Origin of the sequence: Luteimonas padinae (assembly GCF_014652935.1) — a bacterium.
Classification (GTDB): domain Bacteria; phylum Pseudomonadota; class Gammaproteobacteria; order Xanthomonadales; family Xanthomonadaceae; genus Luteimonas; species Luteimonas padinae.
Genome location: NZ_BMZT01000010.1, coordinates 57,672 through 113,297, shown reverse-complemented (window position 1 = coordinate 113,297; position 55,626 = coordinate 57,672). Strand labels below are relative to the sequence as shown.

At 72.4% G+C, this 55,626-nt stretch carries 52 protein-coding genes, 1 other RNA gene and 1 pseudogene (2 of these 54 running past the window's edge); 8 read left to right on the top strand and 46 right to left on the bottom strand.

The genetic code is table 11. From position 1 onward, the window contains the following. Window positions 1-904: the 5' portion of a M23 family metallopeptidase gene (locus IE168_RS12335; RefSeq protein ID WP_189498668.1), read on the bottom strand. It extends 8 nt beyond the left edge of the window; 904 of the gene's 912 nt are visible here — the first part of the coding sequence; the start codon lies at window positions 902-904; the stop codon falls past the left edge of the window. 26 nt (window positions 905-930) lie between these two features. On the opposite strand from IE168_RS12335, the gene IE168_RS12330 reads away from it, so the two are divergent. Next, window positions 931-1,356, top strand: coding sequence for a DciA family protein (locus IE168_RS12330; RefSeq protein ID WP_229823497.1), 426 nt, complete (start codon window positions 931-933; stop codon window positions 1,354-1,356). 191 nt (window positions 1,357-1,547) lie between these two features. Here the strand turns inward: IE168_RS12330 and lpxC are convergent, their stop codons facing one another. The 16 genes from lpxC to rsmI form a co-directional block, all read right to left on the bottom strand. Then, window positions 1,548-2,459: a UDP-3-O-acyl-N-acetylglucosamine deacetylase gene (lpxC, locus tag IE168_RS12325; RefSeq protein WP_189498663.1), complete on the bottom strand. Its 912-nt coding sequence runs from the start codon at window positions 2,457-2,459 to the stop codon at window positions 1,548-1,550. Between the two features lie 340 nt (window positions 2,460-2,799). Further along, window positions 2,800-4,053: a cell division protein FtsZ gene (gene ftsZ, locus IE168_RS12320; protein ID WP_189498661.1), complete on the bottom strand. Its 1,254-nt coding sequence runs from the start codon at window positions 4,051-4,053 to the stop codon at window positions 2,800-2,802. A gap of 161 nt (window positions 4,054-4,214) precedes the next feature. Beyond that, complete coding sequence (gene ftsA, locus IE168_RS12315; RefSeq protein WP_189498659.1) at window positions 4,215-5,450, bottom strand: cell division protein FtsA; 1,236 nt, start codon at window positions 5,448-5,450, stop codon at window positions 4,215-4,217. Then, window positions 5,447-6,154 carry a cell division protein FtsQ/DivIB gene (locus tag IE168_RS12310; protein WP_189498657.1) on the bottom strand — a complete coding sequence of 236 codons (708 nt, stop codon included), beginning with the start codon at window positions 6,152-6,154 and terminating at the stop codon, window positions 5,447-5,449. Before IE168_RS12310 ends, ftsA begins: the two co-directional genes overlap by 4 nt. After that, on the bottom strand, window positions 6,151-7,089 hold the full coding sequence (locus IE168_RS12305; protein ID WP_189498655.1) for a D-alanine--D-alanine ligase: 939 nt from the start codon (window positions 7,087-7,089) through the stop codon (window positions 6,151-6,153). Before IE168_RS12305 ends, IE168_RS12310 begins: the two co-directional genes overlap by 4 nt. After that, a complete protein-coding gene (gene murC / locus IE168_RS12300) occupies window positions 7,086-8,540 on the bottom strand; it encodes a UDP-N-acetylmuramate--L-alanine ligase (protein WP_189498654.1) in 1,455 nt (484 codons plus the stop codon). The genes IE168_RS12305 and murC overlap by 4 nt, the downstream gene beginning before the upstream one ends. Then, window positions 8,537-9,847 carry a putative lipid II flippase FtsW gene (gene ftsW, locus IE168_RS12295; RefSeq protein ID WP_189498651.1) on the bottom strand — a complete coding sequence of 437 codons (1,311 nt, stop codon included), beginning with the start codon at window positions 9,845-9,847 and terminating at the stop codon, window positions 8,537-8,539. Before ftsW ends, murC begins: the two co-directional genes overlap by 4 nt. Beyond that, complete coding sequence (gene mraY / locus IE168_RS12290) at window positions 9,847-10,932, bottom strand: phospho-N-acetylmuramoyl-pentapeptide-transferase (RefSeq protein ID WP_189498649.1); 1,086 nt, start codon at window positions 10,930-10,932, stop codon at window positions 9,847-9,849. Before mraY ends, ftsW begins: the two co-directional genes overlap by 1 nt. After that, entirely contained in the window at window positions 10,922-12,451 is a 1,530-nt protein-coding gene (locus IE168_RS12285) for a UDP-N-acetylmuramoyl-tripeptide--D-alanyl-D-alanine ligase (protein WP_189498647.1), read from the bottom strand. Before IE168_RS12285 ends, mraY begins: the two co-directional genes overlap by 11 nt. Further along, entirely contained in the window at window positions 12,448-13,923 is a 1,476-nt protein-coding gene (locus IE168_RS12280; RefSeq protein WP_189498645.1) for a UDP-N-acetylmuramoyl-L-alanyl-D-glutamate--2,6-diaminopimelate ligase, read from the bottom strand. Before IE168_RS12280 ends, IE168_RS12285 begins: the two co-directional genes overlap by 4 nt. After that, window positions 13,920-15,734: a peptidoglycan D,D-transpeptidase FtsI family protein gene (locus tag IE168_RS12275; protein WP_189498643.1), complete on the bottom strand. Its 1,815-nt coding sequence runs from the start codon at window positions 15,732-15,734 to the stop codon at window positions 13,920-13,922. Before IE168_RS12275 ends, IE168_RS12280 begins: the two co-directional genes overlap by 4 nt. After that, window positions 15,731-15,994, bottom strand: a complete 264-nt coding sequence (ftsL, locus tag IE168_RS12270) for a cell division protein FtsL (protein ID WP_189498641.1) — start codon at window positions 15,992-15,994, stop codon at window positions 15,731-15,733. Before ftsL ends, IE168_RS12275 begins: the two co-directional genes overlap by 4 nt. Then, window positions 15,991-16,887, bottom strand: a complete 897-nt coding sequence (gene rsmH, locus IE168_RS12265; RefSeq protein WP_189498720.1) for a 16S rRNA (cytosine(1402)-N(4))-methyltransferase RsmH — start codon at window positions 16,885-16,887, stop codon at window positions 15,991-15,993. Before rsmH ends, ftsL begins: the two co-directional genes overlap by 4 nt. A 56-nt stretch (window positions 16,888-16,943) precedes the next feature. Then, window positions 16,944-17,390: a division/cell wall cluster transcriptional repressor MraZ gene (locus tag IE168_RS12260; RefSeq protein WP_189498639.1), complete on the bottom strand. Its 447-nt coding sequence runs from the start codon at window positions 17,388-17,390 to the stop codon at window positions 16,944-16,946. A 619-nt stretch (window positions 17,391-18,009) separates the two neighbouring features. Then, an RNA gene (gene rnpB, locus IE168_RS12255) (RNase P RNA component class A) lies at window positions 18,010-18,363 on the bottom strand. An 89-nt stretch (window positions 18,364-18,452) separates the two neighbouring features. Next, a complete protein-coding gene (gene rsmI, locus IE168_RS12250; protein WP_189498637.1) occupies window positions 18,453-19,277 on the bottom strand; it encodes a 16S rRNA (cytidine(1402)-2'-O)-methyltransferase in 825 nt (274 codons plus the stop codon). 59 nt (window positions 19,278-19,336) lie between these two features. Between rsmI and IE168_RS12245 the strand changes: the two genes are divergently transcribed. Together IE168_RS12245 and IE168_RS12240 are read left to right on the top strand one after the other, a co-directional pair. Further along, a complete protein-coding gene (locus tag IE168_RS12245) occupies window positions 19,337-20,518 on the top strand; it encodes a penicillin-binding protein activator (RefSeq protein WP_189498635.1) in 1,182 nt (393 codons plus the stop codon). Further along, window positions 20,515-20,886 (top strand): YraN family protein, encoded by a 372-nt coding sequence (locus IE168_RS12240; RefSeq protein ID WP_189498632.1) that lies wholly within the window; start codon window positions 20,515-20,517, stop codon window positions 20,884-20,886. Before IE168_RS12245 ends, IE168_RS12240 begins: the two co-directional genes overlap by 4 nt. 11 nt (window positions 20,887-20,897) lie before the next feature. Here IE168_RS12240 and thiL read toward each other — a convergent pair whose 3' ends face one another. The 10 genes from thiL to IE168_RS12190 form a co-directional block, all read right to left on the bottom strand. Beyond that, window positions 20,898-21,854: a thiamine-phosphate kinase gene (thiL, locus tag IE168_RS12235; protein WP_189498630.1), complete on the bottom strand. Its 957-nt coding sequence runs from the start codon at window positions 21,852-21,854 to the stop codon at window positions 20,898-20,900. A gap of 16 nt (window positions 21,855-21,870) precedes the next feature. Beyond that, a complete protein-coding gene (gene nusB / locus IE168_RS12230) occupies window positions 21,871-22,341 on the bottom strand; it encodes a transcription antitermination factor NusB (protein WP_189498628.1) in 471 nt (156 codons plus the stop codon). After that, a complete protein-coding gene (ribH, locus tag IE168_RS12225; protein WP_189498626.1) occupies window positions 22,338-22,805 on the bottom strand; it encodes a 6,7-dimethyl-8-ribityllumazine synthase in 468 nt (155 codons plus the stop codon). The genes nusB and ribH overlap by 4 nt, the downstream gene beginning before the upstream one ends. Before the next feature lie 79 nt (window positions 22,806-22,884). Beyond that, on the bottom strand, window positions 22,885-24,045 hold the full coding sequence (ribB, locus tag IE168_RS12220) for a 3,4-dihydroxy-2-butanone-4-phosphate synthase (protein WP_189498624.1): 1,161 nt from the start codon (window positions 24,043-24,045) through the stop codon (window positions 22,885-22,887). Window positions 24,046-24,183: 138 nt separating this feature from the next. After that, entirely contained in the window at window positions 24,184-24,777 is a 594-nt protein-coding gene (locus IE168_RS12215) for a riboflavin synthase (protein WP_189498622.1), read from the bottom strand. 7 nt (window positions 24,778-24,784) lie between these two features. Then, entirely contained in the window at window positions 24,785-25,903 is a 1,119-nt protein-coding gene (gene ribD / locus IE168_RS12210; protein WP_189498619.1) for a bifunctional diaminohydroxyphosphoribosylaminopyrimidine deaminase/5-amino-6-(5-phosphoribosylamino)uracil reductase RibD, read from the bottom strand. Then, window positions 25,903-26,622: a DUF4272 domain-containing protein gene (locus IE168_RS12205; RefSeq protein ID WP_189498617.1), complete on the bottom strand. Its 720-nt coding sequence runs from the start codon at window positions 26,620-26,622 to the stop codon at window positions 25,903-25,905. The genes ribD and IE168_RS12205 overlap by 1 nt, the downstream gene beginning before the upstream one ends. Window positions 26,623-26,626: 4 nt before the next feature. Continuing rightward, window positions 26,627-27,160 (bottom strand): transcriptional regulator NrdR, encoded by a 534-nt coding sequence (gene nrdR / locus IE168_RS12200; RefSeq protein ID WP_189498615.1) that lies wholly within the window; start codon window positions 27,158-27,160, stop codon window positions 26,627-26,629. 98 nt (window positions 27,161-27,258) lie between these two features. After that, window positions 27,259-28,527, bottom strand: coding sequence for a serine hydroxymethyltransferase (gene glyA / locus IE168_RS12195; protein ID WP_189498614.1), 1,269 nt, complete (start codon window positions 28,525-28,527; stop codon window positions 27,259-27,261). Window positions 28,528-28,618: 91 nt separating this feature from the next. Then, the gene (locus IE168_RS12190; protein ID WP_189498612.1) at window positions 28,619-29,125 is read right to left on the bottom strand and encodes an RcnB family protein; all 507 of its coding nucleotides are present in this window, start codon (window positions 29,123-29,125) and stop codon (window positions 28,619-28,621) included. A 222-nt stretch (window positions 29,126-29,347) separates the two neighbouring features. On the opposite strand from IE168_RS12190, the gene ettA reads away from it, so the two are divergent. Next, the gene (gene ettA / locus IE168_RS12185; protein WP_189498610.1) at window positions 29,348-31,009 is read left to right on the top strand and encodes an energy-dependent translational throttle protein EttA; all 1,662 of its coding nucleotides are present in this window, start codon (window positions 29,348-29,350) and stop codon (window positions 31,007-31,009) included. Here ettA and IE168_RS12180 read toward each other — a convergent pair. Then, on the bottom strand, window positions 30,993-31,307 hold the full coding sequence (locus tag IE168_RS12180; protein ID WP_189498608.1) for a hypothetical protein: 315 nt from the start codon (window positions 31,305-31,307) through the stop codon (window positions 30,993-30,995). The genes ettA and IE168_RS12180 overlap by 17 nt on opposite strands. Here IE168_RS12180 and pyrF point away from each other — a divergent pair. Continuing rightward, a complete protein-coding gene (gene pyrF / locus IE168_RS12175) occupies window positions 31,297-32,136 on the top strand; it encodes an orotidine-5'-phosphate decarboxylase (protein ID WP_189498606.1) in 840 nt (279 codons plus the stop codon). The genes IE168_RS12180 and pyrF overlap by 11 nt on opposite strands. Before the next feature lie 103 nt (window positions 32,137-32,239). After that, complete coding sequence (locus tag IE168_RS12170; protein ID WP_189498604.1) at window positions 32,240-32,902, top strand: hypothetical protein; 663 nt, start codon at window positions 32,240-32,242, stop codon at window positions 32,900-32,902. Between the two features lie 112 nt (window positions 32,903-33,014). Here IE168_RS12170 and pncB read toward each other — a convergent pair whose 3' ends face one another. From pncB to xerD, 17 genes and pseudogenes are all read right to left on the bottom strand, one after another. Then, entirely contained in the window at window positions 33,015-34,217 is a 1,203-nt protein-coding gene (gene pncB / locus IE168_RS12165) for a nicotinate phosphoribosyltransferase (protein WP_189498602.1), read from the bottom strand. Beyond that, a complete protein-coding gene (locus tag IE168_RS12160) occupies window positions 34,214-35,083 on the bottom strand; it encodes a glycosyltransferase family 2 protein (protein WP_189498600.1) in 870 nt (289 codons plus the stop codon). The genes pncB and IE168_RS12160 overlap by 4 nt, the downstream gene beginning before the upstream one ends. Beyond that, window positions 35,080-35,943: a glycosyltransferase family 2 protein gene (locus tag IE168_RS12155; protein ID WP_229823491.1), complete on the bottom strand. Its 864-nt coding sequence runs from the start codon at window positions 35,941-35,943 to the stop codon at window positions 35,080-35,082. The genes IE168_RS12160 and IE168_RS12155 overlap by 4 nt, the downstream gene beginning before the upstream one ends. A 2-nt stretch (window positions 35,944-35,945) precedes the next feature. Then, window positions 35,946-38,168: a type II secretion system secretin GspD gene (gene gspD / locus IE168_RS12150; protein WP_189498598.1), complete on the bottom strand. Its 2,223-nt coding sequence runs from the start codon at window positions 38,166-38,168 to the stop codon at window positions 35,946-35,948. Window positions 38,169-38,195: 27 nt separating this feature from the next. Beyond that, window positions 38,196-39,026, bottom strand: coding sequence for a general secretion pathway protein GspN (locus tag IE168_RS12145; RefSeq protein WP_189498595.1), 831 nt, complete (start codon window positions 39,024-39,026; stop codon window positions 38,196-38,198). Continuing rightward, entirely contained in the window at window positions 39,016-39,645 is a 630-nt protein-coding gene (gene gspM / locus IE168_RS12140) for a type II secretion system protein GspM (RefSeq protein WP_189498593.1), read from the bottom strand. The genes IE168_RS12145 and gspM overlap by 11 nt, the downstream gene beginning before the upstream one ends. Next, window positions 39,626-40,807 (bottom strand): PilN domain-containing protein, encoded by a 1,182-nt coding sequence (locus tag IE168_RS12135; RefSeq protein ID WP_189498591.1) that lies wholly within the window; start codon window positions 40,805-40,807, stop codon window positions 39,626-39,628. The genes gspM and IE168_RS12135 overlap by 20 nt, the downstream gene beginning before the upstream one ends. After that, complete coding sequence (locus tag IE168_RS12130) at window positions 40,807-41,655, bottom strand: type II secretion system minor pseudopilin (RefSeq protein ID WP_189498589.1); 849 nt, start codon at window positions 41,653-41,655, stop codon at window positions 40,807-40,809. Before IE168_RS12130 ends, IE168_RS12135 begins: the two co-directional genes overlap by 1 nt. A 131-nt stretch (window positions 41,656-41,786) precedes the next feature. After that, window positions 41,787-42,404, bottom strand: a pseudogene (locus IE168_RS12125) (prepilin-type N-terminal cleavage/methylation domain-containing protein); the annotation flags it as partial. After that, the gene (gene xpsI / locus IE168_RS12120) at window positions 42,401-42,823 is read right to left on the bottom strand and encodes a type II secretion system protein XpsI (protein ID WP_189498587.1); all 423 of its coding nucleotides are present in this window, start codon (window positions 42,821-42,823) and stop codon (window positions 42,401-42,403) included. The pseudogene IE168_RS12125 and the gene xpsI, both read right to left, overlap by 4 nt. Continuing rightward, on the bottom strand, window positions 42,820-43,293 hold the full coding sequence (xpsH, locus tag IE168_RS12115; RefSeq protein ID WP_189498585.1) for a type II secretion system protein XpsH: 474 nt from the start codon (window positions 43,291-43,293) through the stop codon (window positions 42,820-42,822). The genes xpsI and xpsH overlap by 4 nt, the downstream gene beginning before the upstream one ends. 12 nt (window positions 43,294-43,305) lie before the next feature. Continuing rightward, window positions 43,306-43,737: a type II secretion system major pseudopilin GspG gene (gspG, locus tag IE168_RS12110; RefSeq protein WP_189498583.1), complete on the bottom strand. Its 432-nt coding sequence runs from the start codon at window positions 43,735-43,737 to the stop codon at window positions 43,306-43,308. 52 nt (window positions 43,738-43,789) lie between these two features. Next, window positions 43,790-45,007: a type II secretion system protein XpsF gene (xpsF, locus tag IE168_RS12105; protein ID WP_189498581.1), complete on the bottom strand. Its 1,218-nt coding sequence runs from the start codon at window positions 45,005-45,007 to the stop codon at window positions 43,790-43,792. Window positions 45,008-45,009: 2 nt separating this feature from the next. Next, on the bottom strand, window positions 45,010-46,725 hold the full coding sequence (gene gspE / locus IE168_RS12100) for a type II secretion system ATPase GspE (protein WP_189498580.1): 1,716 nt from the start codon (window positions 46,723-46,725) through the stop codon (window positions 45,010-45,012). Between the two features lie 238 nt (window positions 46,726-46,963). Further along, window positions 46,964-50,926 carry a phosphoribosylformylglycinamidine synthase gene (purL, locus tag IE168_RS12095; protein ID WP_189498577.1) on the bottom strand — a complete coding sequence of 1,321 codons (3,963 nt, stop codon included), beginning with the start codon at window positions 50,924-50,926 and terminating at the stop codon, window positions 46,964-46,966. A gap of 76 nt (window positions 50,927-51,002) precedes the next feature. After that, on the bottom strand, window positions 51,003-51,848 hold the full coding sequence (locus IE168_RS12090; protein ID WP_189498575.1) for a DsbC family protein: 846 nt from the start codon (window positions 51,846-51,848) through the stop codon (window positions 51,003-51,005). A gap of 108 nt (window positions 51,849-51,956) precedes the next feature. Beyond that, window positions 51,957-52,925 (bottom strand): site-specific tyrosine recombinase XerD, encoded by a 969-nt coding sequence (gene xerD / locus IE168_RS12085; RefSeq protein WP_189498573.1) that lies wholly within the window; start codon window positions 52,923-52,925, stop codon window positions 51,957-51,959. Window positions 52,926-53,059: 134 nt separating this feature from the next. On the opposite strand from xerD, the gene IE168_RS12080 reads away from it, so the two are divergent. After that, a complete protein-coding gene (locus IE168_RS12080; protein ID WP_229823511.1) occupies window positions 53,060-53,470 on the top strand; it encodes an RDD family protein in 411 nt (136 codons plus the stop codon). 5 nt (window positions 53,471-53,475) lie between these two features. Next, entirely contained in the window at window positions 53,476-54,162 is a 687-nt protein-coding gene (locus IE168_RS12075) for a DsbA family oxidoreductase (protein ID WP_189498569.1), read from the top strand. Between the two features lie 37 nt (window positions 54,163-54,199). Here IE168_RS12075 and IE168_RS12070 read toward each other — a convergent pair whose 3' ends face one another. Then, window positions 54,200-55,626 carry the 3' portion of a DUF2339 domain-containing protein gene (locus IE168_RS12070; RefSeq protein ID WP_425490161.1) on the bottom strand. The gene runs 1,093 nt beyond the window's last position, so 1,427 of the gene's 2,520 nt are visible here — the last part of the coding sequence; its start codon lies off the right edge, out of view; it ends in the stop codon at window positions 54,200-54,202.

The following is a 55,626-nucleotide window of genomic DNA, read 5'->3' as shown; positions in this document are numbered from 1 at the left end:
GCTCGCCGAGGAACTTGCGCGGGTTCATCACCCGCCCGTTCTCCCAGACCTCGAAGTGGACGTGCGCGCCGGTGCTGCGGCCGGTGCTGCCGGCCTTGGCGATCTCGCCGCCCACGCGCACCAGGTCGCCCACCTGCACGGTGTTGCGCGAGTTGTGCGCGTAGCGGGTGACGTAGCCGTTGCCGTGGTCGATCTCGACCACGTTGCCGTAGCCCGAGCGCACGCCGGAAAAGCTGACCACGCCGTCGGCCACCGCCAGCACCGGGTCGCCGGTGCGGGCGTCGAAGTCGATGCCCTTGTGCCAGGCGGCGCCGCCACCGAAGGGATCGGCGCGGCGGCCGAAGCCGGAGGTGACGTAGCTCGACGCCACCGGCGAGCGCGACGGCACCGCGTTGCGATCGAGCTCGCGGTTGAACAGCAGCGCCTCCAGCACCGACAGCTGGCCGCCGGCGGCGGCGAAGTCGGCGTCGATGCCGGTGATGCCCTCGCGCAGCTCGCCGGCGGGCATGTCGCGCACGGGGCCGAGGCCGCCGACGCCGACCGGACGGTTGAAGTCGAACTCGCCGTCGCCGAGCTGGGCCACGCGGGTCAGGCGGTCGCCAAGCGCGTTGAGACGGGTGGCCTCGGCCTGCAGTTCGCCCAGGCGCGCGGCCAGGGCGTTGACCTCGCGCTGGGCGGCGCGGCGGGTGTCCTCGAGCTGGGCCTCCTGGCTGGTCAGCTCCGCGCGCAGCGCGTTGACCTCGCCCGCCTGGATGGCGGCCCCGAGGGCGGCCCCGACGATGAGCGTTGCCGCGACCACTGCCAGCGGCTGCCTGCCGCAGAGCGCGCCGATGCGCCTGCCGCCGCGGCGGACGTAGTGCAGGATCCAGGCCTGCGAATGAAGAAGCGTACGTTGTAAAGTCATATCACCATGTCTGCCGGCAGAGCCTAGTGGCTTCCCCCAAAGGTCCGCGCGTCGCACTCGACGCGCTGGCGGCCGATCCAGCCGGCCACTCCCCGATCAGGCGCGCCATGTGGCTCGACGCGCTCGACCGCGCCCTGCGTCCATCCCTTCCGGTTTCACTTGCCGCGCACGCGCGGCTTGCGAATGTGGATGGCGCGAGGCTGGTGTACCTGGTGGATTCGCCACTGTGGAACGCCAGCCTCAGGCTTGCCGCTCCAGCGCTCCTGGACGCCGCCCGTTCGAAAGGGCTGGATGTCCGGGAGCTCAGGGTCAGGACGACCACCCAGCCGCTGTTCCCGCCTGCGCGGGTCGAAACGGCCATACGTCCGCTGTCGGCGTCCGCACCGGAGGGGCTGCGGGATGCCTTGGCGTCCCTGCGCATCCCGAAGGATGACAGCAGCGACGGGTCCTGAATTCGACGACCCGCCTCCGGGCCGAGGGGGCATCCTAACGGCCATGGCCGCCCGAAACGTTAACCGGGGCGGTCGTTTTTGCGGGTTTTTCGTTAATTTTTCATCAAATCGTGCGCTTCACGGCAAGAACGCGTGAAGGCGGGACAGGCGCTGGACAGGTCCGTGAGGGCGGCGGGCGCCGCCGCCGCGGCTCAGGCGGCGGGCTGGAGGGTGCCGTAGGTGACCGGGCTGGGGACGGCTTCGGGGAAGGTCACCTCTTCCCAGGCGTCCTCTTCGGCCAGCAGCGCGCGCACCAGCTTGTTGTTGAGCGCGTGGCCGGACTTGTAGCCCTCGAAGGCACCGATGATCGGACGGCCGGCGAGGTACAGGTCGCCCACCGCGTCGAGGATCTTGTGGCGGACGAACTCGTCGGCGTAGCGCAGGCCGTCCTCGTTCAGCACCCGGAAGTCGTCGAGCACGATGGCGTTGTCCATCGAGCCGCCGAGGCCGAGGTTGCGGTCGCGCATGTACTCCAGGTCGCGCATGAAGCCGAAGGTGCGGGCGCGGCTGACCTCGCGGATGTAGTTCTCGGTGGAGAACTCGACTTCCGCGCGCGAGCGCGTGGTCGGGATCGCGGGGTGGTTGAAGTCGATGGTGAAACCCAGCCGGAAGCCGTCGAAGGGCTCGAAGCGGGCGATCTTGTCGCCGTCGCGCACCTCGACCGGACGGGTCACGCGGATGAAGCGCTTGGGCGCGTCCTGCTCGACGATGCCGGCCGACTGCAGCAGGAACACGAACGGGCCCGAAGAGCCGTCCATGATCGGCACCTCGGGCGCCGACAGCTCGACCATGATGTTGTCGATGCCCAGGCCGGCCAGCGCCGACATCAGGTGTTCGACGGTCTGCACGTTGGCGCCGTCCGTGGACAGGCCGGTGCAGAGGGTGGTTTCGGTGACCAGGGTGGCCTCGGCCGGGATCTCGACCGGCGGCTCGACGTCGATGCGGCGGAACACGATGCCCGTGTCCGGCGGGGCCGGCCGCAGGGTCATGTAGACCTTTTCGCCGCTGTGCAGCCCCACGCCGGTGGCGCGGGTGACGTTCTTGATGGTGCGCTGCTGGGCCATTCGCGGGGGCTCTGGGGTCCGGTACGGCCGCGCGCGGCGACCGTCAAATGAAAGCGGTTCGCAATTTAGCACGCGGCAGGCTGAACCTGAACGGAGTTGGCGGCGCCTGCGGGAATCGTCCTTCGGACGCAGCGTGCCGCCGGGTCGTCGCGGCTATCGCGGCGATCGGCGCCTCCGATGCTTTCCTGTGTCTCCGATGCCTTCGTCACTGCAGGAGCGGCTACAGCCGCGACCAGTGGTGCGGCCTGATGCTTGGTGCCGGTCGCGGCTATGGCCGCTCCTGCAAAGGCGGTGACCGGTAGGGCTGCGGGACCCCGCGCGTACGCGGGGTCCCTTCGGCTCAGTCGGCCTGGCGGCGCAGGAACGCCGGAATGTCCAGGTAGCCGGAGTCGTTGCCGCCGAAGTCGGCGACGGCGGGGGTGGCGGGGGTGGCGGGGGCTGCAGCCGGCTCGGCGGAGGCGCGGCGCAGGCCGAAGCCGCCGGTCGCGGCCACCGGCTGCACCTCGTCCTCGATCAGCATGCCGGTGGTGCCGTCGCGGCGGCCGCCGGTGTTGATCAGCTGCACGTGCGGGCGGCGCTGCGGCTCCTGGTAGCTGGACTCGCCGCGGCCGTGGCCGGTGCTGCGGCCGCGGTTGGCGTTGAGGCCGGTGGCGACCACGGTCACGCGCACGTCGTCCTGCATGTCCGGGTCGAGCACGGTGCCGATGACGATCGTCGCGTCCTCGCTGGCGAAGTTCTCCACGGTGCGGCCGACCTCGTCGAACTCGCTCATGGTGAAGTCGGGGCCGGCGGTGATGTTGACCAGGATGCCGTTGGCGCCGGCCAGGTTGACGTCGTCGAGCAGCGGGTTCTGGATCGCGGACTCGGCGGCGGCCTGCGCGCGGTCGTCGCCGCGGGCGGTGCCGGTGCCCATCATCGCCAGGCCCATCTCGCCCATCACGGTGCGCACGTCGGCGAAGTCGACGTTGATCAGGCCCGGGCGGACGATCAGGTCGGCGATGCCCTGCACGGCGCCCAGCAGCACGTCGTTGGCGGCACGGAAGGCCTGCACCATGGTGGCGTTGCGGCCAAGCACGGTGATCAGCTTCTCGTTGGGGATGGTGATCAGCGAGTCGCAGCTGGCGGCCAGTTCCTCGATGCCCTTCAGCGCCACCTGCATGCGGCGGCGGCCCTCGAACGGGAACGGCTTGGTGACCACGGCGACGGTCAGGATGCCCATCTCCTTGGCCAGCTGCGCCACCACCGGAGCCGCGCCGGTGCCGGTACCGCCGCCCATGCCGGCGGTGATGAACACCATGTCCGCGCCCTGCAGCGCTTCCATGATCTGGTCGCGGTCCTCGAGCGCGGCCTGGCGGCCCACTTCCGGATTCGCGCCCGCGCCCAGGCCCTTGGTGACGCTGGTGCCGAGCTGCAGCTGCAGCTTGGAGCCGCAGTTCTTGATCGCCTGCGCGTCGGTGTTGGCGGTGATGAATTCCACGCCGTCCACGCTGCTGTTGACCATGTGGTTGACGGCGTTGCCACCGCCGCCACCCACGCCGATGACCTTGATGACGGCGTTGGGGGCCATCTTTTCAACCAGTTCGAAGTGCGCCATGTCCGTAGTCCTCTTGATGTCGTTATGTGTTGCTGGTGTTTTCTTGTTGTTGGGGGTGGAGCGGTGCCGCGATGGATCGTTTTCGTCGTCGCCTGGTGTCGCGGGGCGGTCGCAGCTGTAGCTGCTCCCACAGGGGTGGCTGGAAGCCCGGGGCCTGCATGTCAGAACTCTCCCTGGAACCAGGTCTTGAGCTTCTTGAGCACGCTGCCCGCGCGGCCGGTGGGGAGCACCGGGCGGCGCGGGTGCTCGATCTGGCTGCCCATCAGCAGCAGGCCGACGCCGGTGGCGTGCACCGGGTTGTTGACCACTTCGCCCAGGCCGGTGACGTGCTGCGGGATGCCCACGCGCACCGGCATCTGCAGCATTTCCTCGGCCAGTTCCACCACGCCTTCCATCTTCGCGGCGCCGCCGGTCAGCACCATGCCGGCGCGCACGTGCTGCTCGAAGCCCGAGCGGCGCAGTTCGGCCTGCACCATCTCGAAGATCTCCTCGTAGCGGGCCTGCACGGCCTGCGCCAGCGACTGGCGCGGCAGGCGCCGCGGCGGACGGTCGCCCACCGACGGCACCTGGATCGACTCCTCGCTGGTGGCCAGCTGCGCCAGCGCGCAGGCGTAGCGCACCTTGATCTGCTCGGCTTCCGGCGTGGGCGTGCGCAGCATGTGCGCGATGTCCTCGGTGACCTTGTCGCCGGCGATCGGCAGGCTTGAGGTGTGGCAGATCGCGCCCTGAACGAACACGGCGAGATCGGTCGTGCCGGCGCCGATGTCGACCATCACCACGCCCAGTTCGCGCTCGTCGCTGGTCAGCACCGCGGTGCTGGAGGCCAGCGAGGACAGCACCAGGTCGTCGATCTGCAGGTCGCAGCGCTGCACGCACTTCGAGATGTTGGCCGCGGCCGACTGCGCGCAGACCACCAGGTGCGCGTGCACCTCCAGGCGCACGCCGGTCATGCCGACGGGATTGCGGATGCCTTCCTGCGAGTCGTCGAGCACGTACTCGCGCGGGATCGCATGCAGGATCTTCTGGTCCGCCGGGATGGCGACGGCCTTGGCGGCGTCGAGCACGCGGTCGAGGTCGCTCCAGGTGACCTCGCCGTCGCGGATCGGCACGATGCCGGGCGAGTTCTTGCACTGCACGTGGCTGCCCGAGATCGAGGCGTAGACCGAGCGGATGTCGCAGCCGGCCATCAGCTCCGCCTCCTCGATCGCGCGCTGGATCGACTGCACCGTGGATTCGATGTCCACGACCACGCCGCGCTTGAGCCCGCGCGATTCGTGGCTGCCGATGCCGATCACCTCGATCGGGTTGCCCGGCGAGTACTCGCCCACCAGGGCCACCACCTTGGAGGTGCCGATATCGAGGCCGACGATCAGGGCCTTGTCGCCTTTGCGGTTCATGCAGTGCTTTCCTCGGCCCAGGTCAGGGCGAAGCCATTCGTGTATCGGAGGTCGGCACGCGACAGCGGCAGCTGCTTCTGCTGCAGCAGCTGCGGCAGCAGCCGGGCGAAGCGCGCCATGCGGATGCGGGCCTGGTGGCTGCCGATGACCACCTCGGTGCCGTTGGAGAGGACCATCGCCCAGCTGCCGCGGTTGTCGAGCAGCAGCGCGCGCACGCCGTAGCCGGCCGGGGCGAACAGGCTGCTGGCCTCCTGGTAGAGCTCGACCACGTCCTCGACGCGGCCGTCGGGACCATGCAGCAGCGGCAGCCCCTGGGGCACGTCGACGTCGCCGGCCGGGAACACGCGACCCTGCTGCGACAGCAGGCGCTCGTCGCCCCAGCGCGCATACGGACGGTGCTCGCTGACGCGCACTTCGAGCACGTCCGGCCAGCGCTTGGAGACCTCGGCCTGCTCGACCCAGGGCAGGCGCGCGACGGCCGCGCGGGCCTCGTCCAGGCGCACGGCGAAGAAGCCCTGCCGCGCGTAGGGCAGCACGGCCTCGCGCACCACGTCGGGATCGACCTGCTGCAGGTTGTCGTTGATGCGCAGCGTGCGCAGCGGCCAGCGCTCGGCGCCGATCCAGCCTTGGACCACGGCCACCACCGGCAGCGCCACCAGCGCCACCGCGAGTGCCCAGGCGAGGATGCGGGCCAGCGCGTTCACAGCGTCTGCTCCAGCACGCGCCAGCACAGCCCGGCGTAGTCGCATCCCAGCTGCGCCGCGGCCTTGGGTACCAGCGAGTGGCTGGTCATGCCCGGCGCGGTGTTCACCTCGATCAGCTGCAGGCCGCGCTCGCGGTCGCGCATCACGTCCACCCGGCCCCAGCCGCTGCAGGCGGCGGCGCGGAAGGCGCGCAGGGCCAGGTCGCGGATCGCCGCCTCGTCCTCACCGTCCAGGCCCGGGCACAGGTACTGCGTGTCCTCGGCGACGTACTTGGCGTGGTAGTCGTACCACTCGCCCGCGGGCACGATGCGGATCGACGGCAGCGCGATGTCGCCGAGGATGCCGACGGTCAGTTCGTCGCCGCGCACCATCTGCTCCATGAGCAGCTCGCCGTCGTAGCGCGAGGCGAACTCGATGGCCGGCGCGAGGTCGGCCTCCGACAGCACGCGGAACACGCCGACGCTGGAGCCTTCGGACGACGGCTTCACGAACACCGGGTAGCCCAGGCGCGCGGCCGCGGCACGGAGGTCGGCGCCCTTCGCCAGGCGCTCGTAGCGCGGCGTGGGCAGGCCTTCGGACAGCCACACCTGCTTGGTGCGGATCTTGTCCATGGTCAGCGCGCTGCCGAGCACGCCCGAGCCGGTGTACGGCACGCCCAGCGCGTCGAGCAGGCCCTGCACGGTGCCGTTCTCGCCGGCGCCGCCGTGGAGGATGTTGAAGACGCGGTCGAAGCGCCCGGCCTGCAGCGCGGCCAGCAGCGCCGGCACGCCGTCGACGGGCTGTGCGTCGACGCCGCGCGAGCGCAGCGCCTCGAGCACGCCCGCGCCGGAGTCCAGCGACACCTCGCGCTCGCTGGTGTCGCCGCCCAACAGCACGGCCACGCGGCCGAAGGCGGCGGGGTCGGTCACGCGCGGCGGTGGAAGCGACATGCTCATGCGCCCTCTCCTGCAGCCGGGAAGCCCTCGGTGGCCAGGCTCTGCGAGACGTGGCCGATGTCGCCGGCGCCCATCACCAGCAGCAGGTCGCCGTCCTCGAGGATGTCGGGCAGCAACTCGCGCAGATCGCCGGGGCCGTTCACGACCACGGGGTCGATGCGGCCGCGGGCGCGGATCGCACGCGCCAGCGCGCGCGCATCGGCGTTGGGCAGCGGCTGTTCGCCGGCCGGATAGACCTCGGTCAGCACCAGCGCGTCGACGTCGGACAGCACCCCGGCGAAGTCGTCGAGCAGGTCGCGGGTGCGGCTGTAGCGGTGCGGCTGGAAGGCGACAACCAGACGCCTGTCGGGCCAGCCGCCGCGCGCGGCGGCGAACACCGCGGCCAGTTCGCGCGGATGGTGGCCGTAGTCGTCGACCAGCTGCACGGTGGCGCCGCGCGCGGTGGTGAGCTCGGCGAGGCGGTTGAAGCGGCGCCCGACGCCCTCGAACTTCGCCAGCGCGGCGCGGATGGCGGCGGGCTTGACGCCCAGCTCCCAGGCCACGGCGGCGGCGGCGAGCGCGTTCTGCACGTTGTGGCGGCCCGGCATCGCCAGCTCCATCGGCGTGGCGGAGGCGTCGGGAAGCACGAGGTCGAAGTGCATGGTCGGGCCGTCCTGGCGCACGTTCTCGGCGCGCACGTCGGCGTCGGCATGGAAGCCGTAGGTCATGACATGGCGCGACACCGCACCGGCCAGCGCCGCGACCTCGGGATCGTCGATGCACAGCACCGCCAGGCCGTAGAACGGCAGCCGGTGCAGGAATTCGGAGAAGGCCTGCTGCACGCGCGCGAAGTCGCCGCCGTAGTTCTCCAGGTGGTCGACGTCGATGTTGGTGACGATGGCCACCAGCGGGTTCAGGCGCAGGAAGCTGCCGTCGCTCTCGTCGGCCTCGGCCACCAGCCAGTCGCCGCCGCCCAGGCGCGCGTTGGCGCCGGCGGCCAGCAGCTTGCCGCCGATGACGAAGGTCGGATCGAGGCCGCCCTCGGCCAGCACGCTTGCCAGCAGCGAGGTGGTGGTGGTCTTGCCGTGCGTGCCGGCAACGGCCACGCCGCGGCGGAAGCGCATCAGCTCGGCCAGCATCTCGGCGCGCGGCACCACCGGGATGCGCTGCGCGCGCGCCTCCATCAGCTCGGGGTTGTCGGGCCGGATCGCGCTCGACACCACCACGCAGTCGGTACCCAGCACGTTCGCGGCGGCGTGGCCACGGTGCACGGTGGCGCCGAGGGCGGCAAGTCGGCGCGTGACCGCACTGTCGGCCATGTCCGAGCCCGACACCTGGTAGCCCAGCGTGCACAGCACTTCGGCGATGCCGCTCATGCCGGTGCCGCCGATGCCGATGAAGTGCACGCGCGAGTGCCGCCGCGCGAAGTCGGCCATCGGCACGCCGTGGGTGTCGTGGAGGCGACGGATCATGCCTGTGCTCCGGGGCTGAGCCTGGGTTCGATGCGCTGGCGCAGGCGGCTGGTGCCGCGCGCGGCCAGCGACGGCACGGGCTGGGTGGTGGACGGCATCGGGGCCGGGGTCACGGGGGGCGCGCCGCCCTCGCCGCGCAGGCGCGCGACCTGGCGCTGGGTGCGGTCGAGCTCGTAGGACACGCGCAGCAGCAGGCCGACGGCCGCGCAGGTCATCATCACGCTGGAGCCGCCCGACGACACCAGCGGCAGGGTCAGGCCCTTGGTCGGCAGCACGCCCAGGTTCACGCCGATCGAGACCAGCGCCTGCATGCCCAGCCACAGCCCGATGCCGAAGGCGATGTAGCCGGCGAAGTGGCGGCGCATGTCCACGCAGCGCAGGCCGACCAGGAAGACGCGGCCCACCAGCAGTGCATACAGGCCGATCACCAGGCAGACGCCGACGAAGCCCAGCTCCTCGGCGATCACCGCGAAGATGAAGTCGGTGTGCGCTTCCGGCAGGTAGTTGAGCTTCTGGATCGAGGCGCCCAGGCCCACGCCCCAGAACTCGCCGCGGCCCACCGCCATCAGCGCGTTGGCGAGCTGGTAGCCGCTGTTGAAGGGATCGGCGAAGGGGTCCATGAACGAGGTCAGGCGCCGCATGCGGTAAGGCTCGGCGATGGCGACCACGACCAGCAGCGGCAGCAGCACGAATGCCGGCGCGGCCATGCGCTTGATGTGCCCGCCGCCGAGCAGGAGCATGCCGGCGGTGATCGCCAGCAGCAGCGCCAGCGAGCCGAAGTCCGGCTGGAAAGCCAGCATCGCCATCAGCACCACGGCCACGCCCAAGGGCTTGAGCATTGCCCCCCAGGTGGCGTTGACCTCGTCGCGGAAGCGCACCAGGTAGCTGGCCAGCCAGACGATGTACATCACCTTGACCGCCTCGACCGCCTGGAACTTGGAGACGCCGAGGTTGATCCAGCGCTGTGCGCCGTTGACGCTGCTGCCCAGGCCGGGGATGAACACCGCCAGCAGCGCAAGGAAGCAGCCCAGCAGCAGCAGCCGGTCGTAGCGTTCGACGGTCTTGAGCTCCAGGCGCATGGCCATGAACGCGAGCACGCCACCCAGGCCCATGAACACCACGTGGCGGACCAGGAAATAGTGCTGGCCCACGCCCAGCTCCTCGCCGATGGCGATCGAGCTGGAGCCGACCATGACGATGCCGAGCGCGGCCAGCGCCAGCGCGGCGCCGAGCATCCACGGGTCGTAGTGGCCGCCGATGGACTCGAGGCGGACGGCCTGGCGGCTGCGGTCGTGGGTCCTGTCCATCAGCGCACCTTCAACGTGGCCAGCCCGACCAGCACGAGGATCACGGAGATGATCCAGAAGCGCACGATCACGCGCGGCTCCGGCCAGCCTTTTAGCTCGAAGTGGTGGTGGATGGGCGCCATGCGGAACACGCGCTTGCCGGTGAGCTTGAAGCTGGCCACCTGGATCATCACCGACAGCGTCTCGATGACGAAGATGCCGCCCATCACCACCAGCACGAGTTCCTGGCGCACGATCACGGCGATGGTGCCGAGCACCGCGCCCAGCGCCAGCGCGCCGATGTCGCCCATGAACACCATCGCCGGATAGGTGTTGAACCACAGGAAGCCCAGGCCCGCGCCCGCGATTGCGGCGCAGATGATCACCAGCTCGCCGGCCCCGGGCACGCGCGGGATCTGCAGGTATTCGGCGAACTGCGCGTGGCCCGAGGCATAGGCGAACACGCCCAGCGCGCAGGCCACCAGCACCGTGGGCATGATCGCCAGGCCGTCGAGGCCGTCGGTCAGGTTCACCGCATTGGAGAAGCCGACGATCCAGAAGTAGGCGATCGCCACGAACGAAACGCCCGCCAGCGGCAGCGCCACCGCCTTGAAGAACGGGATGTAGAAGGTGGTCGCCACCGGCGTGTCGGCGCTGAACCACAGGAACAGGCCGACCGCGAGCCCGAACAGCGACTGCAGCGCGTACTTGGTGCGCGAGCGCATGCCGTTGGGGTCGCGCTTGACGATCTTGATCCAGTCGTCCCACCAGCCGATGGCGCCGAAGGCCACCATCACCGCCAGCACCACCCACACATACTTGTTGCGCAGGTCGCCCCACAGCAGCACCGCGGCCAGCACCGTGATCAGGATCAGGCCGCCGCCCATGGTCGGCGTGCCGGCCTTGGAGAAGTGCGTCTGCGGGCCGTCCTGGCGGATCGGCTGGCCGCCCTTGTACTGGGCGAGCTTGCGGATCACCGCCGGGCCCCACCACAGCGACAGCGCCAGCGAGGTCAGGGCCGCGAGGATGCCGCGGAAGGTCAGGTAGCCGAACAGGCCGAACAGGCCTTCGAGCTGCTGCAGCCAGCGGGTGAGTTCAAGCAGCATCGGTGTCGACTCCTTCAAGAAGCGCGCGGACCACGCGATCCATCGCGCTGCCGCGCGAACCCTTCACCAGCACCGTGGGCACCGGCGCGACCGCCTCTGCGCCCGATCGACCTGCCCCTGCGGCCGGACGATCTGCCTCCGTGGCCGGTCCACCTGCCCCTGCGGCCGGACGAACTGCCCCTGTAGGAGCGGCTACAGCCGCGACCGGGGCATCGTCGGCAGCCGGCATCCGCGGCACGGCGATCGCGGCTATAGCCGCTCCCACAGCAGCGGCCAGCGCTTCGTGCGACGCGAACACTTCGCCGCCTTCGCCAAAGGCCTCCGCCGCCTTCGCCGCCAGCGCGCCCAGCGCGAACAGCCGCGCCACGCCAGCCTCGCGCGCGCGGCGGCCGGCGGCCGCGTGCAGCGCTTGTGCTTCGTCGCCCAGCTCGCGCATGTCGCCCAGCACCAGCCAGCCACCGCCGCTGGCCGTGGCCAGGGTGTCGATGGCCGCGGCCAGCGAGCCCGGATTGGCGTTGTAGCTGTCGTCCACCAGCCACGCGCCCGGCAGGCGGTGGCGCACCAGGCGGCCCTGCACCGGCCGCGCCAGAGTGAGCCCCTCGGCGATCGCAGCCAGCGGCGCGTCGCAGGCCAGAGCCAGTGCCGCCGCCGCCATGGCATTGGCGACGTTGTGCCGTCCGGGCAGCGCCAGCGACACGGCGGCCTCGCCTGCCGGCGTCTCCAGCACGAAGTCGCTGCCATCCTCGCGCAGCACGAGGTCGCGCACGCGCACGTCGGCGCGCGGCCCGAAGCCGAAGCGGAGGATCCGGCGGCCGTGCGCGCGCTCGGCGAAGAACGAGGCGAACGCGTCGTCGGCATTGACCACCGCGGTGCCGTCGGCCGGCAGCGCGTCGTAGATCGCGCCCTTGACGCCGGCGACATTGGCGATGGTTCCCATGCGCTCGAGATGCGCCGGCGCGATGTTGTTGACCAGCGCCACGCGCGGCGAGGCGATGCCCGCGAGATAGGCGATGTCGCCCGGCTTGCCGGCGCCCATCTCGTACACCGCGAAGCGCGCCGCGTCGTCGGCATCGATGATCGCCAGAGGCAGGCCGATCTCGTTGTTGCGGTTGCCGGGGCTGGCGACCACGGAGGCGAACCGGCGGAGGATCGAGAGCGTGAGCTCCTTGACGCTGGTCTTGCCGTTGCTGCCGGTGATGGCGACCACCGACTGCGCCACGCGCGCGGCCTGCAGCGTCCGCGCGAGCGAACCCAGCGCTTCGACGGTATCGCCGACCACGACCTGGGGCAGCGGTGCGTCGACCACGCGCGACACCAGCGCCGCCGCTGCGCCACTGGCGGCGGCCGCGGCGACGTGCGCGTGGCCGTCGAAATTCTCGCCGGCGATCGCGACGAACAGCGGCGCGCCCACCGGGGCCAGCGTGCGGCTGTCACTCACGACCGCGTCGACCACGACGTCGTCGCCGTGCAGGCGGCCGTTGCAGGCCTGTGCGATCCGCGAGAGCGCGATCGGCTTCATGCCCGGCCTCCGAGGGCGCGCTGCGCCACGTCGCGGTCGTCGAAGGGATGGCGCACGCCGTCGATCTCCTGGTAGGGCTCGTGGCCCTTGCCGGCGACCAGCACGATGTCGCCGGGGCCGGCGGCGCCAATGGCGCGCGTGATGGCCGCGGCGCGGTCGCGCTCGACCGTGACCCGGGACGCATCGCTGAAGCCCGCCATGATGTCGGCGACGATGGCGTTGCCGTCCTCGGCGCGCGGGTTGTCGTCGGTCACCACCACGGCGTCGGCGCCCTGCTCGGCCGCAGCAGCCATCTCGGGGCGCTTGCCGCGGTCGCGCTCGCCGCCGCAGCCGAACACGCAGGTGATGCGGCCGGCCGCGTGCGCGCGCACGCTCGCCAGCGCCTGCACCAGGGCGTCAGGGGTGTGCGAGTAGTCGACCACCACCAGCGGCAGGCCATCGTGGCCGCCGAGGCGGTTCATGCGGCCGGCGATCGGCTCCAGCCTGGCCAGCGCGCGCGCGATGCCGGCGGCATCGACGCCCTGCGCGTGCAGCACGCCGGCCACCGCCAGCAGGTTCTCGACGTTGAAGCCGCCCAGCAGCGGCGAGCGCACGGGCAGTGTGTCCGCGCCCACGCGCAGGTCGAAGGCGATGCCGGCCGCGTCGAGCATGACGCCGGACGCGGCGACCTCGGCGTCGGCGTCGCCGCGCGCGCTGGTGCCGATGCGGCGCAGCCCGGCCGGCAGGCGCGCGAACAGCGCACGGCCGAAGCCGTCGTCGATGTTGACCACCGCGGCCTCCAGGCCCGGCACCGCGAACAGGCGCTCCTTGGCGGCGCCGTAGGTCGCCATGTCGCCGTGGTAGTCGAGGTGGTCGCGGGTGAGGTTGGTGAACACGCCGACCTGGAAATGCACCGCGTCCACGCGGCCCTGGTCGAGCGCATGCGAACTGGTCTCCATCGCCACCGCCTGCGCGCCGGCGTCGCGCAGCTGCGCGAGCAGCTCATGCACCTGCAGCACCAGCGGCGTGGTGAAGCCGGTCGGGCGCACGTCGCCGTGGAGGCCCGCGCCCAGCGTGCCGATGGTGGCGGCGCGGCGGCCGAGCAGCTCCCAGGCCTGCGCCAGCAGCTGCACGGTGGAGGTCTTGCCGTTGGTGCCGGTCACCGCGACCGTCGCCATCGCGGCCGAGGGCCGGCCGTGGAAGGCGTCGGCCATCGCGCCCATGCGCGCACGCAGCCCGGGCACGGCGATCGCGCCGGCGGGCGGCGCGGGCACGCCTGCCGGCACCGGCGGCTCGTACATCACGGCCGCGGCGCCGTCGGCCAGCGCCTGCGCGGCGAAGTGAAGCCCGTGCGTGCCGAAGCCGCCGATGGCGACAAAACCGTCGCCCGCGCGCACCTGGCGGCTGTCGAGCACCAGGCCCGACACCTCGAGCGCGTCCGGCACGCCGGCCACGTCGGGCAGCAGTTCGCGCAGGCGCATGCGGCGGCTCACGGTCGGCCTCCGGTCGTCGCGGCGGTCGACGCCGTGCTTGCGGCGGCCTGGCGCGGCGCAGTGCGCGCGCGCTCCTTTTCCTGCTGCTTCGCCTGCTCGGCCAGCCAGGTCTCGATGTCGTCCGGCGGCACGTCCATCAGGCGCAGCGCGCCGTCCATGGTCTTCTGGAACACCGGGCCGGCCACGGCGCCGCCGTAGATGCCCTTGGCCGGATCCGGGTCGTCGATCACCACCACCATCGAGAAGCGCGGGTGCTCCACCGGCACCACGCCGGCGAAGAACGAGACGTAGCGGCGCGAGTAGCCACCTCCGGACGCCTTGCGCGCGGTGCCGGTCTTGCCGGCCACGTGGTAGCCCGGGATCGCGGCCTGGATCGCGGTGCCGCCGGGCTCAGTGACCGTCTGCATCATCTTCAGCACGGTGTCGGCCACGCCGGCGTCCATCACCTGCTCGGGCTCCTCGTGCTGGCCCTTGACCAGGGTCGGGCGCACCGCGCGGCCGTGGTTGGCCAGCGTGGCGTAGGCGCGCGCGATCTGCAGCGGCGTGACCGACAGTCCATAGCCATAGCTCATGGTCTGCTTGCTGGTGCCGCTCCAGTTGGCCGCCGGCGGCAGCAGGCCCGAGGCTTCGCCGGGGAAGCCGCTGCCGGTGCTGCGGCCGAAGCCCAGGCTGGCGAGGTAGTCGTGGAAGTAGGCGTTGTCGAGCTTCTCGACGATCCGCGAGGTGCCGATGTTCGAGCTCTTGGTGATCACGCCCGTGGTGTCGAGCACGCCGAGGTTGCGGTGGTCGGTGGTGCGGTAGCGGCCGTTGGGGATCCAGCCCGGGTTGGTGTCGAAGATGGTGTGCGGCGTGATCACGCCCGCCGAAAGGCCCGCGGCCACGGTGATGGGCTTGATCGTCGAGCCCGGCTCGATCAGGTCGGTGACCGAACGGTTGCGGCGCGCATCGCGGTGCTCGCCGGTGACCGCGTTCGGGTTGTAGGTGGGCAGGTTGGCCATGGCGAGGATCTCGCCGGTGGCGATGTCCATCACCACGGCCGAGCCCGCGCTGGCGCCGGTGCGCTCGAGCGTGGCGCGCAGTTCGCGGTGCGCGAGGTACTGCACGCGGCGGTCGATGCTGAGCGTCAGGTCCTTGCCCGGCTGCGCGGCGCGCACCAGGTCGACGTTCTCGACGATGCGGCCGCGGCGGTCGCGGATCACCTTCTGCGCGCCGGGCGTGCCGCGCAGCCATTCGTCGAAGGCGAGCTCCACGCCCTCCTGGCCGGCGTCGTCGATGTTGGTGAAGCCGAGCACGTGCGCCAGTGCCTCGCCCTGCGGATAGAAGCGGCGGAACTCGCGCTGCGAGAACACGCCGGGCACCTTGTGCGCCAGGATCGCCTCGGCCTCGCTGGGATTGATGCGGCGCTTGAGGTAGACGAATTCCTTGTCCGCGCGCTGCGCCAGCCGGCGCTCGAGATGGTCGAGCGGCACGCCCAGGGCTTCGGCCAGCTCCGGCAGACGGTCGGGATGCTTGAGCAGCTCCTGCGGATTGCCCCAGACGCTGTCCACCGGCGACGACACCGCCAGCGGCTCGCCGTTGCGGTCGGTGATCATGCCGCGCGAGGTCGGGATCGGGATCTCGCGCAGGAAGCGCGAATCGGCCTTCTGCTGGTAGTAGGCGTTGTCGACCAGCTGCAGGTCGACCGCGCGCGCCACCAGGATGACGCCGCAGGCGCCGAGCACGCCGACGATCAGCTTCAGCCGCCCGCGCAGGTCGAACTGCGCGCGGCCGCGGGGCCTGACGGTGCCGTTGCGGTCGCGACGGAACTTCATGGCTGCACCACCACGATTTCGCCGGCCTCGGGGAACTTCATGCCCAGGCGCGCGCGCGCGACCTGGTCGACGCGGTGGGCCTCGGCCCAGGTGGCCTGCTCCAGCTGCAGGCGGCCGAAGTCGATGTTGAGCTCGTCGCGCTCGTCCACCAGCCGGGTCAGCTCGACGAACAGCTGGCGGTGCTGGTGGCGCGCCTGCACCACGCCGATGCCGGAAATGACGTTGGCGGCCAGCAGCACGATGACGAGGAAACGGGTCATGCCGCGGCCTCCAGCTTCTCGGCCACGCGCAGCACCGCGCTGCGCGCGCGCGGATTGGCGGCCAGCTCGTCGGCATCGGCACGGACGGCGCCACCGACTTCCCGCAGGCTCGGCACGAAGGGCGCGGCCTCGGGCAGGCGGCGGTTGCCGGCCGGCGGTTTCGCGCGCGCGGCGATGAAGCGCTTGGCGATGCGGTCCTCCAGCGAGTGGAAGCTGATCACCGCCAGCCGGCCGCCCGGGCGCAGCGCATCGTGCGCGGCCGCAAGCCCGGTCTCCAGGTCGGCGAGCTCCTGGTTGACATGGATGCGGATGGCCTGGAACGAGCGGGTGGCCGGATGGATCTCGTGGCGGCCCGCCTTGGGGCGCGGCATCACCGAGGCGATCAGCTCGGCGAGCTGGCCGGTGCGCAGCAGCGGCGTCGCGGCGCGGCGCTCGACGATGGCGCGCGCGATGCGGCGGCTCATGCGCTCCTCGCCGTAGGTCCACAGCACGTCCGCGATCTCGTCGGCGGAGGAGCGCGCCAGCCACTCGGCCGCGCTCTCGCCGGAGTCGGGGTCCATGCGCATGTCCAGCGGGCCGTCCTTGCCGAAGCTGAAGCCGCGCTCTGCGACGTCGAGCTGGGGCGAGGACACGCCGAGGTCGAACAGCACGCCGTCGAGCCCGGACGCGGCGGCGTCCCAACGGCCAAGTGCGGCGAAGCTGCCGCGGAAGATCGAGACGCGCGGGTCCGCGCCGAACTCGCGTTCGGCGACCGCGATGGCGTCGGGATCCTTGTCCATCACCAGCAGCCGGCCTCCACTCCCCAGCGTCTGCAGCACGCCGCGCGCGTGGCCGCCGCGGCCGAAGGTGCCATCCAGGTACGTCCCGTCCTCACGCACGCGCAGCCCTTCCATGACCTGCTTGAACAAGACCGGAAGGTGCGCGGAGCGGGCATCCGCGGCACCCACCGTCACAGCTGCAGCCCGACCAGGTCGTCGCCGAGATCGTCGTCGCCCAGCGGCGTTTCGATCTGCGCGCGATGTGCCTGCTCGCTCCAGAGTTCGAACCTGTCGCCCATGCCCAGCAGCACGGCCTTCTTCTCGATGCCGAGTGCGTTGCGCATGCTGGCCGGGATCGGAATGCGGCCATTGCCGTCGGGCTCGACCACCGATGCCGCGCCCACCAGCTTCAGCTGCATGGCGCGGTTGCTGGCCTTCAGGCGGGACAGCTTGTTGACGCTGTCGCGCACGCCTTCCCAGGTGGCATGCGGATAGATCCAGAGTGCGCCGCGCTCGAACGGGTTGTAGGTGATGACCAGGCGGTTGCCGAAATCGGACGCGACGATGTCCCGGTAGCCGGTCGGAATCGCCAGCCGTCCCTTGTCGTCGATCGTGATGGCGGTCTCGCCCTGCAACACGTTTGCCTGCCCACTCCATGCCCGTCTGCGGCGGGCTTCATGCGCTGGAAAACCACGATATTCCCGGTCTTCCCACACGGCACCACCTTAGGAGTGCCCCTCAGCCTTGTCAACAGGTCCTGTGGGGAATTTTCGCCAGTCCGGTCAATGACTTGCGGCGAACTTGAGAGACTTGTTCAAGCTTTATCCACAAGCTTATGATTCGTCTCAGATTGTGAGAATCGTGACTTTCTTCACATGGTTTTCATGTGGGGGCTCACGGCACGGCGGGGCGTGGTTGCCCTCGGGTGCGAATGTCCCCCGGCGGCCGGTTTCCGCAGCCCTTCCCCACTCCTCGGCCGCCTCCTCCTTGATTTCGCACCCCAGGGCAACCACGCCCCGCCCCAACCGCCGCCGCAGGCTGGAGGGGAACGCAGGGGCCGAGGCGAACCGTTGCTGAGCGGCGGTTGCGGACTGGCCATCAGCGCGCCGGGTTGGGGCACTTGGAATCACGGGAAAGCAGCCCCGGCATGGGCGGTAGGCCCGCCAAGATCGGAATGGCGACGGCACCCGTGCCGCCGGGGGACATTCGCCACAAGGGCCTCCCGCCCACGCCGGGGCGGTCGGAGAAAGAAAGAGGTGGCGGAGCCGGCCGATAAGCCGGGTTCTGTCGTGGACAGTCATTCCTCTAGGCGCATCGTCACCGATACGCTCAAGCAACCTACCCGGACCCGACGCGGGCCGCGTCATGAGGTCCCTATTTGGCCTTGCTCCCGGTGGGGTTTGCCGTGCCGGTCCGTTGCCGGACTCGCGGTGCGCTCTTACCGCACCGTTTCACCCTTGCCACGCGCTCCCGGAGGAGCCGTTCGGCGGTCTGCTCTCTGTTGCACTTTCCGTCGGCTCGCGCCGCCCAGGCGTTACCTGGCACCGTGCCCTGTGGAGCCCGGACTTTCCTCGGCACTCCGAAGAGTGACGCGACTGTCTGGCCGGCTCCGCCGCGCGCATTGTCGCACGCAACGCATCCTTCTCCCGCAACGCCGGCGAAGCCGCCCCGAAACGACTGAACCAGGTGCCGCCCTACGACTAGCCGCCGTACAGCGCCTTGCGCGGCGCCCCGGTGATCTCCGCGGCCAGCTTCGCCGCCAGTGACGGCTTCAACTCGGCGGCCAGCAGCGCGTAGACGCGGCGGCCTTCGGCAATGCGCGCATCGGCATCCTCGCTTGCGCCCTGCACCAGCAGCACGAACTCGCCCTTGCGCTGGTTGGCATCGGCCTCGACCCGCGCCTGCAGCGTCGACAGGTCGCCGTCGAGCACGGTCTCGAACAGCTTGGTCAGCTCGCGCGCCAGCACCGCGGGACGCTCGCCGCCGAAGGCCGCCACGCAGTCGGCCAGGGTGTCGGCGATGCGGTGCGATGACTCGTAGAACACCAGCGTGCGCGGCTCGCCGGCGAGCGCGGCGAGGCGATCGCGGCGCGCGCCGGCCTTCGCCGGCAGGAAGCCCTCGAAGGCGAAGCGGTCGCTGGGCAGGCCGGCCACGCTGAGCGCGGCGATGAGCGCGCTCGGCCCCGGCACCGGGCTCACCCGGATGCCGGCCTCGCGCGCGGCGCGCACCAGGCGGAACCCGGGATCGCTCACCAGCGGCGTGCCGGCGTCGGAGACCAGGGCCAGGGACTCGCCGGCGGCGAGGCGCGCGACCAGCGTCTGCGCAAGCTCGGCCTCGTTGTGTTCGTGCAGCGCCAGCAGCGGCCGCTCGACGCCGAAGTGCGCCAGCAGTTGCCGCGTGTGGCGGGTGTCCTCGGCGCAGACCGCGGCCACGCTGCGCAGCGTCTCCAGCGCCCGCGGCGACAGGTCGGCGAGGTTGCCGATCGGCGTGGCGACGACGTGGAGGGTTCCGGCGGAAGGCTGCATCGTGTCCTTGCGGGGCTGGCGGTAGAATCCGGGGCATTCTCGCAGCCGGAACGCACAGAATGCGCCATCCCTGGAAGCAGGCCTTCGCCGCCACCCTCCTTGCCTTGGCGATTGCCGGGTGCTCGACCGTGCAGGTGACGCGGCCGACGGAGGTGCCCGACAGCGCGCCGGAGCCCGTGGCGACCGGCCACTGGCAGTTCGATGCCGGCGACCGCCCGCCCGCCGAGCGCGACGGCTACCGCCCCCCGCGCAAGCTCGCGGTGCTGCTGCCGCTGACCGGCAGCCTGGCCACGGCCGCCGGCCCGGTTCGCGACGGCCTGCTGGCGGGGTATTACGGCGAGCAGCGCCGCCGCCCCGACCTCGAGTTCTACGACACCCAGGGCACGGGCTACGGCGCCGTGGCCGCCTACCAGCGCGCGGTGGCCGAAGGCGCGGACCAGGTGCTGGGCCCGCTCGGCCGCGACGAGGTCGATGCGGTGTTCCAGCAGGCCACGGTCACGGTGCCGGTGCTGGCGCTCAACCGCGCCGGTGCCCCGCCGGTGAACAGCGCCAGCTATGCGCTGGCACCGGAGGACGAAGGCCGCGCGGCTGCCGACTTCCTGGCGTCGCGCGGCGCGAAGCGGGTGCTGGTGCTGAGTTCGGGCGACGACAACGCGCGCCGCAGCATCGACGCGCTGTCGGCGCGCCTGCAGGAGCTCGGCGGCGGCGTGGCGCAGCTGCTGGCGGTGGTCGGCGACACGCCGCCGGACCTCATCGGTCCGATGCAGGCGGCGGTGCAGGCCGAAGGCGGCGTGGACGCGGTGTTCATCGCGCTGCGCGGGCCGCAGGCGCGGCTGGCCGCGGCGCAGATCTCTGCGGCCGGGCTGGCGGGCCGCCCGCGCGTGGCGACCTCGCAGCTGCTGTCGGGCACCGGCAAGCCGGAGGAGGACGCGGCCCTGGACGGCATCGCCTTCCCTTCCGACGCGTGGACGGTGTCCCGTGTCCCGGGGCTGCCGGCGGCGCGCGGCGTCGCCGATGCGCTGCCCACGGCGCGCGGCCCCGCGGCGCGCCTGTTCGCCTTCGGCTACGACAGCTGGCTGCTGTCGGCCTACCTGGGCCACCTGGCGACCGGCGCCGACGCCTCGGTGTCGAGCGCCAGCGGCGTGCTGCGCATGAGCCCCGACGGCCACGTGCTGCGCACGCCCGCCTGGTCGACCTTCAGCGGCGGCCACGTGGTGCCGCTGGCCGGCGCCGGCCGTTGAACGACGCGCGCCGGCGCGGTGCCGGCGTGGAAGCCGCGGCGCGCACGCACCTGCTGCGCGCGGGGCTGTCCGACGTCGCTGCCAACGCCGGCTACCGGCTGGGCGAACTCGACCTGGTGATGCGCGACGGCGACACCCTGGTGTTCGTCGAGGTGCGCTACCGCGCCAGCGACGGCTACGGCGGCGGCGCGGAATCGGTCGACCGCGGCAAGCGCCGGAAGATCGTGCGCGCGGCGCAGCTGTTCCTGCTGCAGCATCCCGCGCTGGCGGAGGACATCTGCCGCTTCGACGTGGTGGACGCGACCGGTGACCCCGAGGCCCCGGATTTCACCTGGTACCGGGATGCGTTCCGCCTCGACGAGGCCTGAGCCGCGCCGGGTCAGGCGAAGTGGTCGTGCCCCGCGCTGGCCGGTCGCCATGGCCGGCCGTCGCGATCCAGCGCCTGCACGCCCTGCCCCGCGACCACGGTGCCAATGCGCGTGACCTCGATGCCGGTGGCCGCTGCGCCCGCGGCGGCCAGGGCCACCGCGTCGGCGCCCGCCGGCAGCGTGAAGCACAGTTCGTAATCATCGCCGCCGGTGGCCTGCAGCCTGCGCACGGCATCGGCGTCGAAGTGCGCCCGCAGCCGCCCGGCGCCCGGCAGCGCGTCGAGGTCGAGCACGGCGCCGACCCCGCTCGCGGCGCAGACGTGGCCGAGGTCGGCGAGGAGGCCGTCCGAGACGTCGATGCAGGCCGTGGCCACGCCCGCGAGCGCACGCCCCAGGCGCACGCGCGGACATGGCCGGTCGAGGCGTTCGCGCAGGTCCTGATCGACCGCACCGCCCCCGCGCCACTGGGCGAGCGCGGCGGCCGCGGCGCCCAGGCCGCCGCTCACCCACACCGCGTCGCCGACGCGCGCGCCGTCGCGGCGCAGCGCGCGCCCCGGATCGACCAGCCCGTGCACGGCGATGGAAACCGACAGCGGGCCGCGGGTGGTGTCGCCGCCGACGAGCGCGACGCGATGCTCCGCGGCCAGGGCCAGGAAGCCGTCGAGGAAGCCGTCGACCCAGGCCGGGTCGCCGTCGGGCAGCGACAGCGACAGCGTGCACCACGCCGGCTCCGCGCCCATCGCCGCGAGGTCGGACAGGTTCACCGCCAGCGCCTTCCAGCCGACCAGCGCCGCGCCGGTACCGGCCGGGAAGTGCACCCCGTCGTTGAGGGTGTCCATCGACACCACCAGCTGCATGCCCGGAGGCGGCTGCAGCAGGGCGGCATCGTCGCCGATGCCGAGGACGACGTCGTCGCGCACCTGCGCGGCGCGGGCGCGGATGCGATCGATCAGCCCGAACTCGGCCATGCCGGCGGGCGCGGGCTCAGCCGCGCGCGGACTGCACTTCGGCCGCGCGCCACTCGACGGCCGCGTGGTCGAGCACGCCGTTGACGTAGGTGTGGCCGTGCTCGGAGCCGAAGCGCTTGACCGTCTTCAGCGCCTCGTCGATCACCACCCGGTAGGGCACGTCGATGCGGTGGCGCAGCTCGTAGGCGGCGATGCGCAGCATCGCGCGCTCGATCGGGTCGACCTCGGCGATCGGGCGGTCGAGGAACGGCTGCAGGGCGGCGTCGAGGTCGCGGCGGTGGGTCTCCACGCCGCGCACCAGGTCCTCGAAGTACTCGAGGTCGGCGACTTCGTGCGCCTGTTCGTGCGCGAACTGGGCGATCGCGTTGCGCGCATCCACGCCCGAGAGCTGCATCGCATACACCGCCTGCAGCGCGCGCCGCCGCGAGCGCGAGCGCCCGACGGTGTCGATGCCGCCGCTGCGGCCGCCGCCCTTCTGCGGCCTCATGGCAGCTGCGCCAGCAGGTTGGCCATCTCGATCGCGACCAGGGCGCATTCTTCGCCCTTGTTGCCGTGGCTGCCACCGGCGCGGTTCTCGGCGTCGGCCATGTCGTCGACCGCGAGCACGCCGTTGGCCACCGGGATGCCACGCTCGAGCTGGACCCGGGCCAGGCCCTCGGCGCAGCTGTCGGCGACGTGCTCGAAGTGGCGGGTGTCGCCGCGCACCACGCAGCCCAGGGCCACGATCGCGGCATGCGCGCCGCCACCGGCCAGGCGCGCGGCGACCATCGGGATCTCCCAGGCGCCGGGCACGCGGATGACGTCGACGGCGTCGGCGGGAACGCCGTTGCGCTCGAAGGTGGCGCGTGCGGCGGCCACCAGCGCGTCGACGATGCGCGGATTCCAGCGGCTGGCGATGATCGCGAAGCGCGCGCCTCCGGGCGCGTGCAGGTCGCCTTCGTGATGGGTCATGGCGTGTTCCTTGGGGAGGAGCGCATTCTAGCCGGTCAGCCCGCGCGGGTCCCCCGCCGCAGCCAGCGATTCGGCCGGTTCAGGCTGCGCCCGGCTCGAGGTATTCGACGACTTCGAGGCCGAAGCCGGCCAGGCCCACCTGCTTGCGCGCGGTGCCCATCACCCGCAGCTTACCCAGGCCGAGGTCGGCGAGGATCTGGCTGCCGGCGCCGTTGCGCCGCCATTCCGCCAGCGCGCCGTCACGCGCGGGGGCGGACGTTGCGCCGCTTCCGCCGCGGCCGTCCCCGGTGGTCGCGCCAGCTGCGGGCGCTTCGTCCGCGGCGCGCAGGCGCGCCAGCAGCGCGTCGGGCGTCTGCCCGCCGTCGAGCAGCACCAGCGCGCCGCGACCTTCGGCGGCGATCCGCTGCAGCACCTCGCCCACCGCCGGGCCGAAGTCCGGGCGGCACCAGCGCAGCACGTCGGCCAGCGCGTTGCGCACCTGCACGCGCACCAGCGTCGGCGTGTCCGCGTCCGGTTCGCCGCGGACCAGCGCGAAGTGCAGCGCATGGCCAAGACGGTCTTGGTAGGTGTGCAGGCGGAACGGCCCGTGCTCGGTCTCGATGTCGCGGCTGTCCACGCGCTCCACCGTGTGCTCGGTCTCCAGCCGGTGGCGGATCAGGGCCTCGATCGAGCCCATCTTCAGCCCGTGCTCGCGCGCGAACACCTCCAGTTCCGGGCGTCGCGCCATGGTGCCGTCGGGGTTGAGGATCTCGACCAGCACGCCGGCCGGCTCCAGCCCGGCCATCATCGCCAGGTCGGCCGCGGCCTCGGTGTGGCCGGCGCGCGCCAGCACGCCGCCGGGCTGCGCGGTGAGCGGGAAGATGTGGCCCGGCTGCGCGAGGTCGGACGGCACCGCGTTCGGCCGCACCGCGGTGCGGATGGTGTGCGCGCGGTCGTAGGCCGAGATGCCGGTGGTGACGCCCTCGGCGGCCTCGATCGAGACGGTGAAGTTGGTGTGGTGCGAGGACGTGTTCGACTGCACCATCGGCGGCAGCCCGAGCTGCGCGCAGCGCTCGCGCGTCAGCGACAGGCAGACCAGGCCGCGGGCGTGGGTGACCATGAAGTTGATGTCGGCCGGGCGCACGAGCTCGGCGGCCATGATCAGGTCGCCTTCGTTCTCGCGGTCCTCGTCGTCGACGATGACGACCATGCGGCCGGCGCGGAGCTCTTCGAGCAGTTCGGGGATGGGGGCAAAGGGCATGGCGGGCTGCAACCTGTTGAATTCGGGAAAGAACGTGGAGCTTGTTCCGTAGGAGCAGCTACAGCTGCGACCAGCCCTGCCAACAGACCGTCCGCAGCCACAACCGCTCCGCTTGGGAGGCAAAGACGGCGGCGCCCTTCACGATACGCTGCGCAACCGCTCCAGATAGCGCGCAACCAGATCCACCTCGAGGTTCACCGGATCACCCACGCGCGTGGCGGAAAACGCGGTGTGCGCGACCGTGTGCGGCACCAGCGCGACCTCGAAGGCGGCATCGTCCACGGCATTGACGGTGAGGCTGACGCCATCGACGCAGATCGAACCCTTCTGCGCCACGTACTTCGCCAGCGCCGGCGGCATCGCGAAGCGCCAGCGCTGCGCACGCGCGTCCTCGCGCGCCTCGAGCACGCGGCCGACGCCGTCGACGTGGCCGCTGACCAGATGGCCGCCGAGGCGGTCGGTGGGCAGCATCGCGCGCTCGAGGTTGAGCGGCGCGCCCTCGCGCAGGCCGCCCAGCGTGGTCAATGCCAGGGTCTCGTTGGAGGCGTCGGCCTCGAAGTGCTCCGCGTCGAACGCGACCACGGTCAGGCAGACGCCGTTGACCGCGACGCTTTCGCCAAGCTTCGCGTCGGCGAAGGGCAGCGTGCCGACGTGGATGCGCAGGCGCGCGTCGCCGCCGCGGGCTTCAGTGCCGGCCAGGCGGCCGACGGCTTCGATGATTCCGGTGAACATGGCCGTCCTATCCTGCCGCGCCGGCGTCGCCCGACGGCTGCGCGGGCACCAGGCGCAGGCGCAGGTCGTCTCCGACGCTGACGATGTCTTCGATCCGCAGCGCCATCCGCTGCGTCATGTCGTGGATGTCGAGGCCGGCGAACAGCGGACGCGCCTGCGCGCCCAGCAGCACCGGCGCCATGTACAGCAGCACCTCGTCGACCAGCCCGGCGCGCATGAACGCACCGGCGAGCGTGGCGCCGGCCTCGACCTGCACCTCGTTGATGCCGCGCTCGGCCAGCATCCGCAGCACGGCGTGCAGGTCGAGCGCGTTGCCCTGCGCCGGCACCGCGACCCGGTCGCTGCCGAGTTCCCGCGGCGGCTTGGCGTTGGCGGCGTGCACGTACAGCGTGGGCGCATCGCCCTCGCGCACGCGGCCGCGCGCGACCGTGGCCAGGCCGGGATCGAGCACCACGCGCAGCGGCGGCACGAAGTCCGCGTCGTCGTCCAGGCGCACGGTCAGCTGCGGGTCGTCGGCCATCACCGTGCCGGAGCCGGTCAGCAGCGCCCCGGCCCGCGCGCGCCAGCGCATCACGTCGCGGCGCGAGGCCTCGCCGCTGATCCACTTCGACTCGCCGCTGGCCAGCGCGGTATGGCCGTCCAGGCTCATCGCCAGCTTCACCCGCAGCCACGGCCGGCCGCGCACCACGCGCGAGACGTAGCCGCGGTTGAGCGCCTGCGCAGCCGCTTCCATCAGGCCGTGCGAGACCTCGATGCCGGCGGCGCGCAGGCGTTCGAAGCCGCTGCCATCGACCTGCGGGAAGGGATCACGCATGGCCGCGACCACCCGCGACACGCCCGCGGCGACCAGCGCATCGGCGCACGGCCCGGTGCGGCCGGTGTGCGCGCAGGGTTCCAGCGTGACGTAGGCGGTGGCGCCGCGCGCGCGGTCGCCCGCGGCCTCGAGCGCGAACACTTCGGCATGCGGCCCGCCCTGGCGCTGGTGCCAGCCCTCGCCCACCACGTCGCTGCCGTGGGCCAGCACGCAGCCCACCATCGGGTTGGGCTTCGTGGTCCAGGCGCCGCGCTCGGCCAGCCGCAGCGCGCGCGCCATCATCACGTGGTCGGTTTCGGAATGGCCCTGCATCAGGTGATGTTTTCCACTCTGGAGTAGACGGGGTCGGCACCGGCCAGCCAGCTCGCGGCGCGATGGCGCTCGCTGGCGATGCTGGTGCAGCGGGCGATCGCGTCGGGCTCGGCGCAATCGATGGTGTCGCCGTCGATGGCGAGGTCGCCGTCGAGGAGCGCGGCGGCATCGATGTCCAGGCGCGCCCAGCCGCCGCTGGCGACGACCGCGGCGAAGTCCATCGGTCCCGGGCGCAGCGAGTATTCGCGCAGGCGCCAGTGCACGGCCAGCTGGCGCGCCAGGAAGCCGTCGACCTCGTGCTCGGCGCGCAGGCTGGGGGCCTCCTCGCCGTCCAGCGCCGCGTCGTCGAGGAAGCGCAGCGGGCCGGCGAGTTCGTTCGGATCGGCCAGCCGGTCATGCGCCAGCGGCGGATGCGCGCCCAGCGCCCAGGCCAGCACGTACACGCCTTCGGCACGCCAGCTCGCGTCGCGGACGTCGGCGTCGCCCAGGCTGCCGGGGGGCGCCTGCAGCAGGCGGGCCTCGTCCGGCTCCAGCGCCCGGTCCAGCCCGGTGCGCTCCAGCCACGCCAGCATCCGCACCTGCCAGTCCGCGGCATCGCGGCGCGCGGCATCGGCCTCCATCGCGGCGCGCGCGGCCACGCTGAACAGCACCAGGGCGCGGCACAGCACCTCGTGCGCCTGCGGCCTCGAATGACGCCCTGGCTCGCCCGGCCCGCTCATCGCGTCAACGCTTCCGGCCCTTGCCGGGCGGGGTTTCGAAGGCCACGACCTCGCCGCCGAGCAGCGGCAGCTGGCCGTCGCCGGGCAGGTCGCGCTCGAGCCGGTCGAGTTCCTCGCGGAAGTCGGCCACGTCCTGGAACGAGCGGTAGACCGAGGCGAAGCGCACGTAGGCGACATGGTCGAGCTTGCGCAGCTCGGCCATCACGAATTCGCCGACGCGCCGCGAGGCGAGCTCGCGCTCGGTGGTCATGCGCAGCTGGTGGATCACCGCGCGCACCGCGGCCTCCATCTGCTCCTCCGACACCAGGCGCTTGTGCAGCGCGCGCTCGAAGCTCTGGCGCAGCTTGCGGACGTCGAACTGGTCGCGACGCCCGTCGGACTTGATGATCGCCGGAAGCTTCAGCTCGATCGTCTCGAGCGTCGAGAAGCGCTCGCCGCAGGCCTCGCACTCGCGCCGGCGGCGGATCGTCGCGCCATCGTCGCTCACGCGCGAATCGATGACCCGGGTATCCACGTGCTGGCAGAAGGGGCAATGCATCGCTGCGCGGCGTCAGATGGCGTGGGTGAACGGCGGCAGGAAGGCCGTGTGCCGGGGCTCGCCGGCGCAGCGGGCCGGCGCGCTGGCGCGCGCGCGCATCAGCCGTAGACCGGCAGGCGCCGGCACTGGGCCACGACCTTGCCGCGCACCGCCTCGATCACCGCTTCGTCCGCCGGCGCGTCCAGCACGTCGCAGATCCAGCCCGCCAGCTCGATGCAGTCGGCCTCGGTGTAGCCGCGGGTGGTCACCGCCGGCGTGCCCAGGCGCAGGCCCGAGGTCACGAAGGGCTTCTGCGGGTCGTTGGGCACCGCGTTCTTGTTGACGGTGATGTTGGCGCGGCCCAGGGCCTCTTCGGCCGCCTTGCCTGTGACACCCTTGCCGATCATGTCGACCAGCATCAGGTGGTTCTCGGTGCCGCCGGACACGATCCGGTAGCCGCGGTCGATGATCACCTTCGCCATCGCCTGCGCGTTCTTCACCACCTGCCGCTGGTAGTCCGCGAACGCGGGCTCCAGCGCCTCCTTGAAGGCCACGGCCTTGGCCGCGATGACGTGCATCAGCGGGCCGCCCTGGATGCCCGGGAACACGATCGACTGCAGCTTCTTGGTGATGTCGTCGGCGTGCTCGCCCATCGCCGCGCGGCTGCCGACGATGATGCCGCCGCGCGGGCCGCGCAGCGTCTTGTGGGTGGTCGAGGTGACCACGTGCGCGTGCGGCACCGGGTTCGGGTACACGCCCGCGGCCACCAGGCCGGCGACGTGGGCCATGTCGACGAACAGATACGCGCCGATCTTGTCGGCGATGGCGCGGAAGCGCGCCCAGTCGATCTTCTGCGAATACGCGCTGAAGCCGGCCACCACCATCTTCGGCCTGTGTTCCACCGCCAGGCGCTCGACCTCGTCGTAGTCGATCAGGCCTTCATCGTTGACGCCGTACTGCACCGCGTTGAACAGCTTGCCGCTGGCGTTGACCTTGGCGCCGTGGGTGAGGTGGCCACCGTGGGCCAGGCTCATGCCGAGGATGGTGTCGCCGGGCTGGAGCAGCGCGAAGTAGACGGCCTGGTTGGCCTGCGAACCGGAATGCGGCTGGACGTTGGCGTAGTCGGCGCCGAACAGCTGCTTCACCCGGTCGATCGCCAGCTGCTCGGCGACGTCCACGTGCTCGCAGCCGCCGTAATAGCGCTTGCCGGGATACCCCTCGGCGTACTTGTTGGTGAGCTGGCTGCCCTGGGCCTCCATGACCCGCGGGCTGGCGTAGTTCTCGCTCGCGATCAGCTCGACGTGGTCTTCCTGGCGGCGGGTCTCGGCGGCGATCGCCGCGGCCAGCTCGGGGTCGTAGGCTTCGATGCGTGCGTCGCGCGGGAACATGCCGGCTCCTGGCCAAAAGAAAAGGGGACGGGCCATTGTAGCCCGCCCCCCGATCCCGGGACGTCCGCTGGCGGAACTCAGCGCCCCAGGTTCACCGCCCCAGGATCACGTCGGCGATGATGCCGGTGGCGATGGCCACCAGCAGGAAGTCGCCGGCATCGCTGCGGCGCCAGTGGTAGCCGCGCGGCGGGTGGCGCAGGCCGTACGGGCCGTAGTCGTTCACGACGTAGGTCGGGGCGTAGCCCGCGTGGCGGTAGTGGTGGCCACGGGCCCACGGCGGCGGGCCGCGGTGGCGCACCACCACCCGCGGCGGCGGCGCGTACACCACCCGGACATCGCGGCGGTCGTGGCGGCGGTCGTGGCGGCGGTCGTAGCGGTCGTAGCGGTCGCGGCGGTCATGCCGGCGGTGGTCATCGCGTCGCGCCTGGCGATGGTCGCGTCGGTGGTCGCGCCGGTAGTCGCCGCGGCGCCACTCCTGGCTGGAATGGCCGCGGTCATGCCCGCGGCGGTGGTTGTCGCGCGCCTCGGCCGGAGCCGCAAAGGCGACTCCGAGCGCAAGCGCGAGGGCGGCAAGTCCAAGGGTGCGGATCGGGTTCATCACGACTCTCCGGTGGAGGGGCTGTGAAGCGACTATCCCGCGCGCCGGCTGAACCACCGCGTTACCCGTCCGCCTTGGGCGCGCAGCCCCCGGATCCGTTCATTTCACGGCCGGACGAGCGCCTCGGCCCGGCCCTCGAAGCCTTATAATCGGTGCATCCCATCCGCCGTCTTCCGCCCTTGGCCGCCGCCCGGGCGGCGGCCACGCTGCACCGGAGCTCCCATGTCGCAATACATCTACACCATGAACGGCGTGTCCAAGACGGTCCCGCCGAAGCGCCAGATCATCAAGGACATCTCGCTGTCGTTCTTCCCCGGCGCCAAGATCGGCCTGCTGGGCCTGAACGGCGCGGGCAAGTCGACGGTGCTGAAGATCATGGCCGGCGTCGACACCGACTTCAGCGGCGAGGCCCGCCCGCAGCCGGGCATCAAGGTCGGCTACCTGGCGCAGGAGCCGCAGCTGGATCCGGAAAAGACCGTGCGCGAGTCGGTCGAGGAAGGCGTGGGCGAGGTGCTGCAGGCGCAGGCCCGCCTGGACGAGGTCTATGCCGCCTACGCCGAGGAAGGCGCCGACTTCGACGCCCTGGCCAAGGAACAGGAGCGCCTGGAGGCGATCCTCGCCGCCGGCGACGCCCACACCCTGGAAAACCAGCTGGAAGTGGCCGCCGATGCGCTGCGCCTGCCGCCGTGGGACGCGAAGATCGCCAACCTGTCCGGCGGCGAGAAGCGTCGCGTGGCGCTGTGCCGCCTGCTGCTGCAGAAGCCCGACATGCTGCTGCTCGACGAACCCACCAACCACCTCGATGCCGAATCGGTGGAGTGGCTGGAGCAGTTCCTGGCCCGCTACACCGGCACCGTGGTGGCGGTGACCCACGACCGCTACTTCCTCGACAACGCCGCCGAGTGGATCCTCGAACTCGACCGCGGCCGCGGCATTCCGTGGAAGGGCAACTACACCGACTGGCTGGTGCAGAAGGAAGACCGCCTCAAGCGCGAGGAAGCCGGCGAGAAGGCGCGCCAGAAGGCGATCGCCAAGGAGCTGGAGTGGGCGCGCTCGAACGCCAAGGGTGGCCGCTCCAAGGGCAAGGCGCGTCTGGCGCGCATCGAGGAGCTGCAGTCGGTCGACTACCAGAAGCGCCAGGAGACCAACGAGATCTTCATCCCGCCGGGCGAGCGCCTGGGCAGCAAGGTGATCGAGTTCAAGAACGTCTCCAAGAGCTTCGGCGACCGCCTGCTGATCGACAACCTGAGCTTCCTGGTGCCGCCGGGCGCCATCGTCGGCATCATCGGCCCCAACGGCGCCGGCAAGTCGACGCTGTTCAAGATGATCACCGGGCAGGAGACGCCGGACTCGGGTTCGATCGAGATGGGCCCGACGGTCAACATCGCCTACGTCGACCAGAGCCGCGACAAGCTGGAGGGCAACCACAACGTCTTCCAGGAAGTGTCGGGCGGTGCCGACATCCTCAACATCAACGGCATCGAGATCCAGTCGCGCGCCTACATCGGCCGCTTCAACTTCAAGGGCCAGGACCAGCAGAAGATGGTCGGCACGCTGTCGGGCGGCGAGCGCGGCCGCCTGCACCTGGCCAAGACCCTGCTGCAGGGCGGCAACGTGCTGCTGCTCGACGAACCGTCCAACGACCTCGACATCGAGACCCTGCGCGCGCTCGAAGACGCGCTGCTGGAGTTCCCGGGCAACACCTTCGTGATCAGCCACGACCGCTGGTTCCTGGACCGCATCGCGACCCACATCCTGGCGTTCGAGGGCGACAGCCACGTCGAGTTCTTCCAGGGCAACTACCGCGAGTACGAGGAAGACAAGAAGCGCCGCCTGGGCGACGACGCGGGCCCGCACCGCCTGCGGTTCAAGGCGCTGAAGTAAGGAAAAGCAGCAAAAGCTTTGCCACGGATTTACGCGGATCGAGGCGGATTTGCACGGATAGAGCGGGAAAGGAAAAAGCCTGGCCACGGATGACGTGGATTGCACGGATGACACGGATCCGATCGTGGCCAGGACCGACCCCGCGCTCTGAAGCAGTTCTTTCAGTTGTTCCACGCATCAATCCTGCCTCGGCAGGATCCGCGTCATCCGTGGAAAAAAGCGCTTTTCGCCCTATCCGTGCAAATCCGCCTCGATCCGCGTAAATCCGTGGCAAAAAAGGAACTCCCATGACCTTCATGCAGCAACTCCGCCAGCGCTGGGACGCCTCTGGATCGCTGGTGTGCGTGGGGCTGGATCCGGAGCCGGCGAAGTTTCCGCGGCGTTTCGCCGGCGACGCGGACGCGGTGTTCGGGTTCTGCCGCGACATCGTCGATGCGACGGCGGAGTTCGCCTGCGCGTTCAAGCCGCAGATCGCACATTTCGCGGCGCTGGGCGCCGAGGATGCGCTGGAGCGGCTGGTGGCGCACATCCATTCGGTGCATCCCGGCGTGCCGGTGATCCTGGATGCCAAGCGCGGCGACATCGGCTCGACCGCGCAGCGCTATGCGGCCGAGGCCTTCGACCGCTATGCCGCCGACGCGGTGACGGCCAATCCGTATCTCGGCGGTGATTCGCTGCAGCCGTTCCTCGAGCGCGCCGACCGCGGCGTGGTGGTGCTGTGCCGCACCTCGAACCCCGGCGGCGCGGACCTGCAGGACCTTGCCGTGCAGCGTGACGGCGACACGGGCCCGGCGCGGCCGCTCTACCAGCACGTCGCCGAAACCGCGGCGCGCGAGTGGAACGGCCACGGCAACGTGGCGCTCGTTGTCGGGGCGACCTGGCCGGAGCAGCTGCGCGAGGTGCGCGCCATCGTCGGCGACATGCCGCTGCTGGTGCCCGGCGTGGGCGCCCAGGGCGGCGATGCGGAGGCCGTGGTGCGCAACGCGCGCGCCGCCGACGGCACCGGGCTGATGGTCAGCTCGTCGCGGGCGATCCTGTACGCGTCGGCGGGCGACGACTACGCGGAGGCCGCGGCGCGGGCCGCACGCGCGCTGCGCGACACCCTCGACGCCGCGCGCCGCGACTGACGACCGCCCCGCCGCCGCGCGCCGCAGGCCGGCGCGCCCGTTTGCCATGCGCATCACGCCGCGCCGCTATCCTGCCCGCGAATCCCGGACCGGAAGGACGCCGATGACCCGTCTCCCATTGCCCCTCGCCCTCGTCCTTTTCCTTGCCGGCTGTGGGCAGGCCGCAGCACCGGTCGCCGCCGGCAGCGACGCCCCTCTGGCTGCCAGCACCGACGCGCCGACCGCGCCCTCCGCCGCTCCCTCCCCTGCTCCGGACCTCATCCCCGGCACCGGCGACCCCACCGCCGCGGCCGAACCGGCCACCGACGAGATGGCCGCCACGCCCGGCAGCGACGCCGAGGAGACGCAGTACTTCGACTTCAGCGGTGCCGCGCTGGCGCGCGTGCGCCGCGATGCGCGCCCGGCCACGCCCGCGCTGCGCGACGCGGCGCGCCGCCTGGTCGACGAGACCGGCCGCGAGCGCGAATGCGGCACCTACCCCGAGGGCGAGCGCCTGTTCATGCTCGACCTGGACGGCCGGCCCGGGGACGAGGCGCTGCTGCTCTACACCATGGAAGGCTGCGGCGGCGGCGGCAACTACTTCGATCGCAGCGGCTATGTGCTGCGCGAAGTCGACGGCCAATGGACGCCGGTGGCCGATTTCCCGATGGGCACCAAGCTGGTCGGCAATGCCACCATCAGCGCGCTCGAGCCGGGCGTGGTGGTGGTCAGCCCCGAAGGCGACAGCCTGTTCGAACCCCACCGCGCCGAGATCCCGCCGCGCTGAAGCCGCCGACCGCCCGCTCCTGCAGGAGCAGCTATAGCTGCGATAGCCACGGCTGCCGACGTCGGCACCAAACGCGCTCTGATCGGTTCCCGGGTCGCAGCTGTAGCTGCTCCTACAGTGGAGCGTCGCCGCGATCCGCTGCAGGCTGCGCGACCTCGAACACCTGGCGCAGGTAGCGCAGGTAGCCCTCGTCGTCGACCATGGTCTTGCCGGGCGAGTCGCTGAGCTTGGCCACCGGCTGGCCGTTGCAGGCCACCATCTTCAGCACGATCTGCAGCGCCTTCGGGCCGGTGTCGTTGGTGAGGTTGGTGCCGATGCCGAACGAGGTGCGGCAGCGGCCGCGGAAGCGCGCGTACAGGCGCATCACCTGCTCCACGTCCAGGCCATCGCTGAAGACCAGGGTGCGCGTGCGCGGATCGATCCGCATCGCCTCGAGGTGCGCCAGCATGCGCTCGCCCCATTCGAAGGGGTCGCCGGAGTCGTGGCGCATGCCGTCGAACAGCTTGCAGAAGTAGAGGTCGAAGTCGCGCAGGAAGGCCTCCAGCCCGATCACGTCGGTGAGCGCGATGCCGAGGTCGCCGCGGTACTCCTGCGCCCAGGCCTCGAACGCGGCCTTCTGCGAATCGCGCAGGCGCGGACCCAGCGCCTGGTGCGCCTGCAGCCACTCGTGCGCCATCGTGCCCTGCGGCACCAGCCCGTGCCGGCGGGCGATGTCGACGTTGCTGGTGCCGGCGAACTTCGGCCCCAGCAGCTCCGCCAGCCGCGGCACCAGCCGGTCCTGCCAGGCCTGCGAGTAGCGGCGGCGGGTGCCGAAATCGGTGATGCGGCAGTCCTCGTAGCCGACCGCGGCGTCGATGCGGTCGACCTTGGCCTGCAGTCGGCGCAGCCCTTCGGCCTCGTCGGCCGGACCATGCTCACCCACCGACCAGGCCTCGCTGACGATGGCCAGCAGCGGCACCTCGAACAGGATCGTGTGCAGCCACGGCCCTTCCACGACCAACGACAGCCCGCCCTGCTCGTCGTCGCTGCGCTCCAGCCGCACGTGGCGGCGGTCGAGGCGGAACAGGCCGAGGAAGTCGACGAAGTCCGGCTTGATGAAACGCAGGCCGCGCAGCCACTCGAGCTCGTCGGGCGTGAAGCGCAGCGCGCACAGCGCGTCGATCGCGTCCGACACCGTGTCGATGTGCCGCGCCAGGTCGACGCCGGGCGAGCGGCAGCGGAAGCGGTAGCGCACCTGCGCGGCCGGGTAGCGATGCAGCACCGCCTGCATCATCGTGAACTTGTACAGGTCGGTGTCGAGCAGCGAGCGAATCATGGCGTGCCGGTGCGGAAGGCGTCGCCCAGTATCCGCGGCAGCCGTGAAAGCCAGTGTGCCCAGATCGCGAGCCACACGCCGGCGCGCACGGCGGGGCCGCGCGCCGGTGCTTCGAAGCGGCTGAAGTAGCGCCACAGCCCGCGGTGCTTGTGCCATTCCACGAAGAACGGCCGCGAGCGCGAGGACACCCCGCGCAGGTGCAGCACGCGCACGTCGTTGGCGACCGCGACCGTGGCGCCGGCCAGGCGCGCGCGCCGGCACAGGTCAAGGTCTTCGGCGTGCAGGCGATAACCGGCATCGAAGCCACCGATGCGCTCGAACAGCGCGCGCGGCATCAGCATCAGCGCGCCCGACACCGCCTCCACCGGCTGCAGCGCGACGGCTTCTTCCACCGCCACGTCCAGTGGCCGGCCGCGGCCCGCGCGCCAGGGCCCGCGCAGCATCGCGGCGAACTCGGGATCGTTGCGGCGCGCGGCACCGTCGCGCACGCCGGCCTCGTCCACCAGGTCGGCGCCCAGCAGCGCCTCGCCCGCCAGTCGGCGTGCGTGCGCCAGCAGCCGCACGAAGGTGTCCGGCTCGACCATGCAGTCGGGATTGACGAAGGCCAGCCAAGGCGCGTCGCTGTCGGCCGCGCCCTGGTTGCAGGCTGTGGCGAAGCCGGGATTGTCGGGATTGGCGATGAAGCGCAGGCGCGCATCGGCCAGCGCGTGCCGCTGGACCACGGCCAGGGTGTCGTCGCTGGAGGCGTTGTCGACGACGCGGATGGCGCTGACGCCGGCCGCGGCGCGCAGCCTCGACAGGCAGGCGTCGATGCTGGACGCGCTCTCGTGGCTGACCACGATGGCGGCGATGCCGTCGCCGCTCATGGCGCGAACAGCTCGTGCTGCGCGGGCGGGTCGATGCCGTCCAGGCGCTGCGCCAGCGCCGTGCGGCAGTCCGCGAGCGGATCGTGCATCAGGAACCGCGCCAGCCGCGGCGGCCAGGCCGGCCAGCGCGCCGCCAGCGCCTCGAGATCGCCGTCGGCCGGCCCGCCCTCGCCCCTGCGCGCGACGAAGGCGGTCTCGCACAGCGCGTTGCGCCAGCCCAGGCCGGCCATGCGCAGCGAAAGATCGATCAGGGCGGCATACCAGGACGCGTAGCTGGCGGCATCCAGGCCGCCGGCCTTCGCCCGCGCGCGGCCGCGGATGAACACCGCATGGTCGATCGCTGCGGGAAGCTCTGGATGCAGCTGCGGCATGGTCTCCGCGGCCCGCGCCAGGCGTGCGAGTCCAGCGCCGTCGGGCTGCGGCGCCACTTCGCCGCAGGCCGGCCAGGCCGCGGCCTCGCCGGCGTTGCACCAGGGCGTGGCCGTGGCGATGGAGCCGTCGCGCGCGGCGCAGGCGGCGAGCTGCCGGGCCCAGCCCGGACCCGGCACGGCGTCGGGCGCGAGCACGATCACGTCGGCGTCGCCGCAGGCCGCGAGCACCTCGTCGAGATGCGCGACCTCGCCCAGCGGCCGCTGCCTGCGCGTGTATTCCGCGCGCAGCGGCGTGCGCTCGAGCCAGCGTTCGATGATCGCCAGGCCGCGCGGCCCGGCCTGCGCGTCATCGGCCAGCCACACGCGCGTGCCTGCGGGCGTGCCGGCATCGAGTGCCGCCAGGCAGGCATCGAGCGTGCCGTCGTCGACCGCGACCGGCAGCAGCACCACCGGCAGTTCGGGCGTGCCGGCGCGATCCCCGCCGGCCATGCTCAGTCGGCGGCCCGGTTCAGCGGCTCCAGCGCGCGGAAGCGGCGGCCGTATTCGTCGGTGAGGTTGCGCGCGTCCTGCTGGTTGCGGACCAGGGTCGGGGTCAGCAGCACCAGGATCTCGCTGCGCCTGGTTCCGGACACCTGTTGCCCGAACAGTCCCCCGATGACCGGGATGCGGCTCAGACCCGGCAGGCCCTTGGAGCCGCGTTCGGTGGAATCGGTGATCAGGCCGGCGAGAAACACCGTGTCGCCGCTCTGCACCACGGCGTTGGTCTTCAGGCGATTGGTGCTGATGCGGACATTGCCGTTCTGGTCGCGCTCGCCCTGCGGACTGCTGACTTCCTGCACGATGTCGAGGAACACGGTGCCGTCGCTGGTCACGCGCGGGCGCACCTTGAGGATGGTGCCGGTATCCAGGTACTGCACCTGGCTGTACGAGCTGTCGCCTCCGAAACCGGGGTTCACCGTGACCGAAGAGATCGGGATCTTGTCGCCGACGTTGAGCGTGGCCTCGTGGTTGTTGCGCACCAGGATCGACGGGGTCTGCAGCATCTGCACGTCCGACACCTCGTCGAGCGCGCTGATGATCGCCGCGGCATCGTTCCTGACCAGGGACCACACCAGGCCCGCACCGCCATCGCCACCGATGCTGCCGCCGAGGGTGCTCCAGCGGCTGGGGCCACCGCCCGGGCCGCCGGGTGCCGGGAACGGCCCGATGCCGTTCTGGTCCATGCCCTGCTCGAGGAACCAGCTGACGCCGTACTCGAGCTCGCCGCTGAGCGTGACCTGCACCACCTGCGCCTCGATGTGCACCTGCAGCGGCATCACGTCCAGGCGGTCGATGACCTCGCGGATCGAGCGCCAGGCCTGGCCGGTGGAGCGCACCAGCAGGGTGTTGGTCTCGTCGACCGCGGACACGCCCACCTCGGCGCCGTCGACCTCCAGCGTCACCGAGGTGTCGCCGCCCTGGCGCTCGCCCAGCGACAGCGAGCCGCCGCCCAGTCCGCCGCCACTGCCGCTGCTGCGATCACCGATGTCCGCACTGCTCGTTCCATCCATGCCGGCGTCGCCGATCTCGGTGGATTCCAGGCCCGGCATCAGCGAGGCGCCGCCGCGCCGGCCACCGCCGCTGCTGCCACCGCCGCGACGGCTGTAGACCTCGGACAGGCGCTCGGCCAGATCCTTGGCGGTGACGTACTTCAGCTCGTACGAGAACAGCTGCACGCCGCCGCCGGCACCGTCGATGCGCGCGATCCACTGCTCGATCTGGTCGAGGTAGGCCGGCTGCGAGGTGATCACCAGCACCGAGTTGGCGCCGTCCAGCGGCATGAAGCGGAACATGCCAGCCACCGGGGAATTGCTGCCTTCGCCGAACACCTTCTCGAGGTCGGCCACCACCTGCGGCGCGCGGCCGGCCACCAGCGGGAACACGCCCACCGACATGCCGGCCAGCCAGTCGACGTCGAAGATCTCGATCGTGCGCAGGTAGTTCTCGAGCTCCTGGCGGGTGCCGGCGACGGTGATGACGTTGCGCCCGGCATCCACGTTGACGATGGCGTTGGGGCGCGCGTACGGCTGCAGCACCTTCTCCATCTCGACCGCGGAAACGTACTGCAGCGGCACCACGCGGGTCTCGAAGCCGCGCGCGCCGGTGGCGGTGCCGGTGCGCGCGGGCACCGCACCGCTGGCCACGGCGGCGTCCGCGGGCACGATGTTGTAGCGGCCGTCGGCGTAGATCATGCGGGCGTTGTTCCAGCCCAGCACCATCTCCAGCAGGCTCAGCCCCTGGGCCGGGCTCACCGAACTAGGCGTGGCCAGGGTCACCGTACCCTGCACGCCCGGCGCGATCACGTAATTCTGGCCGAGCATGTCGCCCAGGATCACCTTGACGACGGCGTGCAGCGATTCGCCTTCGAAATTGAACCGCGCTTCACCCGATGTGCCGGCGAGATTGGGCGGCGGCGAGGCGGCCAGCGATTCGTTGATCACCCGGCCGTCGCCGCGGTGCTTGATCGCGCGCGGATCGCCCGCCAGAGGCTCCTCGGCGATGCCGTCGGCCGCGGCTGCCGCGGCGGCGTCGCGCGGCACGCCGTCGACCTGGAACACGGGCTGCGGCAGGCGCGCGTCGCGGCGCACGTCGGGCGTCGGCACCGAGGCGCAGGCGGCCAGCAGGGTGGCGAGGAGCGCGGCGAGCGCAGGCTTGAACTGGGATCTCGGCGTCATCGTGGGCATTCCTGGGAGTCCGTCCGGCTACTGGCCCTGCTGGGCCTGTTCGCGCAGGCGGGCGCGACGCGCCTCGATGCGCGCGCGGATCGCCTCCACCTGCTCGTCGGCACTGCGGGCGGTCGGCGTGTCGGGTGTGGGGGCGGGCGAGGCCGGCGCGTCGCCTTCGGTGGGAACCGGCTGGCCGGGCTGGGGCGCGGCCTCCGGCTGGCTGCCGTCGCCCGCGGCGTCGGCCGCGGCCGCGCGCGGCGCCGCCGGCGTCGATGCGGGACGTGGCGGCGACTGGCCCGCGCCCGACCGCCCTGGCGTGGCCTGCCCGGCCGGCGGCGGGCTCGCCATCGCGGTGGGGGCTTCACCGCCGATGCCGTCGAACACGCGCAACTCCAGCGTGCGCTGGCCCTCGGGGCCGTCGAACACGGCGCCGCGCGGCGAGATCGACGACAGCTGCCAGCCCTGCGCACCCGCCGGCGATTCGCCCACCTTCAGGCGCACGGACTCGCCGCCGGCGGCCGGCTGCACGATCGCGACCTGCAGGCCCGGGGTCAGCAGCACGCTGGTCAGCACGTACTCGAACTCGGCCGGCGCGTCCTCGTCCACCGGGTTGATGAAGAACGGCTGCGGGCGGCGGTCGGTGGTGAACAGCGGGCGCTCGCCGAATTCGCCGTACTGGGCCAGCGGCCCCAGGCGGTCCTCGGTCTCGGTCGCGGCGGCCGGCAGGCGCTGCACCAGGCCGGGATCCGGCGGCAGGCGGTCGATCCGCCCGCCGAGGCCGAACAACCCCAGCACCCAGGTCGCCAGCGCCCACAGCGCAAGCGCGCCGAGCAGCCAGGTGCGCGCGCCCGCGGTCTCAGCGCGCATCGCTGGCTCCCGCCGCGGCCGGCTGCGGCTGCAGGTAGCCGTAGAGGTCGAAGGTCACGTCCAGGCCCGCGCCCTGGGTGCCCGCACCGGCGCCGCGGCCGAACGGCTGGCGCGGCGCGAGCACGTTGAGGTTGTCGACGAACAGGCGCGGCGAGCCGTCCTCCAGCGAGTGCAGCACCGCCGCCAGCTCCGGGTTGCCGCAGTGCAGGCGCACCTGCACCAGGGCGCGGCGGAAGCGGTCCTGCTGGCGGGTGTCGGTCATCGGCGAGCGGTTGCGGATCGCGCAGCTGCGGTTGCCGGGGCTGGCCTCGAGCACGGCGGTTTCCAGGCGCGCGCTCAGCGCCGCGGTGGCGAGTTCGGCGCTGCGCTCGTCCATGAAGCCGGGCACGCGCGCGGCGACCGCGCGCACCTCTTCGAGCCGCGTCTGCACCTGCGGCGCCTGCGCCAGCTCCATGCGCACGCGCAGGTCGCGCTCCTGCAGGCTTTCGATGCGCTCGCCGGCCTCGAGCATCGGCGCCGTCCACCACGGGTGCACCAGCACCAGGTAGGCCAGGGCCAGCACGCCGGCGAGGATCGCCAGCGCCAGCCAGCGGTCGCGGTCAGGGATTGCTTCGCGCATTGGCGGCCTCCCTGCCCTGCGCCGCGGCGGTGGCCGCCGGCGCGACCACCAGCTCGGCGGTCAGGGTGAAGCGGTCGCGGCCGCTGCGCGGGTCCGGTTGCAGCGCACCGGCCAGGGCCGGCGAACGCCACAGCGGCGAGCCCTCCAGGCGCTGCACCAGCGCCGGCGCCTCGCTGCTGAGGCCGATCAGCAGGATGCGCGTGTCCTCGATCGACAGCTTTTCGAGGTAGGTGGAATCGGGCAACCGGCGCGCGAGTTCGTCCATGACCTCGACCGTGGTCGGGCGCGCGGCGCGCGTGGACTGCAGGAACGCCATGCCCTCGACCAGGTCGACCAGGGCCTGGCGCTGCGCCGAGGCGCCGCGGGCACGGGTCGCGGCGCTGGCGACTTCGGCCTCGAAGGCGTCGGCGGCGGCGCGGCGGTTGTCGAGGATCTGCCACAGCGCGGCGGCGGTGGCGACCACCGCCACCAGGCCGAGCGCGAGGTTCCAGCCCAGCCACGGATCGGCGCGCCGGTGGCGGCGGGCGCCGGGGAGCAGGTTCACGCCGCGGCCACCGCCTTCGTCGCCCTCGACATCGACGCCGGTCAGCGTGGCCGCCAGCGGACCGAGCGCGGCCAGGCGCGCGTCGAGGGCCTGCCGCGGCACCACCACCAGCTCGGCGTCCACCTGGCCATCGCCGCGGCGGCCCACGAGGCGCGCGTCGTATTCGACTTCCGACGCCGGGAACGGGGTCTGGCGTTCGATCTCGAAGCCGAGCACCTCGCGCAGCCGGTCGGCGGCGGCGGCCGGCAGCGGCAGGCGGCGGCGCAGGGTGGCGCCGGCGGGCAGCAGCAGCCAGCGCGGCAGGCTGGTCACGCGCTGGGCGAGCAGCGGTGCCAGCGGGTCGTCCGCGCTGGAGGACAGCGCCGGCAGCTCGGCGATGCGGCGCACGCCGCCCGGACCCTCGATCGACAGCACCAGGCCATCGCCCGCGGACTGCAGCAGCAGGCGCTCACGGGCGAGGCCGAACAGCTCGCGCAGGCGCTGCGGCAGCCAGGTGGCCAGGGCCTGGGTCCACCAGCGCCAGAAGCCGGCCAGGCGCGGGCGCAGCGCGGCGCCGGGCCCGGCGATGGCGGGGCCCGCGCGACGCGGTGAACCGGCGGTGTCCTCTACGGTGCCCATCAGCGCGGCGTGGCTCCTTCTTCCCATGCCAGCGGAACATATGCCGACCCCGGCAATCCGCCCCCACCCGCGCGTACTACCGCCCGCAACACGGCCTGGCGGCCATCGGCGAGCCGCGCGCGGCTGGCGATACTATACGTGCCGCTGCCGGCGCCCACGAGGTCCGGGGCAAGCCCGTCACCGGCTTCGCGCTGCTGCAGCAACAGCGCCGGATCAGTGCCCAGCGCCTGCAGCACTTCGCCGCTGGCGAAGCGCGCGTCGGGCTGCGGCATGCCGCTGAACACGGTGAGGTGGCGCACCGCCGCCTCGAACAGCGCGCGGTCCATCCCCAGCACCTGCTCGACCTCGGCCACGGTCTCGAACGGCGCGTCCTTGGCGCCGTAGGGCAGGCCTGCCGCCGCGTACTGGGGATCCTCGGCGCCGCCCATCGGCTGGGTGAACTCGTCGCCGTCGCGCCAGTCGACGATCGCCGCCGCCACCGCGTCGGCCCGGCCCTCCTCGGCCCCCAGCACCCGGAACAGCGAACCGAGCAGGCCGGCATCGACGGCGTTGAGGTCGACCTTGCCGGACTCGTCGACGATGCGGACCTCCACCTCCGCCGCGCCGAAGGCCCAGCGGTAGGGGCGGCCGTCGGGCACCCACGCGAACTCCGGCTGGCCGGCCTGCACCCGCACCATCGCGTACTCCAGGCCCGCGCGCGCGGCCGACTCGGTGACGACCGCGCCGTGCAGTCCACGTCCCTGCATGTATTCGATGCGGGCGCTGGCGGCGTACGCGCCGACCAGCGCCGTCAGCAGCGCCACCAGCCACATCACGATCACCAGGGCCGCGCCCCGCTGCGCGGCCATCAGCGGCGGCCCCGCGCGTCGCGCAGCCGGTTGCGCGCGCCGCCATTCGTGCCGGAGCGGCCGCCCGGCGCGATCCCGCGCCCCACGCGGGGGCCCAGCCGGCTGGCGCGCCCGCTGCCGAACTCCGGCGCGCTCGCCGCCTGCGGCAGCGCGACCACCAGGGCCGGCCACGCGCCGCCGTCCTGGCTCTCGATCTCGATCGACACCTGCAGCGGGAGCTGTTCGTAGGACTCCCAGGCATCCAGCCAGTCGGTCAGGCCCTCCTCGTCGAGGCCGCGGTAGCGGATGCGCAGGCCGGTCAGGCCTTCGACCAGCGGCTCGGGCGGCCGCGGCTCGTCCTCCACGATGGTCTCGCCGGCGAGCACCAGCTCGAACGTCACCGCCAGCGCCTCGCCGCCGTCGACGTCGTACACGGCGATGTCGTGCAGGTGCGGGCCGCCGCGGCCGAGGTAGCTGGGCAGGTCGGCGACGAACCGGATGCGGTCGGATTCGCCGACGAAGCGCAGCGCGCCGCCGTTGCTTTCGTCCTGCGCGAAGGCGATGGGCTGCGCGGCGGCGAGGCGGCGGCGCAGGAAGCCTTCGACCGCGCGCATGCGCTCGGTGCGCGCGGCGATGGCCTCGCCGCGGTCGACGGTGGCGGTCGCGGCGCGCAGGGTGCCGAAGCCCAGCGCCAGGCCGGCGGCCAGCAGCACCGTCGCCAGCAGGACCTCGATCAGGGTGAAGCCGGCGGCGGCGCGGGCGCGGTTCATGGCCCGTCGCCCGGTTCGGGCTGCACCAGCCGCAGCGATTCCACCACCAGCCGCTGCGCCGGCCCGCCCTCGCCCCAGGTCAGTTCCAGCTGCAGGTGCAGCAGCTGCGCGGCGAAGGGATCCTGCAGCGGCGCCGCCGGTTGCAGGGGATCGAGCCACGGCGCCACTTCCAGCCGCCAGCGGTAGCGGCCGTCCTCCAGCTCGCCCTCGTCGCGGCCCGGCACCAGCGCCTCGCCCACGCCGATGTCGGCCAGCAGCGACTGCGCGTGAAGCGAGGCGCGCCCGGCGTCGGCCGACCAGCGCACCTGGCGGGTGGACCCGGACAGCGTGCCGAGCAGGAAGGTCAGCGCCAGCGCCAGCACGGTGAACGCGACCAGGACCTCGATCAGGGTGTAGCCGCGCTGGTGGCGGGCGCTCATGGCCGCGCCTCCGCCCGGTGCATCGTCACCTCGCCGGTCAGCCAGGCCACGTCGATGTCGAAGGCCGCGCGGCCGCGGCTGAGCTGCACGCGGCCGCCGGTGGACGCGCCGTCGCCGAAGAACACGATCGCGCCGACGCCGTCGGCCGGCTGCACCTCGCGCGCGCCGGTGAAATGGATGCCCAGCGACTCCGGCACCTCGCCGCTGCGCCCGTCCGCGCCCTGCCAGGCGTGGGCGGCGGGATCGATGGCGAAGGTCTGCGGCGTGCCGGTGGCCAGCGCGCGGGCGCGCGCGTAGCGCAGCTGGGTGACGATGTCGCGGGCGTTGCCGCGCAGCTCCATGCGCGCGAAGCCGCCGCCGAGCACGCCGGCGGCCAGCACGCCGGTCGCGGCGATCAGCACCATCACCAGCAGCAGCTCCAGCAGCGAGAAGCCGCCGGAGCGGCGCCTTCCGCCGCGCCCGGCGTTCATGGCGGCCCGCCCTTATTCGTAGCGGATGTCCGCGTTCACGCTCTCGCCGCCGGGCTTGCGGTCGGCGCCGTAGCTGACGATGTCGTAGGGGCCGGCGTCGCCGGGCACGCGGTATTCGAAGGGCGTGTTCCAGGGGTCGTTGAGGTCGGCTGCCTTGGCGTAGGGGCCGAGCCAGCCGGCCGCGCCCCCCGGGGCGTTCACCAGGTCCGACAGCGCGCCGGGCAGGGTGCCGGTGTCCATCTCGAACTGGCTGACCTTCTCGGCCAGGGTCTGCACCTGCGCGCGCGCAAGGTTGACCTTGGCGCGGTCGCCGCCGCCGAGGATGCGCGAGGCCGCGAAGGCCACGATGCCGCCCATGAGCACCACCACCACGATGATCTCGATGAGGCTGAAGCCGCCCTGCGCGGAGGGACGGGGGGAACGGTTGAGCGGACGCTTGTGCATGGATTCCTGCCTGACTGGAAAGTGTGGGAGGCCGCGCGGGCCGGGCATGCCCCTAGCCTATGACATTGGTGAGGTCGTAGATCGGCACCAGCACCGCCAGGATCACCACCATGACCACCACCGCCAGCAGCAGGGTGATCACCGGGACCAGCGCGGCCAGCATGCGGTCCAGCGCCTGGCCGGTCTCGGCCTCGAAGGTGTCGGCGGTCTTGAGCAGCATCGCGTCGAGCGCGCCGGACTCCTCGCCGACCTGCACCATCTGCAGCGCCAGCCGGGGAAAGCGCTTGTTGCGCGCCAGTGCCGTGGACAGCGCGACGCCGTTCTTGACCTCCTCGCCCGCGGCTTCGACATCGGCGGCGAGCGCGCGGTTCCCGAGCACGTTGCGGCCGATCGCCATGGCGGCGATCAGCGGCACGCCGTTCTTCAGCAGCGTGCCCAGGGTGCGGGCCAGGCGTGCGGTCTCGATGCGCGCGACCAGGCCGCCGGCGAGCTTGCGGCCCAGGATCCATTCGTCGAAGCGGGCGCGGAAGGCGGGATCGCGCAGGCGGCGGTCGAACCACAGCGCCGCCAGCGAGGGCACCGCCAGCAGCACGATCCACCAGTCGCGCACGAATTCGCCCAGGCCGAGCACGATCTTCGTGAAGAACGGCAGCTCCGCGTCCAGGCTCTCGTACATCACGCCGAACTGCGGCACCACGTAGCCGAGCAGGAACAGCAGCGCCAGGCCCACCATCACGATCAGGATGACGGGATAGATCAGCGCGTTCATGACCCGGCCGCGCAGCGCGCGCGAGCGCTCCAGGTAGTCGGCCAGGCGCTGCAGCGTGTCCTGCAGGGTGCCGCCGGCCTCGCCGGCGCGGACCATGTTGATGTACAGGCGCGAGAAAGTGCCGTGCTGGCGCTCCAGCGCGGCCGACAGCGAAGTGCCGCCGCGCACCTGGTCGCGCACGTCGGCGATGGTGCGCCGGGCGGCTTCGTCCTCGGGCAGGTCGAGCAGGATGGTCAGCGCGCGGTCGAGCGGCTGGCCGGCGCCGAGCAGGGTCGCCAGCTGCTGGGTGAACTGCACCAGCCGCTCGCCGGAAAACGCCTTGGGCTTGAACAGCGTCTTCAGGCTGCTTCCGCCGCCGCCTTCGCTGGCCAGCTTCGCCTCCACCGGCAGGTGGCCCTGCTCCTGCAGGCGCAGCACCACCTCGGCGTCGCTGCCCGCCTCCATCTGGCCTTCGAGCGTCTCGCCGCGCGCGTTGAGGGCCTTGTAGCGGTACAGCGGCATGATCAGGCGTCCTCGGTGACGCGCAGGACTTCCTCGATCGTGGTCTGGCCGGCCAGCGCCTTGCGGATGCCGTCCTCGTACATGGTCTGCATGCCGGCCTCGCGCGCGAGCTGTTCGAGTTCACCCATGCCGGCGTGGCGCATCACCGCGCGGCGCAGGGCGTCGTCCATCACCAGGAACTCGACGATGGTGGTGCGGCCCAGGTAGCCGGTGGGCGCGATCGCCGAACCGCGCGGGCGGTACAGGAAGATCTCGCCCTCGGGCTGGAAGCGCCGCAGGTCGAACTTCGCGATCTCTTCCGGCGAGGCCGGGTAGCGCTCGGCGTGCGTGGGCTCGAGCCGGCGCACCAGGCGCTGGGCGAGGATGCCGTTGATGGTCGAGGTCAGCAGATAGTCCTCGACGCCCATGTCGAGCATGCGGGTGATGCCGCCGGCGGCGTTGTTGGTGTGCAGCGTCGACAGCACCAGGTGGCCGGTGAGCGCGGACTGGATCGCGATGCGCGCGGTCTCGAGGTCGCGCATCTCGCCGATCATGATGATGTCCGGGTCCTGGCGCACGATCGAGCGCAGGGCGTTGGCGAAATCGAGCCCGATCTGCGGTTTGGCCTGGATCTGGTTGATGCCCTCGATCTGGTATTCGACCGGGTCCTCGACGGTGATGATCTTCACCGTCGGCTGGTTGAGCTTCGACAGCGCGGTGTACAGCGTGGTGGTCTTGCCCGAGCCGGTGGGGCCGGTGACCAGCAGGATGCCGTGCGGCTGCTTCAGCACCTGCTCGAAGCGCGGCAGGAACTCGTCGGTGAAGCCCAGGCGGTGGAAATCGAACACCACCGTCTCGCGGTCGAGCAGGCGCATCACCACGCTCTCGCCGTGCGCGGTGGGCACGGTGCTGACGCGCAGATCGAGCTCCTTGCCCTGCACGCGCAGCATGATGCGGCCGTCCTGCGGCAGGCGGCGCTCGGCGATGTTGAGCTTGGCCATGATCTTGATGCGGCTGATCACCGCGGCGGTCAGATTGGTGGGCGGGCTCTCGCCCTCCTCCAGCACGCCGTCGACGCGGTAGCGCACCTTCAGGCGGTTCTCGAACGGCTCGACGTGGATGTCGGACGCCCGCAGCTCCACCGCGCGCTGGATCACCAGGTTCACCAGCCGGATCACCGGCGCCTCGCTGGCCAGGTCGCGCAGGTGCTCGACGTCGTCCATGTCCCCGCCCTCACCCTCGGCGGTCTCGACGATCGCACCCATCGCGCTGCGGCCCTGGCCGTGCCAGCGTTCGATCAGGTCGGAGATCTCGGAGCGGATCGCGACGCTCGCGCGCACGTCCTTGCCGGTCGCCAGGCGCACGGCGTCGAGCGCGTACGGGTCCTGCGGATCGGCGGCGAGCACGTCGACGACGCTGTCGCCCTCGGCCACCGGCACGACGTGGAACTGGGTCATGAAGCGCACGCCCAGCGCCACGCCCTCGGGCGGCAGCTCGGGCATGTCCTTGGCGCTGGCCAGCGGCAGGCCGAGCACGGCGGCACAGGTTTCGGCGTGGTCGCGTTCCGACACCAGCCCCAGCCGGCCCAGCAGGGCGAGCAGGCTGCCGCCGGTCTCCTCCTGCAGGCGCCGCGCGCGGCCGAGGTCGGCATCCTTCAGGCGGCCCTTGTCGAGCAGCGCGGCGACGATGCGCTCGTCGGCGCCGGCGGTCCCGGTGGTCTGTTCCGCGGCGGCGTTCATTCGGTGCGACGGCTGTCCGGAAGGGCCCAGCACTGTAGCAAACGCCGGAGCCTCGCCAACCTGGTGCGCTCGCCTTCCGGTGCGCCCGCCTTCCCTGTAGGAGCAGCTACAGCTGCGATCGCTCTGCGACGCTCTCCATGGAAACCGGGCGGGTCGCAGCTGTAGCTGCTCCTACAGGGAGGGGGCGCGGGGCGGGTCGCAGCTGTAGCTGCTCCTACACGGAGACGTTTCGGCGGGTTCAGGCGATGGCGGCGCGGGCGTTCCTGAACATGCGCAGCCAGGGCGAGGCCTGTGGCCAGTCGGCCGGGGCCCAGCTCAGGTTGGCCGTGGCCAGGGTGCGCTCGGGATGCGGCATCAGCAGGGTCACGCGGCCATCGTCGCTGGTGAGCCCGGCCACGGCGTCGTCGGAACCGTTGGGGTTTGCCGGATAGCCGATGGCCGGCGCGCCGTCACCCTCGACGTAGCGCAACGCCACGCGCGCGGCGTCGCGGTCGGCGTCACCGGCGAACTCCGCGCGGCCCTCGCCGTGCGACACCACCACCGGGATCCGCGAACCCGCCATGCCGCGCAGGAAAAGCGACGGCGAATCCACCACCTCCAGCATCGACAGCCGCGCTTCGAACTGCTCGCTGCGGTTGCGCAGGAACTTCGGCCAGTGCTGCGCCCCGGGCACGATGTCCTTCAGCTGCGACAGCATCTGGCAGCCGTTGCACACGCCCAGCGCGAAGCTGTCGCCGCGGGCGAAGAAGCGCTCGAACATGGCGCGCAGCGCTTCGCGCTCCAGGATCGAGGTCGCCCAGCCGCGGCCGGCGCCGAGCACGTCGCCGTAGCTGAAGCCGCCGCAGGCGGCGAGGCCGGCGTAGCCGTCCAGCGTGGCGCGGCCTTCGACCAGGTCGCTCATGTGCACGTCCACGGCCTCGAAGCCGGCCAGCGTGAACGCCGCCGCCATCTCCACCTGGCCGTTGACGCCCTGCTCGCGCAGCACCGCCACGCGCGGCGCGGCGCCGGTGTTCACGTAGGGCGCGGCCACGTCCTCGGCGGGATCGAAGGCCAGCACGGGCTGCAGGCCGGGCGCGTCGAAGCGCGAGGCCGCGGCGCGTTCGGCGTCGGCACAGTCCGGATTGTCGCGCTGGCGCTGCATGGCATGACTCACCGACCACCAGGCGCCGAACAGGTCTTCCCAGGCCCACTCGGCCATGACCTCGCCCTCGGCCAGCACGCGCACCGACGAGGCGGTGGTCGGGCGCGCGATGCGCTGCGCGCACTCCACCAGGCCGTGGCGCGCGACCAGGTCGGCGAACTCCACGCGGTCGTCGACCGCGATCTGTACCACCGCGCCCAGCTCCTCGTTGAACAGGGTGCGGAACACGTTCTCGGTGCGGTCGTCGCCCCAGGCGTCGAGGTCGATGTCGAGCCCGACGCGCGAGCAGAACGCCATCTCGCACAGGCTGGCGAAGACGCCGCCGTCGGAACGGTCGTGGTAGGCCAGAAGCAGGCCGGCCTCGCGCGCCTCGCAGACCAGTTCGAAGAAGGCGCGCAGGCGCTGGGGATCGTCGAGGTCGGGGCAGGCGCCGCCGAAGGCGCCGTGCACCTGCGACAGGATCGAGCCGCCCATGCGCTGCTTGCCGGCGCCCAGGCCGATCAGCCACAGCTCGGTGCCCGGCTGGCGCGCCAGCAGCGGCGTCAGCTGCGCGCGCACGTCGGCCACAGGCGCGAACGCGCTGACCACCAGCGACACCGGCGAGACCGACTTCTGCGGCCCGGCATCGTCCTGCCACTGCGCCTGCATCGACAGCGAGTCCTTGCCGACCGGGATCGACAGCTCGATCTCCGGGCACAGCTCCATGCCCACGGCATGCACGGCGTCGTACAGGCGCGCGTCCTCGCCGGGGTGACCGGCGGCGGCCATCCAGTTGGCCGAAAGCTTGGTGCGCGCCAGCGATTCCACCGGCGCGGCGCAGAGGTTGGTGATCGCCTCGCCCACGGCCATGCGCGCGCTGGCGGCGGCGTCAATCAGCGCAAGCGGGGTGCGCTCGCCGATCGCCATCGCCTCGCCGGCGTGGCCGTGGAAGTCCGCCAGCGTGATCGCGCAGTCGGCCACCGGCAGCTGCCACGGGCCGACCATCTGGTCGCGCGCGGTCAGGCCGCCGACGCTGCGGTCACCGATCGTGACCAGGAACTGCTTGGACGCCACTGTGGGATGCGACAGCACCCGCAGCCCGGCCTCGTGCAGGGCCGCGCCGGCGCTTCCCCCGGCGGCGAGCGCCACCACGTCGAGCTGCGGCCAGCGGTTCGGAATGATGCGCGCGGTGTCGCGGTGCATCTTCGGCGGCTTGCCGAAGATCACGTCCATCGGCAGGTCGATCGGCAGCGCGGCGGCATCCGCGTCGCGCGGCTCGAGCGTCAGCCCGAGCGCGTCGTCGGATCGCGCCAGCACGCCGTATCCGACCACGAGGCGCTCCTCGGCCGTCGCCACGCCGACCACCGCGAACGGACAGCGCTCGCGCCGGCACAGCGCGGCGAATCCGGCGATGTCGGCGGCGGCGATGCCGAGCACGTAGCGCTCCTGCGACTCGTTGCACCACAGCTGCATCGGCGACAGCGAGGGGTCGTCGCTGGGCACGCGGCCGAGGTCGATCACGCCGCCCACGCCGGAGTCGTGCAGCAGCTCGGGGATCGCGTTCGACAGGCCGCCGGCGCCGACGTCGTGGCACCACTTGATCGGGTTGCCGTCCTCGCCCTGCGCCGCGCAGCGGTCGAGGACCTCCTGGCAGCGGCGCTCCATCTCCGGGTTGTCGCGCTGCACGCTGGCGAAGTCGAGCTCCTCGGCGCTCTCGCCCGAGGCCACCGAACTGGCGGCACCGCCGCCCAGCCCGATCAGCATCGCCGGGCCGCCGAGCACGATCACCGCGTCGCCCGGGGACAGCTTGCGCTTGGCCACCTGGTCGCGGTCGATCGCGCCCAGGCCGCCGGCCAGCATGATCGGCTTGTCGTAGGCACGGACCAGCCCGTCGCCCTCGGGCAGCTCGAAGCTGCGGAAGTAGCCGGTGAGGTTGGGGCGGCCGAACTCGTTGTTGAACGCCGCCGCGCCCAGCGGGCCGTCGGTCATGATCTCCAGCGCCGGCGCCATGCGCGGGTTCAGCGCGCGCGGCTGCTCCCAGGGCTGCGGCAGCGCCGGGATGCGCAGGTGCGAGACGCTGAAGCCGACCAGGCCGGCCTTGGGCCTGCCGCCGCGGCCGGTGGCGCCCTCGTCGCGGATTTCGCCGCCGGCGCCGGTGGAGGCGCCCGCGAAGGGCGAGATCGCGGTCGGGTGGTTGTGGGTCTCGACCTTGATGCAGAAGGCGCTCTCGCGCTCGGCTTCGGCACGGTACACGGCCGTGGCCGGGTCGGGCCGGAAGCGCTGCGAGGGATAGCCCTCCACCACCGCGGCGTTGTCGCTGTAGGCCGAAAGCGTGTGCTCCGGCGTCTGCGCATGGGTGTTCCGGATCATCCTGAACAGCGACTGCGGGCCGCCGCCCGGCGCGCGCATGTCCTCGCCATCGATGGTCCAGGACGCGTTGAAGATCTTGTGCCGGCAGTGCTCGGAGTTGGCCTGCGCGAACATCATCAGCTCGACGTCGTGCGGGTCGCGGCCAAGCGTGCCGTAGCGCTCGCGCAGGTAGGCGATCTCGTCATCGGCCAGCGCCAGGCCCAGGCGGCCGTTCGCCTCTTCCAGCGCGGCCAGCGGCACCACTTCGACCTCGCCGCGCGCAGGCGCGGTGAACAGCGCTTCGGCGCCGGCGTGCGAGGCCAGCAGCGACTGGGTCATCGGATCGTGCAGGATGCGCTCGACCGCCGCGGCGGCCGCGGCATCGGCCGGCCAGCCGGCGACGTCGACGCGGGTGCCGCGCTCCACGCGCTGCACCGGCACGCCGGCGCCGCGCAGCAGCTCGCCGGCCTTGCTGGCCCAGGGCGACAGCGTGCCCAGGCGCGGCGAGACGTAGCGGCTGGTGGCGCCGGGCGCGGCGGCCTCGGCGGCGTCGGACGCCTGGAGGATGCGGTGCAGCGCCGCCGGGTCGGGCGTGGCGCCGGCGTCGGCGGCGATCCAGTAGACGTGCCAGGCACCGGTGATGCGGATGCCGGGATCGATGGCTTGCAGGCGGGCCTGAAGGCGTTCGCGCCGGAACGGCGACAGGGCGGGCAGGCCCTCGAGGACGATCATGTCCGGATTCGACCGTGGAAACGGGCCCGCCATTGTAGCGAAGCCGGGCGGCCGCGCGCGGCCCGGCCCGCGGGGCTCAGCGGCTGCCTGCGGCGCCGTCGGCCTGCGCCGGGGTGGCTTCGGCCGGAGCGGCGTCGGCCGCCAGTTCGTCCAGCGCCGCGCGCAGGTCGGCCGGCGGCATGTAGCCCGGCATCTGCGTGCCGTCTTCGGTGACGATCATCGGGGTGCCGGTCAGGCCGACGCGGCGGCCGATGTCGTAGTGGCGCGCCACCGGATTGGTGCAGCTGCCCGACTGGACCTTGCGGCCTTCCTTGGCGGCGGTCAGCGCCGCGCCGCGGTCGGCCGCGCACCACACCGAGACCATCTTGGCGAAGCCCTCGCTGGCCGGCCCCATGCGCGGGAAGGCCAGGTATTCGATGGCGATGCCGAGGCGGTTGTACTCGGCGATGTCCTCGTGGAGCTTCTGGCAGTAGCCGCACTCGACGTCGGTGAACACGCTCACCGTGTGCACCGGGTTTTCCGGCGCGAACACGATGCGCTCCGAGGCCGGGATCGTGGCCAGCAGCCTGCGGCGCACCTCGGCCATGCCGGCCTGGCTGAGGTCCTTCTTCTCGACCACGTCGTACAGCGCGCCCTGCAGCAGGTAGCGGCCGTCGTCGCTGATGTAGACCACCTGGCCGCCAACCACCGCCTCGCGGAAGCCCGGCAGCGGCGCCGGGCCGACGTGGTCGACCTCGATGCGCGGATTGATCGACTGCAGCGCCTGGATCGCGCGCTCGTCCACCGAACCCTCGGCGGCCTGGGCCAGGCCCTGGGACGACGCGGGCGCGGCCGCGGTGCCAACGCCGGCGGCGCTGTCGGGGGCCTGGGCGCAGGCGGTGAGGCTGACGGCGCAGAGCAGCAGGGGAAGCAGGGACTTCATTCGCGGTCTCGATCCGGGGGCGGCACCGGGCGACGGCGCCAAAGGCCGCATTCTCGCACGGGGCCCCGTCGCGGGGCCGGTCGCCGCCGCGGAGCGTTGCGCGGGCTTTCAGGCACGCGGGTGGTGGCGGGCATGCAGCTGCTTGAGCTGCTCGCGCGCCACCAGGGTGTAGATCTGGGTGGTGGACAGCGAACTGTGGCCCAGCAGCATCTGCAGCGAGCGCAGGTCGGCGCCGTGGTTGAGCAGGTGGGTGGCGAAGCTGTGGCGCAGGCCGTGCGGGCTGACCTTGCCGGGATCGATGTCGGCCGCGGCGGCGTGGCGCTTGACCGTGGACCAGAACGCCTGCCGCGACAGCGCCCTGCGCCGCGCGTCGATGAACAGCGGCGCCTCGCCGCGCGCGTCGCCCGGCACCGGCCTGCCGCCCGCCAGCGCCGGCCGCGCCCGGGCGAGATAGCGCTCGAGCCAGTCGCGCGCCTCCTCGCCCAGCGGCACCAGGCGGTCGCGGCCGCCCTTGCCGGTGATGCGCAGCACGCCCTGGCGCAGGTTCACGCCGTTGGCCGGGAGTTCCACCAGCTCGCTCACGCGCAGCCCGCAGGCGTACATCAGCTCGAGCATGGTGCGGTCGCGCAGCCCCTCCGCGGCCTCGACGGCCGGGGCTTCGAGCAGGCGCTCGACCTCGCGCTCCGACAGCGCCCTGGGCAGCAGCCGCGGCAGCCGCGGCGGCTCCAGCAGCGCGGTCGGATCGTCCGCGCGCAGGCCCTGGCGCAGGCGCCAGCCGTAGAACGCGCGCAGCGCCGACAGCAGGCGCGCATTGCTGCGCGGCGACCAGCCCTCGCGGCTGCGCCAGGCCAGGTAGTCGAACAGGCCGGCGCGGTCGGCGCCGGTGATGTCGCCGCGATCGCGCCAGCGCGCGAACCCCTGCAGGTCGCGGCGGTAGCTGTCCAGCGTCTGCCGCGCGGCGCCGGACTCGGCCCACCAGGCGTCGATGAAACCCTCGATCGCGCGGGCGTCGGCATCGCGCAGCGGCGGCAGCGCATGCACGCGGGCGCGGAGCTCTGCGGGCGTGGTCGCGGTCATCGCCGCCAGCTTAGCGGCGCGCGCGGCGCGGCGGCTATCCTGTGGCGATGGACGCGAACGCCCCGCACGACACCCTTCCGCCGGCCACCGGCAGCGCCGGCGTCGGCGCCCACATCGGCAAGCGCCTGCTGGCGATGCTGTACGACCTGCTGCCGGTGCTGTCGCTGTGGTTCCTGCTCGGCTTCCTGTTCGCGCTGGGCTACACCCTGGCCGGCCACGCCCCGCGCGAGAACATCGAACCCTGGAGCGCGCTGCAGTGGTTGCTGTGGCTGTGCTGCTGGCTGGTCACCGGCGCCTACGCGACGGTGAGCTGGCGCCGCGGCGGCCAGACCCTGGGCCTGCGCCCGTGGCGGCTGCGCGTGGCCTCCGCCGACGGCGCGACGCTGCCGTGGTCGACGCTGTGGCGGCGCTACGCGGTGGCCACGCTGTCGCTGGCGGCCGGCGGCCTGGGCTTCTGGTGGGCCTGGATCGACCGCGACCGCCTGACCTGGCACGACCGCGCCGCGGGTACGCGCATGGTCCACGAACCGAAGAACAGGGGCTGATCCGCATGCGCATCGACATCTGGTCCGACCTGGTCTGCCCCTGGTGCTGGATCGGCAAGCACCGCCTGCGGCGCGCGCTGGAGCTGCTCGGCGACGACGCGCCGCCGGTCGAGATCCACTGGCACCCCTTCCTGCTCGACCCCGGGGCCGACGCGACGCCGGTTCCGCTGCGCGAAGCCTATGCCGCGAAGTTCGGCGGCGCCGGGCGCGCCGGCGAGATCCTCGCGCAGACCCAGGACACGGCGCGCGCCGAGGGCCTGCCGATGGACTTCGACCGCGGCCAGGTCCGCGTGACCACCCTGCCCGGCCACCGCCTGATGTGGCTGGCCGCGCGCGAGGGGGACGCCGATGCCGTGGGCGAGGCCCTGTTCCGCGCCCACTTCGCCGAGGGCCGCAACCTGGCCGATCCGGAGGTGCTGGCCGCGGCGGGCGCCGAAGGCGGACTCGACGCGGCGCGGGTGCGCGCGATGCTCGATTCCGACGAGGGCCTGGCCGAAGTGCGCGCCGCGCTCGGCCGCGCGCAGGCGATGGGCATCCGCGCGGTGCCGACCTTCGTCATCGACGGCCGCCAAGGCATCCAGGGCGCGCATCCGCCCGAGGCCCTGGCCGACGTGCTGCGCGAACTGGCGCCGCCCCCGGCCGCCGGCCAGGACGACGGCGGCCGCTGCGGCCCCGAGGGCTGCGAGGCCTGAGCCGGCGCGGCGGGCGCGCTCAGGCGCGGCCGCCCGCCTACGCGTCGGCCATCCCGGCGTCGCCCGCGTCCGCGTCCAGCAGCGTGCGCGGCGGCGCCGGCGCGAACCAGCCCACGATCGTGCACAGCAGGCCGTAAGCGATGAACGAGCCGATGCCAAGCAGGTCGCCCAGGTGCTGGCGGTCGAACAGCACCAGTTTGGCCAGCACCACGCCCATCAGCACCGCACCGGCCAGCCACAGGGTGCGCTGGCCGCGGCGCGAGCCCGCGATCCAGCCGGCCACGCCGAGCACGCTCCAGACCAGGGTCAGCGCCGTCTGCGCGAGGCTGGTCGACCACATCGCTTCGCTCCAGGCCACGCCACCCCAGTGGTGCACGCCGCGCAACGTGATGCAGGTCACCAGCAGGAAGCCCGCCGCCGACAGCAGCGCCACCCGCCGGCGCGCGAACTCCGCCGCCACGTCCGGCGACCAGAGCCAGCGCGCGAACAGCGCCAGCGCGGCCAGCTGCACCAGGTCCAGGGGATTGAGCAGGGGCATCCACGGCAGCGGTGCGCTGTCCCCGGCCTGCCGCAGCGCCAGCAGCCAGCCCCCACCCACCACGGCCAGCAGCAGCGCCGCCAGCGGACCGCGGGCGATGTCGAAGGCTTCGCCCAGCGGCGGCCGCAGCCAGCGCCAGCGGAGCTGCTGCACCGCGAGCAGGGCCAGCCACGGCAGGGCCGACAGCGCCAGCCACCAGCCTCCGCCTAGCTGCAGGGACTGCGCGGACTGCCAGGCCGACAGCGACAGCACCAGCGCCCACAGCAGCCACCATGCCGCCTGCGCCCATACCGCCGCCAGACCGCCTTCCCGGCGCAGGCAGGCCAGGCTGCGCAGGCCGCAGGCCGCGAACAGCAGCCAGGCCGCAGCGCCCCAGCTCGCCAGCGGCTGCCCACGGGCCTCCACCTGCGCGAGCGCCAGCGGCGCGGCCAGCGCGAAGGCCGCCAGCACCGTCAGCGCCAGCGCAGGCGCCGCACGCCGGCGCTGCGCCTGCGCCGCACACAGGGCGGTCAGCGCCAGGGCCGCGACCAGAGCATCGGGACGCTGCGCCGCGGGCAGGTGCACCACGACCTCGTTGAGGATCGCACCCGCCCACCAGGCCAGGCCCCAGCCGTACAGCAGCAGCGCATGGCCATCGCGACCCGCACCACGCAGCCACCAGGCGCTGGCGAAGCCGGCGACCGCGATCAGCAGCGCGCCGGCGAACACCGGGTTGAGCAGCACGGCGGTCGCAGCCACCGCCTGTTCCATGCCGACAAGGAACGCGAGCGCCGCCGCGAGCTGCAGTCCCGCGCCGCTCCAGCGCGGCAGCCTGCGTCCAGTGCGCAGCCCGAGCCACACCAGCCCCGCGCCCTCGACCGCGAAAACCGCCGCCGTGGCCCGCGCCGACAGCGCCAGCGGCACGGCCAGGGTGGCGAAGCCGGCAG

Excerpts from the sequence above, each read along its gene's own strand:
- IE168_RS12080 (WP_229823511.1), top strand. The coding sequence starts at position 53,060 with ATGCTGTACGACCTGCTGCCGGTGCTGTCGCTGTGGTTCCTGCTCGGC.
- mraY (WP_189498649.1), bottom strand. The coding sequence starts at position 10,932 with ATGCTGCTTGAACTCACCCGCTGGCTGCAGCAGCTCGAAGGCCTGTTC.
- gspD (WP_189498598.1), bottom strand. The coding sequence starts at position 38,168 with ATGACGCCGAGATCCCAGTTCAAGCCTGCGCTCGCCGCGCTCCTCGCC.
- purL (WP_189498577.1), bottom strand. The coding sequence starts at position 50,926 with ATGATCGTCCTCGAGGGCCTGCCCGCCCTGTCGCCGTTCCGGCGCGAA.
- IE168_RS12180 (WP_189498608.1), bottom strand. The coding sequence starts at position 31,307 with ATGAAGGTCATGGGAGTTCCTTTTTTGCCACGGATTTACGCGGATCGA.
- ftsA (WP_189498659.1), bottom strand. The coding sequence starts at position 5,450 with ATGAACCGCAAAGGCGACAAGGCCCTGATCGTCGGCCTCGATATCGGC.
- xerD (WP_189498573.1), bottom strand. The coding sequence starts at position 52,925 with ATGACCGCGACCACGCCCGCAGAGCTCCGCGCCCGCGTGCATGCGCTG.
- IE168_RS12275 (WP_189498643.1), bottom strand. The coding sequence starts at position 15,734 with ATGAAGTTCCGTCGCGACCGCAACGGCACCGTCAGGCCCCGCGGCCGC.
- IE168_RS12155 (WP_229823491.1), bottom strand. The coding sequence starts at position 35,943 with ATGGCCGGCGGGGATCGCGCCGGCACGCCCGAACTGCCGGTGGTGCTG.
- IE168_RS12215 (WP_189498622.1), bottom strand. The coding sequence starts at position 24,777 with ATGTTCACCGGAATCATCGAAGCCGTCGGCCGCCTGGCCGGCACTGAA.
- IE168_RS12305 (WP_189498655.1), bottom strand. The coding sequence starts at position 7,089 with ATGAGCATGTCGCTTCCACCGCCGCGCGTGACCGACCCCGCCGCCTTC.
- IE168_RS12075 (WP_189498569.1), top strand. The coding sequence starts at position 53,476 with ATGCGCATCGACATCTGGTCCGACCTGGTCTGCCCCTGGTGCTGGATC.
- nrdR (WP_189498615.1), bottom strand. The coding sequence starts at position 27,160 with ATGCATTGCCCCTTCTGCCAGCACGTGGATACCCGGGTCATCGATTCG.
- IE168_RS12135 (WP_189498591.1), bottom strand. The coding sequence starts at position 40,807 with ATGGGCACCGTAGAGGACACCGCCGGTTCACCGCGTCGCGCGGGCCCC.
- ftsL (WP_189498641.1), bottom strand. The coding sequence starts at position 15,994 with ATGACCCGTTTCCTCGTCATCGTGCTGCTGGCCGCCAACGTCATTTCC.
- IE168_RS12245 (WP_189498635.1), top strand. The coding sequence starts at position 19,337 with ATGCGCCATCCCTGGAAGCAGGCCTTCGCCGCCACCCTCCTTGCCTTG.
- IE168_RS12190 (WP_189498612.1), bottom strand. The coding sequence starts at position 29,125 with ATGAACCCGATCCGCACCCTTGGACTTGCCGCCCTCGCGCTTGCGCTC.
- ribB (WP_189498624.1), bottom strand. The coding sequence starts at position 24,045 with ATGCCCTTTGCCCCCATCCCCGAACTGCTCGAAGAGCTCCGCGCCGGC.
- gspG (WP_189498583.1), bottom strand. The coding sequence starts at position 43,737 with ATGCACAAGCGTCCGCTCAACCGTTCCCCCCGTCCCTCCGCGCAGGGC.
- gspM (WP_189498593.1), bottom strand. The coding sequence starts at position 39,645 with ATGCGCGAAGCAATCCCTGACCGCGACCGCTGGCTGGCGCTGGCGATC.
- lpxC (WP_189498663.1), bottom strand. The coding sequence starts at position 2,459 with ATGGCCCAGCAGCGCACCATCAAGAACGTCACCCGCGCCACCGGCGTG.
- xpsH (WP_189498585.1), bottom strand. The coding sequence starts at position 43,293 with ATGAACGCCGGGCGCGGCGGAAGGCGCCGCTCCGGCGGCTTCTCGCTG.
- ribH (WP_189498626.1), bottom strand. The coding sequence starts at position 22,805 with ATGACCCATCACGAAGGCGACCTGCACGCGCCCGGAGGCGCGCGCTTC.
- nusB (WP_189498628.1), bottom strand. The coding sequence starts at position 22,341 with ATGAGGCCGCAGAAGGGCGGCGGCCGCAGCGGCGGCATCGACACCGTC.
- thiL (WP_189498630.1), bottom strand. The coding sequence starts at position 21,854 with ATGGCCGAGTTCGGGCTGATCGATCGCATCCGCGCCCGCGCCGCGCAG.
- IE168_RS12285 (WP_189498647.1), bottom strand. The coding sequence starts at position 12,451 with ATGAAGCCGATCGCGCTCTCGCGGATCGCACAGGCCTGCAACGGCCGC.
- IE168_RS12170 (WP_189498604.1), top strand. The coding sequence starts at position 32,240 with ATGACCCGTCTCCCATTGCCCCTCGCCCTCGTCCTTTTCCTTGCCGGC.
- ftsZ (WP_189498661.1), bottom strand. The coding sequence starts at position 4,053 with ATGGCGCACTTCGAACTGGTTGAAAAGATGGCCCCCAACGCCGTCATC.
- glyA (WP_189498614.1), bottom strand. The coding sequence starts at position 28,527 with ATGTTCCCGCGCGACGCACGCATCGAAGCCTACGACCCCGAGCTGGCC.
- pyrF (WP_189498606.1), top strand. The coding sequence starts at position 31,297 with ATGACCTTCATGCAGCAACTCCGCCAGCGCTGGGACGCCTCTGGATCG.
- IE168_RS12130 (WP_189498589.1), bottom strand. The coding sequence starts at position 41,655 with ATGGCCGCGCAGCGGGGCGCGGCCCTGGTGATCGTGATGTGGCTGGTG.
- xpsI (WP_189498587.1), bottom strand. The coding sequence starts at position 42,823 with ATGAGCGCCCGCCACCAGCGCGGCTACACCCTGATCGAGGTCCTGGTC.
- xpsF (WP_189498581.1), bottom strand. The coding sequence starts at position 45,007 with ATGCCGCTGTACCGCTACAAGGCCCTCAACGCGCGCGGCGAGACGCTC.
- IE168_RS12205 (WP_189498617.1), bottom strand. The coding sequence starts at position 26,622 with ATGAGCGGGCCGGGCGAGCCAGGGCGTCATTCGAGGCCGCAGGCGCAC.
- ettA (WP_189498610.1), top strand. The coding sequence starts at position 29,348 with ATGTCGCAATACATCTACACCATGAACGGCGTGTCCAAGACGGTCCCG.
- rsmH (WP_189498720.1), bottom strand. The coding sequence starts at position 16,887 with ATGGAAGGGCTGCGCGTGCGTGAGGACGGGACGTACCTGGATGGCACC.
- pncB (WP_189498602.1), bottom strand. The coding sequence starts at position 34,217 with ATGATTCGCTCGCTGCTCGACACCGACCTGTACAAGTTCACGATGATG.
- ribD (WP_189498619.1), bottom strand. The coding sequence starts at position 25,903 with ATGCAGGGCCATTCCGAAACCGACCACGTGATGATGGCGCGCGCGCTG.
- ftsW (WP_189498651.1), bottom strand. The coding sequence starts at position 9,847 with ATGGACAGGACCCACGACCGCAGCCGCCAGGCCGTCCGCCTCGAGTCC.
- murC (WP_189498654.1), bottom strand. The coding sequence starts at position 8,540 with ATGATCCGTCGCCTCCACGACACCCACGGCGTGCCGATGGCCGACTTC.
- IE168_RS12160 (WP_189498600.1), bottom strand. The coding sequence starts at position 35,083 with ATGAGCGGCGACGGCATCGCCGCCATCGTGGTCAGCCACGAGAGCGCG.
- gspE (WP_189498580.1), bottom strand. The coding sequence starts at position 46,725 with ATGAACGCCGCCGCGGAACAGACCACCGGGACCGCCGGCGCCGACGAG.
- IE168_RS12145 (WP_189498595.1), bottom strand. The coding sequence starts at position 39,026 with ATGCGCGCTGAGACCGCGGGCGCGCGCACCTGGCTGCTCGGCGCGCTT.
- IE168_RS12090 (WP_189498575.1), bottom strand. The coding sequence starts at position 51,848 with ATGAAGTCCCTGCTTCCCCTGCTGCTCTGCGCCGTCAGCCTCACCGCC.
- rsmI (WP_189498637.1), bottom strand. The coding sequence starts at position 19,277 with ATGCAGCCTTCCGCCGGAACCCTCCACGTCGTCGCCACGCCGATCGGC.